Below are 46,955 nucleotides of genomic sequence, written 5' to 3' on the forward strand. Positions count from 1 at the left end.
GTGATCGACTGGTCGTAGGTCGGCAGCACGGTGCGCAGGTCGCCCGCGAGGCGCAGGGACAGCGTGCCGGCGGTGAGCCTGCCACGCCGCGCTGGGTCGGGCGGCGCTGGGGCGGGCCAGGCCGGGCCGGTCCCGCCGGGTCTGACCTCGCCGCGCTGGGGCGGGCCGCGCCGGGCCGGTCCCGCCGCGCCTGCCACGCCGCACTGGGTCGGGCCACGCCGGGCCGGTCCCGCCGAGCCGCGCTGGGCCAGGCGGGGCGTCGCCGAGTCGCGCCGGGCGGAGCCGAGTCGGCCGGGTCGCGCCGGGCTGGGCCGAGGCGAGTCGCGCCAGGCGGAGCCGAGGCGAGCCGGGCCGAGTCGTGCCGGGCCGAGGCGAGGCGCGTCAGGCCGGGTCGCGATGGGGCCGAGCACCCCGTGCTTCGCCCCGGCCCCCGTCTCACCTGCGCCGCCCCCGCCCCCGTCCTCCCGCGTTCCTCACTTCACGGGACGCGCGAGGCCGGGTTTGGTGCCCAAAACGACAACTCACACGATCGGGTGAAGGCCTAGTGCGCGGCCGGCGCGTGGATGCTTTCGCGGATCTCACGGCGGGCGCCGCCGTAGACCCGCACCTCCACGGCGATCCACAGCACGCAAGCCACCGTCAGGATGCCCAACGCCGCCCACGCCGGCACCAGCAGCGCGACCGGCGTCAGCACCACCAGGGCGACGGCCATCGCCACGCGCACCCGGTTCACCGTCCCCAGGTTCCGCAACCGGAACCCGATGTGCCCCAGCACGTACAGCAGCACGCCCCCGTACAGCGCGTACGGCCCGACCCCGTGCAGGTGCTCGCCCGGCGTGTGCCCGTCCGCCCCGGCCAGGTAGTTCATCGTCTTCTTCAGCCCCAGCGCGAGCAGGATGATGCCGGCGATCATCGGCAGGTGCAGGTAGGTGAACGAGTCCCGGGCCAGCGCCGCCCGCCTGGCTCCGCTCGCCGCGTGCAGGACGCGTTCCGCCGTCGGCGCCACGACGTCGAAGTACGCCCACCACAGCGCCGCCGCGATGACCAGCCCGCACACGATGCCGTAGATGATCGGCCACGACACCGGCAGGTCCGCGACGCCCACGCCCACGGCCACGATCGACTCGCCCAGCGCGATCAGCACGATCAGCGCGTACCGTTCCGCGAAGTGGACCGCCGAGTGCACCCGCCACCCCGACACACCGGTCAGCAGCACCCCGCCGTAGTCCACGGCCAGCGCCAGCGCCCACAGCGCCGTCTGGGTCAACCCCGACGTGAAGGACGCCGCCACCAGGACCACCGTGCCCGACAGCATCGGCAGGCACGTCACCGCCAACTGCCGGCGCAGGGCGGCGTCACCCTGCGAGAACCGCCAGTACGACACCAGGTGCAGCACCCGCACGACCAGGTAGCAGGCGGCGAACACCAACGGTCCCGGCAGGCCGCCCGGCAGGTCGTCGAACGCCTCCGGGATGGTCACCGACGCCACCAGCATCACGGCCATCGCCCCGAACAGCACGATCCGCGCGCCGTCGTCGTCGGCGTGGACCCGGTTGCCCAGCCACGAGTAGCAGCACCAGCACCACCAGAGCAGGGCGAGCAGCAGCATGCCGCGCACCACGCCGCGGACCGTGGGGTCGGCGGCCATCAGTTGCGTCACCTGCGTGATCGCGTAGACGAACACCAGGTCGAAGAACAGTTCGAGCGGTGTCACCCGGGCGCCCTCGTGGACGACCCGGGCCCGGCGTGTGGACATGCCGGGAAGTGTGCCACCCACCTGCGCGAATCCATGATCGGTTCGCTAACCGTGAACTGTTAACGACAGTCTGTGTATCCACCGTAGAACTACTCACTCCTTATCTGATGACCGAACCTCGACCCCGGAGGAACGCATGAGCAACCGGACCGACGGCCGCCGGCCGTCCCACTGACCACTCGGGGGAGGGGGGCGGCGACCCGGTCGGCTTCGAGGGGTGCCGATCGGACGCCGCCCGTGGTGAAGGGCGGTCCGCGGTGCGAGGGGGGCATCGCGGACCGCCGACACACGTGACGTGGAACGATCAGCTCCGGCTGGGGGATGTCGAGGAGGAGGTGACGACCGTGGGAGAGCTGCGCACGGCTGGTGAGCGGCCACCCTGGGAGGGTCTGGACGGGACGGACCGGCACGCCGCCTGCGTCGTCGCCGCCCGCGACGGCGACCGCAGGGCGCTGGACGTGCTGGTCGCGGACCTGACGCCGCTCGTGTGGCACGTCGCGCGCGGGCACGGCCTGGACCGCAGCACCGCGGAGGACGTGGTGCAGACGGTGTGGCTGGCCCTGCTGCGCCACCTGGACCGGTTGGTCGAACCCCGCGCGCTGGCGGGGTGGCTCGTCGTGGCGACACGGCGGGAAGCCCAGCGCACCTGGACCCCCAGTCGTCGGGAAGCCGCGCTGTCCGACGAGCTGGCGGAGCAGTTGGAGAGCGAACACGGGTTGCCGGAGGACGCCGCCCTGGTCGACGACCGGGACCACCGGTTGTGGCGGGCCTTCGGCCGCTTGTCGCAGAAGTGCCAGGAGCTGCTGCGACTCACCGTGCTGGCCGGGCGGGCGGAGTACCGCGCGGTCGCCGAAGCACTGTCCATGCCACGCGGGAGCATCGGTCCGACCAGGGGCCGGTGCTTGACGACGTTGCGCGCACATCTTGACGCGGAAGGAGGATCGCGGTGAACGACATCGACCCGCGCGATGACCGCAGAGGCCATGAGGACACCGCTGTCCTCACCGAGCTGAACCGGTTGGTGTACGAGCTGGACGCGCCGCCGGCGGGGCTGGTCGAACGCATCCAGTTCGCGGTGGCCCTGGAGAACCTGGACGTGGAGGTGGCCCGCTGGGAGCGGGCGGGGTCGTTCGCGGGTGTCCGCGGCGGCAACCCCGGCACCATCACGTTCACGGTCGACAACCTGACCCTGATGGTCAACTTCACCTCGACGGGAGCGCGCCACCGCATCGACGGCTGGCTGGTGCCCGCGGGTGAGCACACCGTCGAGGTGCGGGTGGCGGAGCACGAGTCGAGCACGACGAAAGCCGACGACGGCGGCCGTTTCGTGCTCGCCGACGTGCCCGCGGGGACCACGCAGATCGTGGTGCACCTGGTGAACTCGCGCGGCGAACCGGGCCGCACGGTGGTCACCCCGACGATCATGTTGTAGTCCGCCACCCGCCGACCAGCGCCCCGACTCGGCGGCGCACACCACACCACCGTGCCCGCGAACGGCACGCCCACCGCCCGGGTGCAGGTGCCTGACGAGCGCGCGCGACGAGCGGGTGCCGCCGCAGCACCTCCGCGAGCCGGTCGCCGCCCGCCGGGCGTGACTGCGGCTCTGGGTTGTGCCGGTGCGGCTGGCGCGCGTCGCGGCGGGTGTGCGGTGCGGCGGTGTGCCGTGTGGCGGGTGTGCGGTGTGGCGGCGGGGTGCCCGGGTTCGTCCTGGTGAGCGGCGTGCCGTGTCGTGTGCGTGCCGGCCTCCGGCCCCCGACACCATTTTCCCAGAGGGCGCCGACAGAGCGGCTATGGTCTAGACCATGCTTGAGGTTATCGCTCTCGACGCGGCCGATGCCGAAGCCGCCCAGGCCGGTGGTGCGCACCGGCTCGAACTGGTCACCGACATGGCCGCCGACGGCCTGACGCCCCCGCCCTCCCTCATCCGGTCCGTGCTCGCCGCGACCGACCTGCCCGTCCGGGTCATGCTCCGCGACGCCGCCGGGTTCGCGCCCGGTGACCTCGACGGGTTGCGCCGGGCCGCCGCCGACGCGCGGGAAGCGGGGGCCGCGGAGTTCGTCCTCGGGTTCCTCGACGCCCGGCAGGACGTGGACGAAGCTGCTTGCCGGGCGGTTCTGGAAGAGATCGCCGGGTGTGCCTGGACCTTCCACCGCGCGCTCGACAACTCCGCCGACCCCCGGAAGGCCTGGGACGTCGTCGAACGACTCGGGTGCGACACCGTCCTCGCCGCCGGCTCACCCCGGGGTGTCGCCGACGGCATGGCCGTCCTCGCGGACCTCGCCGCCCGTCAGGAGCACCTCACGCTGCTCGTCGGCGGCGGCCTGAAGCAGGAGCACGTCGGGCCGCTCAAGGCCCTGGGCGCCACGGCCTTCCACGTCGGGAGCGCGGTTCGGCCCGGCGGGTGGGCCGCGCCGCTGTCCGCCGATGCCGTCCGGACCTGGGCGAATCTGGTCTAGACCGTTCGCGGATTCGGACACTAGCATCCCCGTTGCTTCCCATGAAATAGCCGTTGCACATGACGCAACAAGGGGTCAACGAGATGCGAGTTGCCAACAGGGTGGCCGCTGCGGCGGCGGGTGTCGCCGCAGTGCTCGCCATGACGGGGTGCGCCCCGGTCCAGTCCGGCCCGGCCGCGACCGGCGCCGACCAGCAGACCGGGCAGCTCCGCGTCTGGCTGTTCGACGAGGTCAACCGCGGCCCGAAGGAGGCTGTGGTCAAGGAGGCGGTGACCGAGTTCCAGAACGCCCACCAGGGCGTCACCGTCGACGTCCAGTACATCCAGGTCCAGACCCGCGCCGAGCGCTTCAAGGCCGCCTTCAGCGACCCCAAGAGCGCCCCGGACGTCGCGGAGTTCGGCAACACCGACCTCGCGGGCTACGTCGCCGGCGGCGGGTTCACCGAGCTGGACCTCTCCGGCTGGAACGACGCCAAGGACCTCCTGCCCGCCGTCCTCGACACCGGCGAGGTCGACGGCAAGGTCTACGGCCTGCCCTGGTACGTGGGCGTGCGCGCCCTCTACTACCGCACGGACGTCTTCAGCGAACTCGGCCTCAAGCCCCCGGCCACGCTGGACGAGATCGCGCCGACCGCCCGCAAGGTCCGCGAGGCCAAGCCGGACATGCTCGGCATCTCCGCCGGCGGCAAGTACACCTACGGCGCGATGCCGTTCGTGTGGGCCAACGGCGGCGACATCGCGCGCAAGGACGGCGACAAGTACGTCTCCGCCATCGACAGCGCCGAGTCCAAGGCCGGTCTGCGCCAGTACACCGAGCTGATCGCCGACGACATCTGCCCGCCCGCCCAGTGCGCCGGCAACGGCGGCGACGCCAGCGTCGAGGCGTTCCGCGCGGGCAAGGCGGCGATGGTCATCGGCGGCGACTTCAACCGCAAGTCCGTCGACGCCTCCAGCGCCGCGGGCAAGTACGCGGTCGTGCCCCTGCCGGGCAAGACGGCCGGCTCCATCGCGCCCGCGTTCTCCGGCGGCAACCTGCTCGGCGTGATGAAGGGCAGCGAGCGCAAGACGCTGGCCAAGGAGTTCGTCCAGCTCCTGGGCGGCAAGACCTACCAGCGCAAGATGTTCGACGCCATGGGCAACATGCCGACCTTCGCCGACGTGCAGAAGGCCGTCGCCGAGTCGCAGCCCGCCGTCGAGCCGTTCATCAAGACCCTCAACGCGGGCACCAAGTTCGTCCCCGTCACGCCGAACTGGGCCAAGATCGACGCCCAGGCCGTGCTGCCGACCCTCATCCAGGAGGTCGCCGCCGCCGGCAACGACCTCGACGCCGCGGCCAAGAAAGCGGCCGACGCGATGAACACGGCGTTCGCTTCATGACCGACGTCCACCTCGACCTGCGCCCCGCGACCGGGGCGCAGGCCCGTCCCGAAGCGCCGCGCCGGCCGCGGTGGAAGCGGAAGCGGGGCGACGGCCCGATCGCCTTCGCCTACCTGACCCCGGCGCTGCTGGTGCTGGTGGGCCTCATGGGCTACCCGATCTACCAGCTCGTCCTGATCTCGCTGTTCGACTACGGCCAGGAGCAGGTCAGCGGTGGCGCGCCGCTGACCTTCCTGGGCCTGGACAACTACGCCACCCTGCTCTCGGACGCGAAGTTCTGGACCGTCCTCGGCCAGACCGTCGGGTTCGCGGCGGTGTGCGTGGTCGGGACGCTGCTGGTCGGCGCGGCGCTGGCGGTGCTGGCCACCCGCGTCCGCACGTGGGCGCGGATGACGTTGTTCCTGGCCGCGCTCGGCGCGTGGGCGACGCCGGCGGTGGCCGGGTCCACGATCTGGCTGTTCCTGTTCGACGCCAACTTCGGCTTCGTCAACGAACTGCTCGGCACCACCGGGTTCTCCTGGACCTACGACCGCTGGATCGCGTTCGGCCTGGTCGCCGCGCAGGTGGTCTGGTGCTCGTTCCCGTTCGTCATGGTGACCCTGTACGCGGGCATCAAGTCGATCCCGGGCGAGGTGCTGGAGGCGGCGGCCCTGGACGGCGCGTCGACGTTCCGCACGGCCCGCTCGGTGATCCTGCCGCTGCTGCGCCCGCTGCTGATCGTCGTGACCATCCAGTCGATCATCTGGGACTTCAAGGTGTTCACCCAGGTCTACATCATGACCAGCGGCGGCGGCATCGCCGGGCGCAACCTGGTGCTCAACGTCTACGCCTACCAACAGGCGTTCGCGGCCTCGGAGTACGGGCTGGGCGCGAGCATCGGCGTCGTGACGACCCTGCTCCTGCTGCTGATCACGCTCGGGTACCTGCGGGCGCTGCGGAAGTCGGGGGAACAGCTGTGAGGCGCGGACTCGTCGAGGGCGTCACGGTCCTCATCGCGGGCGTGGTGGCGTTCCCGCTGTACTGGATGGTGCTCACGGCGCTCAAGCCGGAGCACGAGGTGATCTCCGCCGACCCGCGGCCGTGGACGCTCGCGCCCACGTTCGACAGCTTCGTGCGGGCGCTGACCGTGCAGAGCTTCGGTCGCTACCTGGTGAACAGCCTGGTGGTGGCGCTGGCCGTGGTGCTGCTGAGCCTGCTGATCGCCTTCCTCGCGGCGACGGCGCTGACCCGGTTCCGGTTCCGCAGCCGCACGACCCTGCTGGTGATGCTGCTGGTCGTGCAGATGGTGCCGGTCGAGGCGCTGACCATCCCGCTGTTCTTCGTCATGCAGTCGGTGCGCGACGTGGCGCCCGCGTTCGGCCTGAACCACCTGGGCTCGCTGGTGCTGGTGCACCTCGCGTTCAGCCTGCCGTTCGCGATCTGGATGCTGCGCGGGTTCGTCGCGGCCGTGCCGGTGGAGTTGGAGGAGGCGGCGACCCTGGACGGCGCGTCCCGCTTCCGCTTCCTGTGGCAGGTGCTGTTCCCGCTGGTCGCGCCGGGCCTGGTGGCGACGAGCGTGCTGTCGTTCATCCACGCGTGGAACGACTTCCTGTTCGCCAAGACGTTCATCATCTCGGCGGCGGAGAACCAGACGCTGCCGCTGGCGCTCCAGGTGTTCATCAAGCCCGACCAGAACGACTGGGGCGCGATCATGGCGGGATCGACGTTGATGACGATCCCGGTGCTGGTGTTCTTCATCCTGGTGCAGCGACGACTCGTCGCGGGACTCGCGGGAGCGGTGAAGTCGTGATCATCCCCAAGCCGGTGTCGTTCGTCCGGGGCGAGGGTTCCCTCGTGTTCGACGGAACGGTGGACGTGCGGCCCCACGACGGGCCGGCGGAGTCCTACCGCCTGACCGTGGACCCGGTGGGCGTCACGATCGAGGCGGCGGACGCGGCCGGCGAGTTCTACGCCCGGCAGACCCTGCGGCAGCTCAGCGGCCCGGACGCCTTCCGCGCCGCGCCCATCGGCGGCCCGCCGACCCTGCCGGTGTGCGTGGTCGAGGACCGGCCCCGCTTCGCGTGGCGCGGCGTGATGCTCGACGTGGCCCGGCACTTCCTGCCCAAGCCGGACCTGCTGCGCTACGTGGACCTGTTGGCCGCGCACAAGTTCAACGTGCTGCACCTGCACCTGACCGACGACCAGGGCTGGCGGTTCGAGTCGAAGCGGTTCCCGCGCCTGCACGAGGTCGGCGGCTGGCGACCGTCCTCCCGGTACGGCGACCGGCGCCGCGGCGGGCAGACGAACCGGCCGCACGGCGGCTACTACACCCAGGACGACCTGCGCGAGGTCGTCGCCTACGCGGGGCAGCGGCACATCACGGTGGTGCCCGAGATCGACGTCCCCGGGCACAGCCAGGCGGCCATCGCGGCCTACCCCGAACTGGGCGTCCAAGGCGGCGGCGTGTGGACCGACTGGGGCGTGAACCCCAACGTCCTCAAGGCCGACGAGTCCACAGTGGACTGCTACCGGCAGGTGTTCGACGAGCTGCTGGACGTCTTCCCGTCCGAGGTGGTCGGGCTCGGCGGCGACGAGGCCGAGGGCGGCGACGGCCGGTTCGTCCGGCGCATCGCGCAGCACCTGGTGCGGCGCGGCCGGCGGCCCCACGGCTGGGACGAGGTGCTCGGCGTCGGACCGCTGCCGACGAAGACCGTGATCGCGTCGTGGCGCGGCGAGGAAGCCGGCCTGACCGCGCTGGAACGGGGCCACGACGTGGTCATGTGCCCCGAGAAGCACGTCTACCTGGACTACCGCCAGTCCGACCGGGAGGACGAGCCCATCCCCGTCGGGACCGTCCTGACCTGGGAGGACGTCTACGCCTACGAGCCGGCGGCGGCGGATCGGGTGCTCGGCGCGCAGGCGAACCTGTGGACCGAGCACCTCGACTCCCCGCGGCGGCTGGACTACGCGGCTTTCCCCCGCTTGTGCGCCTTCGCCGAGGTGGTGTGGAGCCCCGTACCCCACACCACCCCGACTTCCCCGGACACCCCCGTGCCCCCTGTGCCGTCGAAGAGCACCCCCGCGCTCCGCGACGTGGACGAGTTCCGCTCCCGCTTGGCCGAGCACCACCTGCCGAGGCTGGACGCCCTGGGCGTCGAGTACCGGCCCCTGTCCGGTCCCCGTCCCTGGCAGATGCTCCCCGGTGTGCCCGGCCACCCCCGCTAGTAGGCCTGGTCGACCTCCTTCTCCGGCACGAGGAACCACATGGCGATGTAGAGCACCGCACCGGCGCCCACACCGAAGAGGGTCGCGGCGACGAGCAGGATCCGCAGGATCGCCGCGTCCACCCCGATGAGCTCGGAGACGCCGCCGCACACACCCGCGACCATCCGGTCGTTCCGGCTGCGGCGGAGCTTCTTGACCTTGTCGGTGGCCTGGTTGAGCACGTCGTTCGTCATAGCTCAATGGTGCTGGTCAACGGCTTGCCGCACATCGGGGACGCACCCTGAAAGCACCCTCGGGGTTCACCCCGGGGCGACCCCCGGCCGGCGGGCTAGGGTCGAGCGGTGACCCCCGAACCCACCTCCCCCGTCGACTCGCCCGAGGCACTGGCCGGACGGCTGGACCGGGTCGGCTACCTGCCCGACGCGGGGGTCGCGATGGCCGCCTTCCTCGCGCTGCGCCTGCGCCGGCCGCTGCTGTGCGAAGGCGAGCCCGGCACCGGCAAGACCTCCCTCGCCCTGGCCCTCGCGCAAGCGCTGGGACTACCGCTGATCCGTCTCCAGTGCCACGAAGGCATCGACGCGTCGCAAGCCCTCTACGACTGGGACTTCCCCCGCCAACTCCTGCACCTGCGCACCCTTGAAGCCGCCGGTCCGGTGGACGCCGAAGCGGCCGAGGCCTCCCTCTACACCCGGCGGTTCCTGCTCGCCCGACCCCTGTTGCGGGCGTTGGAGGAGGCGCCGTGCGTGCTGCTGGTGGACGAGGTGGACCGCGCCGACGACGAGTTCGAGGCGTTCCTGCTGGAAGTGCTGGGGGAGAACGCCGTCAGCATCCCCGAGCTGGGCGTCGTCGAGGCGGCCACCCCACCGCTGGTCGTGCTCACCTCCAACCGGACCCGCGAGGTGCACGACGCGCTCAAGCGCCGCTGCCTCTACCACTGGCTGGAGCACCCGGACCCGGCCCGGGAAGTGGCGATCCTGCGCCGCCGCCTGCCCGGCCTGGACGAACACCTGGCCACGCGGGTCGCGTCGGCCGTCCGGCGGCTCCGCGAGCTGGAGCTGCTCAAACCGCCCGGCGTCGCGGAGGCCCTGGACTGGGCGGCGGCCCTGCTCGCCCTGGGCCGCACCGACCTGGACGCGGCCACCGCGGCGGCCACCCTCGGCGCCGTCCTGAAGTACCGCGAGGACATCCAACGCGCCCTGTCGGACGGTGTGCTCACGCCCTCGGCCGAGCGCACAATCGCGGGGTGACCGGGCCGCTGAACGGGCTCGTGGGCTTCGCGCACGCCCTGCGCGCGGCCGGGGTCGAGTGCGGGCCGGAGCGGGTGCGGGCGTTCCTGGCGGCGGTCGGGCTGGTCGACGTGGCGCGGCGCGACGCCGTGTACTGGGCGGGGCGGGTGGCGTTGTGCGGCGGGCCGGACGACCTGCCGCGCTACGACGCCGTGTTCGCCGCCTGGTTCGGGGGTGTCGAGGTGAACCCCGCGCGGGCTCGGGGGGCGCGGACCGGGCGGGGTGCCGCGTTGGGGGCCGGGGCGGTGGCGCGGCGCCCGGGCAAGCCGCTCGCGGTCGCCGCCAGTGACGTGGAGGTGTTGCGGCACAAGGACATCGCCGAGATGAGCGCGGCCGAGCGGGCACACCTGCGGGCGCTGCTGGCGACCTTGCGGCCACGTCCGCCGATGCGGCGCGGGCTGCGCAAGGGCCCGGCCCGGCGCGGGGAGGTGGACGTGCGGCGGACCGTGCGGGAGGTGCTCGCGACCGGCGAGCCGGCGCGGCCCCGGTACCGGCGGCGGAGGGTCCGGGCGCGGAAAGTGGTGCTGCTGCTCGACGTCTCCGGGTCCATGAAGCCGTACGCGGACGCGTTGCTGCGGTTCGCGCACGTCGTCGCCCGGCGGATGCCGGTGGAGGTGTTCACCCTCGGCACCCGGCTGACCCGGATCACCCGGCAGCTCCGGCACCGCGACCCCGAGCGGGCGCTGGCCGCCGCCGCGCGCGCCGTGCCCGACTACGAGGGCGGGACGCGGCTCGGCGAGACCGTCAAGGCGTTCCTGGACCGCTGGGGACAACGCGGCGCGGCGCGGCGGGCCGTGGTGGTCGTGTGCTCCGACGGGTGGGAGCGCGGCGACCCCGCGCTGCTGGGCGAGCAGGTGGCGCGGCTGCGGCGGCTGGCGCACCGGGTGCTGTGGGTGAACCCGCACGCCGGCAAGGACGGGTACGCGCCGGTGCAGTCCGGCATCGCCGCCGCCCTGCCCCACCTCGACGGCCTCGTGGCCGGGCATAGCCTGGACGCCCTGCGGCACCTGCTCAAGGAGGTAAGCGGTGCGTGATGTGCTGGTCGAGCTCGCCCGACGCGTGGCGGCGGGGGAGACCGTCGGCGTCGGCACGGTCGTCGGCACGTTCAGCTCGGCGCCCCGGCCGCCGGGCGCGGCGATGCTGGTCGGCGCGGACGGCGAGGTCGTGGGCAGCGTGTCCGGCGGCTGCGTCGAGGGCGCGGTGTACGAGCTGGCGCAGGACGTCGTGCGGACCGGCGCGCCCGTGCTCCAGCGCTACGGCGTGAGCGACGACGACGCGTTCGCGGTGGGCCTGACCTGCGGCGGGATCATCGACGTGTACGTGGAGGCGGTGTCGCGGGAGAGCTTCCCCGAGCTGCCGGACGTGCTGGACACCGTGCGCGCCGAGCAGCCGGTGGCCGTGGCGACGGTCGTCGAGCACCCGGAGTGGGTGGGCCGGCGGCTGGTCGTGTGGCCGGACCGGGTGGCCGGCGACGTGCCGTCCGCCCGCGCCCGCGACGCCATCGCCGACGACGCCCGCGGCCTGCTCGCCGCCGGCCGCAGCGCGACCCTGCACTACGGCCCGGACGGCCAGCGGCGCGGCGAGGGCATGGCGGTCTTCGTCAACTCCTTCGAGCCGCCGCCCCGGATGCTGGTCTTCGGCGCGATCGACTTCGCCGCCGCCGTGGCCCGCCTCGGCGCGTTCCTCGGCTACCGCGTGACGGTGTGCGACGCGCGGCCGGTGTTCGCGACCAGGTCCCGCTTCCCGGAGGCCGACGAGGTCGTCGTGGACTGGCCGCACCGCTACCTGCGGGCGCAGGCCGACGCGGGCCGGGTGGACGAGCGCACGGTGGTGGCCGTGCTGACCCACGACCCGAAGTTCGACGTGCCGCTGCTGGAGGTCGCCCTGCGCCTCAAGCTCGGGTACGTCGGCGCGATGGGGTCCCGCCGCACCCACGACGACCGGGTGCGGCGGCTGCGCGAGGCCGGGCTGACCGAGGGCGAGCTGGCCGGGCTGTCCTCGCCGATCGGCCTCGACCTGGGCGCGCGCACGCCCGAGGAGACGGCCGTGTCGATCGCGGCGGAGATCATCGCGCTGCGGTGGGGCGGCGGCGGTGAACGCCTGACCCGGACCGCCGGCGCCATCCACCGCGCCACCTAGCCGGGCCGGCCGGGCTTAGCCTGCGCGGCGGATTGTTTGACGACGCAACCGGTAGCAGGCTCGCGTGTGACCCCCACCACCAACCGGCTTGGAGGGTTCATGCGGATCACCGTCTCCGTGGACGGCGTGAGCTACAGCGACGAGGTCGAGCCCCGGACGCTGCTCGTGCACCACCTCCGCGACACGCTCGGCAAGACCGGCACCGTCGTCGGCTGCGACACCAGCAACTGCGGGGCGTGCACCGTCCACCTGGACGGCCGCAGCGTCAAGTCCTGCTCCGTGCTCGCGGTGCAGGCCAACGGGCGGGAAGTCACCACGATCGAAGGGCTGGCCCGGGACGGGCGGCTGCACCCGGTCCAGCGGGCGTTCCACGAGAACCACGCGCTCCAGTGCGGGTTCTGCACCCCCGGCATGATCATGCAGGCCCTCGACCTGCTCGCCGACGACCCCGACCCCGACGAGGACGCCGTGCGGCACGGCCTGGAGGGCAACCTCTGCCGGTGCACCGGCTACCAGAACATCGTCAAGGCCGTGCGGGACGCCGCCACCCGCGTCGACCACGGGGGTGGGGAATGACGGCCACCGCCGGACCGGAGCTCGGGCGGCCCCGGCGGCGCAAGGAGGACGCCCGGCTGATCACCGGCGCGACCAGGTGGACCGACAACATCCGGCTCGCCGGGATGCTGCACCTCGCCCTGGTGCGCAGCCCCGTGGCGCACGCGCGCATCACGTCCGTCGACGTCACGGCGGCCCTGCGGATGCCGGGCGTGCTGGCCGTGTTCACCGGCCGCGACCTGGCCGCCGAGCAGGGCAGCCTGCCGTGCGCCTGGCCGATCACCGAGGACATGCTGGCCCCGCCCGCGCCGGCCGTCGCCGTGGACGAGGTGAACTTCGCGGGCGAGGTCGTGGCCGTCGTGGTCGCCCGGTCCGCCGCCGAGGCGCACGACGCGCTGGAAGCGGTCGACGTCGACTACGAGGACCTGCCGGTCGTGCTGGACCTGGAGGCGGCGGTCGCCGAGGGCGCGGACCTCGTGCACCCCGACCTGGGCTCGAACAAGAGCGCCACCTGGGTGTTCGACTCGGCCGCGGCGGGCACCGGCGGCGACGTCGAGCAGGCCATCGCCGAGGCCGAGGTGGTGGTGGCGCGGACGTTCCGGCAGCAGCGGCTGATCCCGGCGTTCATGGAACCCCGGTCGGTCGTGGTCGACCCGACGGCGGACGCGGTCACCCTGTGGTCGTCCACCCAGATCCCGCACATCCTGCGCTGGATGCTGGCCGCCACGGTCGGCGTGCCCGAGCACAAGCTGCGCGTCATCGCCCCCGACGTCGGCGGCGGGTTCGGCGGGAAGCTCCAGGTCACGCCCGAGGAGGTGCTGGCGCTGGTGGTCGCGCGCCGGCTGGGCAAACCGGTCAAGTGGACCGAGTCGCGCACCGAGTCCATGCTGTCCGCCCACCACGGCCGCGACCAGGTGCAGAAGATCGTCGTGACGGCCAAGCGCGACGGCACGGTGACCGGGATGCGCGTCGAGCTGCTCGCCGACATGGGCGCGTACCTGCGGCTGGTCGCGCCGGGCGTGCCGATCCTGGGCGCGTTCATGTTCAACGCGATCTACAAGTTCCCGGCCTACAAGTTCACCTGCCACAACGTCTTCACCAACAAGACCCCCACCGACGCCTACCGGGGCGCGGGCCGGCCCGAGGCCACGTTCGCCGTCGAGCGGATCATGGACGAGCTGGCCGCCGAACTGGGCATGGACCCGATGGAGCTGCGGCGCAAGAACTGGATCACCCACGAGGAGTTCCCGTTCGACACCGTCGCCGGCCTCACCTACGACAGCGGCGACTACGAAGCCGCCACCGCGCGGGCGATGGAGCTGTTCGACTACGAGACCCTGCGCGCCGAACAGGAGGAGCGGCGCGCGAACGGCGACCCGGTGCAGCTGGGCATCGGCATCTCCACCTACACCGAGATGTGCGGGCTCGCGCCGTCCCGCGTGCTCGGCGCGCTGCGCTACGCCGCCGGCGGGTGGGAGCACGCGTCGATCCGCATGCTGCCCACCGGCAAGGTCGAGCTGATCACCGGCACCTCGCCGCACGGGCAGGGCCACGAGACGGCGTGGAGCCAGATCGTGGCCGACCGGCTCGGCGTGCCGTTCGAGGACGTCGAGGTGCTGCACGGCGACACCCAGGTCGCCCCGCGCGGCATGGACACCTACGGGTCGCGGTCGCTGGCCGTCGGCGGCACGGCGATCGTCCTGGCGGCGGACAAGGTGCTGGCCAAGGCCCGGACCGTCGCCGCCCACCTGATGGAGTGCTCGCCGGACGACGTGGACTTCACCGCCGGCACGTTCTCCGTGCGCGGCACGTCCACCACGATGTCGCTGGGTGACGTGGTCGTGGCCGCGCACGTCGCGCACGACCTGCCCGAAGGCGTGGAACCCGGGCTCGACTCCGACGCGGCGTTCGACCCGGACAACTTCTCGTTCCCGCACGGCACCCACCTGTGCGCGACGGAGGTGGACACGCGGACCGGGCGGGTGACCATCCGCAGGTACGTGTGCGTGGACGACGTCGGCAAGGTGGTCAACCCGCTGATCGTGGAGGGGCAGGTGCACGGCGGGCTCGCCCAGGGCATCGCGCAGGCCCTGTTCGAGGAGGCCGTGCACGACGAGGGCGGCACGCTCACCACCGCCACCTTCGCCGACTACCTGCTGCCGTCGGCGGCCGACCTGCCGCACTTCACCACCGACCGCACCGAGACGCCGGCGGAGACGAACCCGTTGGGCGTCAAGGGCGTCGGCGAGGCGGGCACCATCGCGTCCACCCCGGCGGTGGTCAACGCGGTCGTGGACGCGTTGCGGCACAGGGGCGTCAACGACATCCAGATGCCGTGCACGCCGTTCCGGGTGTGGAAAGCGTTGCAGGGCGAACAGGTCGAGACGCCCGCCCGGCCCGGCGCGGGCGGCGGCCTCGGTTCCCTCGGAGGTGGCGCATGATCCCGGCCGCGTTCGACTACGTCGCGCCGGCGTCGGTCGAGGAGGCCGTGCGGGCGTTGGCGGAGGGCGGCGAGGACGCCAAGGTGCTGGCCGGCGGTCAGAGCCTCATCCCCGTGCTGCGCATGCGCCTGGCCGCGCCGACGCTGCTGGTGGACCTGTCCGGGCTCACCGAGCTGACCGGCGTCCACGACGAGGGCGACTCGCTGCTCATCGGCGCCATGACCACGCACTACGAGGTCCAGCGCGACCACTTGGTGCGTGAGCACGCACGGCTGCTGTGCCTGGCCACGGACACCGTCGCCGACCCGCAGATCCGGCACCGCGGCACGTTCGGCGGCGCGCTCGCCCACGCCGATCCGGCCGGCGACCTGCTCGCACCCGCGTTGGCGTTGGACGCTGTGATGGTGTGCGCCGGGCCGGAGGGGACGCGGGAGGTGCCCGCGGCGGAGTTCTTCGTCGACTACTTCACCACCGCGCTGGCCCCGGACGAGCTGCTCACCCACGTGCGGGTGCCCAAGCTGCCCGACTGGGGCGCGCACTACGAGAAGTTCAACCGGGTCGCGCAGGCGTGGTCGATCGTGGCGGTCGCGGCGGCGGTGGAGGTGTCCGGCGGCGTGGTCGCGCGGGCCCGCGTCGGCCTGACCAACATGGGGCCGACGCCCGTGCGGGCCCGCGGCGTCGAGGAGGCGCTGGTCGGGCAGCCGGCCACGGCCGAGGCCATCACGACGGCCGCCTCCCGCGCCGCCGAGGGCACCGACCCGACGACCGACGCCAACGGCGACGCCGAGTACCGCACCCACCTGGCCCGGGTGCTGACCGAACGGGCCCTGACCGCCGCGGTGAGCGCATGAAGCTGGAACACCGGTTCACCGTCCCCGCGCCCGTGCCGGACGTGTGGGCGGCCCTGCTCGACCCGCGGCGGGTGGCGCCGTGCCTGCCCGGGGCCACGTTGACCGAGGTGGACGGGCCGAAGTTCAGCGGCACCGTCAAGGTCAAGCTCGGCCCCGTCGCCCTGCTCTACAAGGGCACCGGGCAGTTCACGTCGGTGTCGGAGGACGCGCACGCGGCGGTGATCAAGGCGTCGGGCAAGGACAGCCGGGGCAACGGCACCGCGTCCGCGACCGTCACCGTGACCCTGAACCCGGACGGGGACGGCACGGCCGTGTCCGTGGTGGCCGACCTGGCCGTCACCGGGCGGCCCGCGCAGCTCGGCCGCGGGCTGATCACCGAGGTCAGCGGCCGGATCGTCGGCGAGTTCGCGGATTGCCTGGCGACGCGGCTCGCGCCGGGGGAGGCTGAGGGGGTGACTGCTTCCCCGACGCCCGCCTCCCGTCCGCCGCTGCGGGCCGTGCCGGACCGGCCGGCCGACCAGCCGGTCGACCTGCTGGGGACCGCCGGCGTGCCGATCCTCAAGCGCGTGCTGCCGGTGTTCCTGGCCGCCCTGGCGGTGGTGTTCGTGGTGGGTCTGCGCCGCAGGCGGCGGCGCTGAAGGCCGTGGTCGGGCGGCTGGTCCCGCTGGGGCTGGCCGCCTGCCTCGTCGCGGCCTGCACCGGGTCGCCGGTGGTCATCACCTCGTCCCGGCCGGCGCCCACCACCACGTCCGCGCCGCCCCTGCCGTCGTTCACCCTGGCGGCCGGCGGCGACATCCTGATCCACCCGGCGCTCACCGCGCAGGCCGACGCCGACGGCGCCCGCGACTTCGTGCCGCTGCTGTCCGGGCTGCGCGAGGCGATCGACGCGGACCTGTCGATCTGCCACCTGGAGACACCGCTGTCCGCGCCCGGCGCGCCGACCTACGGCTACCCGGCCTTCAGCGCGCCGCCCGAGGTGGCGAAGGCCCTGAAGACCATCGGCTACGACTCCTGCTCGACCGCGTCCAACCACACGCTGGACCGGGGTGCCGGCGCCATCAGGACGACCCTGGACCAGATGGACGCGGCGGGCCTGGCCCACACCGGCTCGTTCCGCTCGCCGGAGGAGTCGGCGACCCCGTTGCTGCTGGACGCGCGGGGCGTGAAGGTCGGGCACATCGCCTTCACGTACGGCTTCAACGGCATCCCGCTGCCGCAACCGTGGATGGCCAACCAGCTGTCCGTGGAGGGCGTGCTCTCGGCCGCCCGAGCCGCGAAGGCCGCCGGCGCGGAGGTCGTGGTGGCCAGCCTGCACTGGGGGGCGGAGTACCGGCACGAGGCCACGGCCGAGCAGCGGGAGATGGCGGCGGAGATCCTGGCCGACCCGGCGGTGGACCTGATCATCGGGACGCACGTGCACGCGGTGCAGCCGATCGAGCAGATCGGCGGCAAGTGGGTGGTCTACGGCATGGGCAACGAGGTGGCCCGCCACTCCGAACCGCGCGGCATCACGGAAGAGGGCATCGTGACGCGGTTCAAGTTCGTGAAGGACGCGTCGGGGTGGCGGGTGGAGCACGCCGAGTACGTGCCCACGTTGGTGGAGTTCGGCCCCCCGATCCGGGTGGTCGACCTGACCCGTGTCGAGAAGACCCCTCGCCGGGCGGAGGCGTTGCAGCGCACCGAAAGCGTGGTCGGCAGCATGGGCAGCACGATCAGCCATCGGTGATCACCGGAAAGGGCTACGGGCGGGGCGCGTGCTGCTGCCCCGAACCCGTCGGTCCTCGCCGGGCCGATCTCACCGGTGGACTGCCACGTGCCCGGCGAATTCGGTTATCAGCAGGCCCCATCACGTTGCGCATCGACGACCTGGTCTGATCACCACCTCCGGCCCTCGCGCAGCAGCACCTCCCGCACCAGGGTCACGTGCCGGTTCGGCGTCGCGCCCGCCCGTTGGGCCAGGTAGGCGGTGTTGATCGGCGGGTCTTCGGGGTCGATCAAGGTCACCAGCGCGCCGGACGCCAGGTCGTCCGCGCACAGGTACCGCGGCAGCACGGTGATGCCCGCGCCCGCCACGACCGCCGACAGCACGCCGCGCAGGTCCGGCATCACCACCGCCGCCTGCGTGTTCAGCCGCACCCCGAACACGTGCCGCCAGTACCGGCGCGCGATGGGCAGGTCCTCGGCGTACGTCAGCAGGGGCGCGTCGCCCAGCGTCTCCCCGGTCAGGCGCGACGCCCACGCCGGGGCCGCCACCAGCACGAACTCCTCGTCCATCAGCGGCACGGCGGTCAGCGTGCGCCCGCGGGGGCGCAGGGTCGAGATCACCAGGTCGAACCGTCCCGCCCGCAGCCCGTCCAACAGCTCGTCGGTCAACCCCGTGGTGACCCGCAGCCGCAACCCCTCCGCCACGTGCGGGGCCAGCGCCGGCAGCACGCGCAGGCACAGGACCTCCGCCGGACCGGCCAGGTGCACGGGTTCGGGCGGCGCGGTCGGTCGGCCGCGGTCCAGCACCGCCGTCAGCTCGTCCAACGGCCGCGCGACCTCGGCCGCCAACTCGTCGGCCACGGACGTGGGCCGCACCCCGCGCGGCAGCCGTTCGAACAGCTGGCGGGCCATGCGCTGCTCCAGCAGCCGGACCTGGCTGGTCACGGTCGGCTGCGACAGCCCGAGCACCCGCGCCGCCGACGTGAACGACCCGGCCCGGTGCACCGCCAGGAACGTCCGCAGCAGCGCCAGGTCCAACCCATCAGCAGGCTTATGGGACATGGTGGCGATCCTATTGGTGGACCGATCGCAGTGCGGCCTACCGTCGAAGACATGGCAAAGATCCTGTTCGTGCTGACCGGCTCCGACCACTGGACGCTCGCCGACGGCACGCTCCACCCGACCGGCTTCTGGGCCGAGGAGTTCGCCGTGCCGCACCGGACGTTCACCGGGGCGGGCCACACCGTCGTCGTCGCGACCCCGGGCGGCGTCGTGCCGACCGTGGACCGGGGCAGTCTGTCCGCCGACGCCAACGGCGGCCAGGCGCAGGCCGACGCGATCGCCGCGGAGCTGGAAAGCGCCGCCGCGCTGCGCGCGCCGCTCAAGCTGGAGGACGTCGACCCGGCCGAGTTCGACGCCGTCTTCTACCCCGGCGGCCACGGTCCGATGGAGGACCTGGCGGTGAACGCCGACTCCGGCCGCCTGCTCACCCGCGCGTTGCGGGAGGGCAAGCCGCTGGCCGTGCTGTGCCACGCGCCCGCCGCCCTGCTCGCCGCCGGCGACGCGGTCGCGGGCTACCGGGTGACCGCGTTCACCAACGAGGAGGAGAAGCTCGCGGGCCTCGCGGACAAGGCGAAGTGGCTGCTCCAGGACCGCCTTGAGGCGCTGGGCGTGGACTTCGTGGCCGGTGCGCCGTTCGCGCCGAACGTCGTCGTGGACCGCAACCTCTACACGGGCCAGAACCCCGCGTCGTCCGGTCCGCTGGCCAAGCGGATGCTGGAAGTCCTCTAGAGGCCGCGCACCCGCGCCACGCGGTCCAGCCACTTGCGCGTGGTGGCCTCGTCGGCGGCGAACTCCGCGAACCGGTCGGGCACGGGCGCCCGCCGCGGCACCGGCAGCGCCCCGCCCACCGGCACCAGGGACGCGCTCGCCACGTCCCCGGCCAGCAGCGGCAACGTGCCCAGGCCGCAGGCGAAGTCCAACTCCGGCAACGCCCCCGCGAGCGCCAGCCCGGCCGCCATGCCGACCGACGTCTCGACCGCCGACGACACCACGCACGGCAACCCGCACGCCTCGGCGACCTCCAGCGCCCGCCGCACCCCGCCCAGCGGGGCCACCTTGATCACCGCCACGTCCGCCGCGCCGGCGACCGCGACCTTGAGCGGGTCCTCGGCGCGGCGGATCGACTCGTCCGCGGCGATCCGGACGTCCACCCGCCGCCGCACCGCCGCCAGGTCGTCCAGCGACGGGCACGGCTGCTCGACGTACTCCAGCCCGCGCGCGGCCTTGTCCAGCTCACGGATGGCCCGCACGGCGGTGTCCACGTCCCACGCCGCGTTGGCGTCCACCCGCACCGCGCCGCCGGGCCCCAGCGCGTCGCGCACCGCCGCGACCCGCTCCAGGTCGTCGGACAGCGGCGCGCCCGGGTCGGCCACCTTCACCTTGGCCGTCGAGCACCCGGAGGCGGCGACGATCGCGTGCGCGCGTTCCGGCGACACCACCGGCACCGTGCAGTTGACCGGGACCGAGTCCCGGACCGGCTCCGGCCACCCGCGCTCGGCCGCCTCCACCGCGGTCTCCCACCAGGGCGCGCACTCGGCGTCGGAGTAGTCGAGGAACGCGCAGAACTCGCCCCACCCGTGCGCCCCTTCGACCAGGACGCCCTCGCGGACGGTGATGCCGCGGAACCGGTTGCGCATCGGGATCGAGTAGACCAGCACCCCGGAGACCCTAGATCCCCGGGCCGGCGGACCGGTCGGGGGCGGGACTGTGGATCGGGTCCAAGGCGGCGACCCGCCGCAACGCGCTCTCCGCCGACCCCGGGTCCACCTCCGCGACCTCCTCGACCGCGATCCGCAGGGCGGCGGCGAACTCGTCCACCCGCCGGTCCAGCGCGGCCAGGTCGCGGGTGGACTCGGCGATCTCGGCGGCCAACCCGACCCGGTTCTCGGCGCGGGCCAGGGCGTCCCGCACGGCCAGGCTCTCCCGGAGCGCGACCAACGCCCGCCACAGCGACACCTCCACGCCCCGCAGCCGGGGCGAGTCGGACACCTCGGCGACCGCGAGGAAGTGCTCGCACAACCGCCGGGCCCGCCGCCGCTGCCCGGGGTCGGCGAACTGCTCGCAGTGCACGACGTCCCCGCCGCCCGCCGCCACCACGACGTCCCACTCGGACACCCGGGGCGGCACCGCGCCGACCACCGCCGCCCCCACGAGCACGGCCGCGACCAGCCCGACCTTCCAGCCGGTCCCGGGGACCACCACCGCGATCACGCCGCACAACGGCAACCCGACCGCGGCCGATAATCGCGCCCGCCCGCGACGGGCCCGCCGAACCGCCGCCCGGACCACCTCGGCCCGCTCGACCCCGGGCCGCCACACCCACCAGCGAGGCGACGGCCGCAGCCGCACCACCACCGTCATCCCGAAGCCACCCACCCAGCCCCAGCGCAACCAGACTCCACGCCCAACCTAGCGCCCGCCCACCCCCGACCCCCGCCACCCACCAAGCGGACGCGCCGCACGGCACACCACCGGGGGTTCGGCGAGGGGCGCGGGCAGGCGAGGGGCGCGGGCGGGCGAGGGGCGCGGGCGGACGAGGCGTCGTCGCCCGGCGTGCGCGGGCGAGGCGTCGTCGCCCGGCGTGCGCGGGCGAGGCGTCGTCGCCCGGCGCGGGCGGGCGAGGCGTGGGTGGGCGTGGCGTGGTGGGCCGGCGCGGCTGGTGTCGCTCAAGGCCGCTTCGGCGTGGGTCGGTCAGGGGACGTCCGGGAGTTTCGGCCCGAGCAGGTCGTCCGCGTCGACGATCTTGTACGCGTACCCCTGCTCCGCCAGGAACCGCTGCCGGTGAGCCGCGTAATCGGTGTCCAGCGTGTCCCGCGACACCACCGAGTAGAAGTGCGCCTGCCGACCGTCCCCCTTCGGCCGCAACAGCCGGCCCAACCGCTGCGCCTCCTCCTGCCGCGACCCGAACGTGCCCGACACCTGCACCGCCACCGACGCCTCCGGGAGGTCGATGGAGAAGTTCGCCACCTTCGACACCACCAACGTCCTCAGCTCGCCCTTGCGGAAGGCGTCGAAGAGCGCCTCGCGCTCCTTGTTCTTCGTCGAACCCTGGATCACCGGGGCGTCCAAGGCCTCACCGAGGCTCTCCAACTGGTCCAGGTACGCGCCGATCACCAGCGTCGGCTCGTCCGGGTGCCGGTCGAGGATCGCGCGCACCACCGGCAGCTTCGTGCGCGCCGTGGAGCACAGCTTGTACCGCTCCTCCGCCTCGGCGGTCGCGTACTCCAGGCGCTCGTTGTCCGTCAGCGTCACCCGGACCTCCGTGCACTCCGCCGGCGCGATCCAGCCCTGCGCCTCGATGTCGCGCCACGGCACGTCGTAGCGCTTCGGCCCGATCAGGGAGAACACGTCACCCTCCTGACCGTCCTCGCGCACCAGGGTCGCCGTCAGCCCCAACCGCCGCCGCGACTGGAGGTCCGCGGTCATCCGGAACACCGGCGCCGGCAGCAGGTGGACCTCGTCGTAGACGATCAGGCCCCAGTCCCGGGAGTCGAACAGCTCCAGGTGCTTGTACTCGCCCTTCGACTTGCGGGTGATCACCTGGTAGGTCGCGATGGTGACCGGCCGGATCTCCTTGCGCTCGCCGGAGTACTCGCCGATCTCGTCCTCGGTCAGCGACGTCCGCGCGACCAGCTCCCGCTTCCACTGCCGCCCGGCCACGGTGTTGGTGACCAGGATCAACGTCGTCGCCCGCGCCTCGGCCATCGCCGCCGCGCCGACCAGGGTCTTGCCCGCCCCGCACGGCAGCACGACCACGCCCGAGCCGCCCGCCCAGAACGCCTGCGCCGCCAAGCGCTGGTAGTCGCGCAGCTGCCAGCCGTCCTCGACCAGCTCGATCGGGTGCGCCTCGCCGTCGACGTACCCGGCGAGGTCCTCGGCCGGCCAGCCGATCTTGAGCAGCAGCTGCTTGAGCCGCCCGCGCTCGCTCGGGTGCACGACCACCGTGTCGTCGTCGATGCGGTCGCCCAGCATCGGCTTGACCTTCTTGTGCCGCAGCACCTCCTCCAGCACCGCGCGGTCCAGCGACGACAGGACCAGGCCGTGCGCCGGGTGGTTGGCCAGCTGCAGCCGGCCGAACCGGCCCATCGTGTCCACCACGTCCACCAGCAGCGGCTGCGGCACGGGGTAGCGGGAGAACCGGACCAGCGCGTCCACCACCTGCTCGGCGTCGTGCCCGGCGGCCCGCGCGTTCCACAGGGCCAGCGGCGTGACGCGGTAGGTGTGGACGTGCTCGGGGGCGCGCTCCAGCTCGGCGAACGGCGCGATGGCGGTGCGCGCGTCGTCCGACAGCGGGTGGTCGACCTCCAGCAGCAGGGTCTTGTCCGACTGGACGATCAAAGGGCCGTCGGTCACGAGAGCGCACTCCTGTCGTTGGCGTACCTCCAGTGTTCCAACCGAGTGCAAGTCGATCGCGCCGGCGTGGCCGTTCGGTCACCCTCAGTGCACGGACTCGGTTTGATAAAGCCGTGAACACCCGGATGGGTGAGTCGCTAGCGTGCCAGACCTTCCCACCACGCCCCGACGCGTGGAATTTCGGGAACCCCCGATGTGAACGAAGGTCATCATGAGCACGGACGCGCCCGCGCCCAACCCGAACTACCCGCCGCCCCCGCAGCAGCCGCCGTTCCCGCCGCAGCAGGGCCCGATGCAGCAGGGCCCGATGCAGCAGGGCCCGATGCAGCCGGGTCCGATGCAGCCGGGTCCGGGGCAGCAGGTCCCGATGCAGCAGGGTCCGGTGAAGAAGAAGCCGAACGTCCTGGTGCGCATCCTCACCGCGGTCGCCGGCATCGCGGTGGCCATCGGTGTGACGTACGGCATCGGCTACTTCACCAGCGACGCCGCCCAGACCAAGGCCGGTGACTGCGCGAGCCTGACCGGCACGACCACCAAGCCGGAGTTCAAGACCGTCGCGTGCGGCGCGGCCGAGGCGAACTACACCGTCGCCAAGGTGCTCGGGGGCACGAAGGAGTCCTGCGGCGGCCAGTACTACGACGAGTACACCGAGACCGCCCGCCGCGGCCCGGACTCGAAGCTGTGCCTGATCCCGATCATGGCCGAGGGCAACTGCTACGAGCTGGAGGGCAGCTCGATGGGCTACCCGAAGGTCGACTGCTCGAAGTCGGGCGCCTACAAGCTGACCAAGAAGGCCGAGGGCGTCGAGGACGAGGCCGCCTGCACCGAGGGCGCGCCGCTGACCTTCCCGGAGCCGAAGCTCACCCTCTGCTTCACCCCCGCCGAGAACGCCTGATCCCGGCGGCGGTCGCCTGATCGCGGGGCCGGGTGCGCGTGCCGCTACCTTCTGGGGCGTCACGCGCACCCGTCCAGCGAGGATGACCATGAGCGACGAGCCGAAGCCCGAGGCACCAGGCGACCCCAAGCCGGACACCACGACCGGCGGTGCGACGCCCGCGGCCCCGGCCGGTGGCACGACCGGGGGCACGACTCCCGGCGGCGCCACGCCCGCCGCGCCCACGGGCGACACCAAGCCCCATGAAGGCGACACCAAGCCCCACGAGAGCGAGGCCGGGGCGGACCAGTCCGCCGGTTCCGGCCGTTACCTGATCACCCCGGACGAAGAGGACGACGCGCCCGCTCCCGCCCCCGCCGGCGGCGGTTCGAAGCGGAAGCTGCTGATCGGCGTGCTCGCCGTCGTCGTGCTGGCCGCGGTCGCCGTGGCCGGGTACTTCGTCGTCAGCGAGCGCGCCACCGCGGACGCCGGCGACTGCGTCAGCATCGGCCGCCAGGACGAGAACAACCGGGCCGACGTCAAGACCCTCGACTGCGACGACAACGCCGCCTCCTACAAGGTCGGCAAGGTGCTCGGCAAGTCCGACGAGGCCTGCCCCGAGGAGGGCCTCTACACCGAGGTCTCCCCGGCGGCGAGCGTCGGCGACGGCTACAAGCTGTGCCTGCTGCCCAACATGGCCAAGGGCGCCTGCTACAAGCCCGACGAGGGCACCGGGTTCGTGAAGACCGAGTGCACCGGCCCGGAGACGATCAAGGTCACCGACGTCATCGAGGGCGACATCGACCTGTCCCGCTGCCCGGACAGCGCCGGCATGTCCTACCCCGAGCCGAAGGTCACCTACTGCCTGGCTCCCGCGGAGCTGTGACCCCTTTGCGGTGAACCTCGTCAACCCGGCGGGCGGCCGTGCCGATGTCGTAGACCATGCGGAAGATCGGATGGGTCATCGGCGCGGTCGCCGTCGTGGCGGTCGGGGCGTACGCCTACGCGTTCGTGATGACCGGCAGCGACAACCGGCCCCGCCCGCAACCGGGTGAGTGCGCGCGCATCGAGGGCCGCCCCGAGTCGCCCACCTACCGGGCCGCGAGCTGCGCGGACGACCTGGCCAACGTGAAGGTCGCCAAGGTGGTGGACGCGCAGGCGGAGTGCCCGCGGGGTGGCGCGCAGTACACGCGGTTCACCGGGGCGACGACGTTGTGCCTGATCCCCAACTTCGTCGAGGGCGCGTGCTACGGCCGGGACGAGAAGGCGGGCCTGCGCAAGGTCGACTGCACCAACGCCCAGTCGGTCAAGGTCGTCAAGGTCGCGCACGGCACGCCGACGACGTGTGAGCCGAACCGCACGGTGGCCTACCCGGAGCCGTCGGTCACGTTCTGCCTGGCCAAGAACTCCCCCTGACGCTCGTCCGATCGGCGGCAGGTCGGCTGCGCCGGGAGATGCGCGGAATCCGCTGCGACGGGCGGGTCGGCGGCGGTACGTTCCGGCTCGCCCGAGCGTCGAGAGGAACCCGCGTGACCACGCCCCCGAACCCGCCGCCCCACGGCCCGCCACCGGGTGGCAACCCGCCCGGCTACCCGCCGTCCCAGCCGCAGGGCTTCCCCGCCCAGCCGGGTCAGCCGGGCTACCCGCCGCCGCCCGCCCAGCCGGGCTACCAGCAGCCGGGCTACCAGCAGCCGGGCCTCCCGCCGCCCTACCAGCCCCAGCCGGGCGCCGGCGGGTTCCCGGGCCAGCCCCAGCCGGGCGGCCACCCGGGCCAGTACCCCGGTCAGCCGGGCGGGTACCCCGGTCAGCCGGGTCAGTACCCGGGTCAGCCGGGCGCGTTCCCCGGGCAGCCCGGCTCGGGCGAGTTCCCGGCCCAGCCGGGCTTCGGGCCGCCCCAGCACCCGGGCCAGGCGCAGTTCCCGCCCCCGCCGGAGCAGAAGACCTCCACGGGCGCGAAGGTGCTGATCGCGGTGGTCGCCCTGGGCATCGTCGGCGTCGTGGTCGCGGGTCTGATCGCGAGCAAGGACAGCCCCGGCGGCGCGGAGGCGGGGGACTGCATCAAGGTCAACTCGGTGTCGGTCAGCGACGCCGACGTCGAGAAGATCGACTGCGGCTCGCCCGAGGCCGCCTTCAAGGTGGCCGTCAACCTCGACAGCAGCACCAAGGCGTGCCCGACCGGCGACTACTCCGAGTACCGCGACAGCGGCGGCCGGCGCAGCGACGGCTTCAAGCTGTGCCTGACGCTCAACGCCAAGGACGGCGACTGCTTCAAGCAGGAGGGCACGATAGTCGCGGGCAAAACCACCAAGGTGACCTGTGGTTCTTCGGCCACGCACAAGGTCACCAAGGTCTCCGGCACGGCCGACGAGAACCAGTGCAAGAGCGGCGACATCGTGTACGTCTACTCACAGCCCGCCACCACGATCTGCATGACCGAGACCAAATAGACACCGGGGCCTTCCGCGTGAACGCGGAAGGCCCCGGCGAATTCGGCCACTACGCGCGACCAGGCGGTCGCTCGGTGCTAGTTCGTGGTGCCCGGTGGCAGCAATCCCTGGACGTCCAGGCGACCCGGGAGCACGTCCTCGGTGTCCATCATGTCCGCGACGCGCTGGAGCCGGATCGGGTTGAGCGACAGCGGGAACGTGCCGACCGACACCAGGGCGGCGGTCTGCTGGTCCACGTCGACGTAGCCGGTCAGCGCGTCCTGCACGCCCAGCTTGTTGTTCGACGCGAGCTGCTGCGCCTCCCGGAGGACCTGCCGGAACAGGGCCAGCGTCTTGGGGTTGGCGTCGGCGAACTTCTTGCTCGACGCGTACCCGGACATGGGGAAGTCCTTGGTGGGGCCGACCGCGGTGTCGGTGACGATCCGCGCGCCGACGTCCTTCTGCGCCTTGGTGATGAACGGCTCGGTCATCCACGCGGCGTCGACCTGGCCCGCGCGCAGCGCGCTGACCATCTGGTCGAACGGCATCACGCGCAGGTTGATCCGCTGCTTCTCGATGCCCGCGGTGTCCAGCACGGCCTTGGTGGTCAGCGCGCCGATGTCCTTGTCGCTGTTCACGGCGATGCGCGGGGCCTCGAAGGCGGCCGGGTCGGTGTACTTCGAGTCGGTCGTGACCAGCGCCATCGTGTTGACGCCCGCCTGGTAGGCCTCGCCCTGCAGCTGCAGCTGGGTGCCCTCGGCGACCGTGCGGAACAGGTTCACGTGGCTGGCCCACGTGATGTCCAGCGTGGTGTCGAGCTGCTTGAGGCCCTCCTCCTCGCTGCTCAACGTGACGAGCTGCACGGACAGGCCGGCCTTCTCGAACAGCTTCTCGTTGGTCGCGAGCTTGAGCGGGGCCACGTCGACGACGGGCATCACACCGATGCGCAGTGTGTTGCGTTCCACTTCGGGTGTGTCGTTGCCGTCGGTCCCGGGCAACAGCCCACAGGCCGTCAGAGTCGCGGCACACGCGAACAACGCTGCCGCACGCCGGAGAACACGCGCTGGGGTTGGCATGGCACCTCTCGCCGCGACGACCTCTTGAGCCGGTCCAATTGATCAACTGAATTCTCGGCCGGAAACGCCGATGCGGGGGATGGTAACCACCCGGAGGTGTGAAACGACAGTCCCGGCAGATACGGTGAGTGCTTCCGGAGTCTTCCCCGGGCCAGGGGTTCGGCACTACGCTCACCGGCCGGGTGGCACAAGGTCCAAGTGGACCCCCGTGTCCCCGCGCAGGGCGGGGTGCCTAGCCGGCGCGACCGCCCCTGTGCTGCAATTCGGCCCGTTTTGCGAGTCCATGCTTCGGTCCGTGGGGAGAGGCCGGGGAACACTGCTGCCGGAAGAGGAAGCCCAGGGTGGCCCGACGAGAGAGAGGTCCCAGCCAGTCAGGCGTGGGGATTCCACCACGCTCCGATAGCCCCGGAACGGGTGACGGACTGGCTGCGTTGCGTGATGGAACTGTGACCGAGTCAACGGGCGCTGGGCCGAGCACCGACGTGCGGAAGAAGGACGCCGCCACCGCGGCGGGCTGGCGGCTGCGCAACTGGAAGCTGCCGACCAAGCTGGCCGCCGTGCTGCTCATCCCGACCGTCGCGGCGCTCGCGCTGGGCGGTCTGCGGGTGCAGGCCGACCTGGGGGACGCGACCGAGTTCAACCGGCTGGCCAACGAGATCCAGTTGGAGGCGGCGGTCGCCGACCTGGTCCAGCAGCTCCAGCGCGAACGCGACCTGAGCGCGAGCCACGTCGCCTCCGGCAAGTCGCTGGACCGCGTCGTGCTCGACCGGCAGCTGCGCCGCGTCAACGACACCTCCGACGCGCTCAAGACCAAGATCACCGAACTGAGCGGCGACCTCGACGACGACGTGGTCGCCCGGTTCCGCCGCGCCTCCGAGCAGCTGACCCGGCTCAACAGCCTGCGCAACGCCGTCCGGGACACCGCGTACCCGTCCGACGCCGTGCTGCGCACCTACTCCGAGTCCGTGGAAAGCCTCCTGGACCTCGGTGAACAGGCCATCGCCGGGATCAACAACCCGGAGCTGGTGCGGCTGCACCTGGCCACCAACGCGATCGCCCGCGTCAAGGAGCAGGAGTCGCGCAAGCGCGGCATCATGCTCGACGTGTTCCAGCGGGGGAACTTCGGCCCCGGCCAGGAACGCGCGCTGCTCGCCGCCAACGCCGAGCTGGACGCGGCCCGCAACGACTTCCGCAAGTCCGCGACGCCCGAGCAGGCCAAGATCTACGACGACACCGTCACCGGCCTGATCGTCGACACCGCGAACGACATGCAGGAGTCGGCGCTGAACCTGGCCGCCGCCGGCAAGAGCCTCGGCTCGCTGCGCCCGGAGAAGTGGGACATCGCGTCCACGCTGACCGTGAACCTCACCCGGGACGTCGAGAACCTGCTGCTCGAACAGCTGCAGAACCGCACCGACGAGCTGACCGGCGAGGCCCGCACCGCGGCGCTCTACGACTCGATCATCGTCCTCGGCGCGCTGCTGCTGGCGATCGTGATGGCCCTGTTCGTGGCCCGCTCGATCCTCAACCCGCTGCGCACCCTGCGCCGCACCGCCCTCGACGTCGCCGACCACGGCCTGCCGGACGCGGTCGCGAACATCCTCAAGGACCCGAACCCGCAGGAAGCCGCCAAGACGGCCATCGCGCCGGTGCCCATCACGACCCGCGAAGAGGTCGGCCAGGTGGCCCGGGCGTTCGACGCGGTGCACGGCGAAGCGGTCCGGCTGGCCGCCGAGCAGGCGCTGCTGCGCGACAACGTCAACGCGATGTTCGTCAACCTGTCCCGCCGCTCGCAGGCCCTGGTCGAGCGCCAGTTGAACCTGATCGACCGGCTGGAGCAGGACGAGCAGGACCCCGACCAGCTCGCCTCGCTGTTCGAGCTGGACCACCTCGCGACCCGCATGCGGCGCAACTCCGAGAACCTGCTGGTCCTCTCCGGCACGGACCTGTCCCGCCGGCTGACCCGCCCGGTCCCGGCCGCCGAGGTCCTGGGCGCCGCGGTGTCCGAGGTCGAGCAGTACGCCCGCGTGCAGGTCGGCCAGACCCCGGAGCTCACCGTCCAGGGCCGCGCGGTCAACGACCTCGTGCACCTCATCGCCGAGCTGCTGGACAACGCGACCGCGTTCTCCGACCCGGTGACGAAGGTGACCGTGCGCACGGCCCGCACCCGCAAGGGCGAGCTGGCCATCGAGATCCAGGACCGCGGCGTCGGCATGGCCGAGCAGGAGATCGCCGACGCCAACGAGCGCCTCGCCGACCCGCCCGAGGTCGACGTCGCCGTGTCCCGCCGCATGGGCCTGTACGTGGTCGCGCGGCTGGCCAAGCGGCACGACATCAAGGTCCGGCTGCGCGCCAACGAGGACATCGAGGGCGGCACCACCGCGCTCGTCGTGGTCCCCGACACCCTGGTGTCCTCGCCCGGCGCCGCCGCCGCGGCCCCGACCGTCTCGGCGTTCGGCGAACCCCCGGTGTCCGCCTTCGGCGAACCCCTCGGCGCCGGTTCTGGCTACACGCACCCGGCGGAGCGGGCCAGCGGCATCGCCGGCGCGTTCACCGCGAGCACGCCGCGCGTCGAGGACGAGCCGGCCTTCCCGGTCAGCTTCGTCCAAGGCGAGGGCGAGCCGGACGCGGCGGCCCTGCCGACCTTCGGCGAGGCCCCGGCCGAGACCTCCGGCGAGATCTCCCAGCCGTGGCTGCCGATGGCCGACGAGCACACCACGCGCGACGTCGACAACGAGCCGTCCGGCACCTTCGGCGAGCCCACGCTGTTCACCGCCTACTCCGACCGCCACGAGGACGAGGACGCCGACCAGCACGGGTTCGAGACCACCCAGTTCGCCCCGGCCATCGAGAGCCGCCTCGCGGGCGAACCGCTGGTGGACGCGTTCGCCGACCACCCCGGGCCCGCCCAGGCGGAGCCGGCGCAGGCGGAGTCGGCCCACGTGGAGCCGGCCCGGCGCAACGGCTCGACGCCGCACGCGCCGGAGGCCGCGCCCGCCGCGCCCAGCCGGGACGACCTGGACGCCCCGACCGAGCGGCTGCCGATCTACGAGGCGGTCCTCTCCCAGTGGTTCCAGGCCGTGGGCAGCGAGACCAACGCGGCCACCGCGCAGGACGTCCCGCCGGCCCCGGAGCGCGCCGTGGAGGCTCCGGAACCGCCGTCGGCCGCCCTGCCGACCCGCAAGCCCCAGCCCGTGCCCCCGGTCGCCCCGACCACGGAAGGCGGCCCGGCGCACCCGCCGGTCGCCCCCCGCGAGGTCGACCAGGGCCGGCCGTTCACCGAGGGCGGACTGCCCAAGCGGCAGCCCGGCTCGGCCGACCACCTGCCCAAGCGCGCCGCGGAGGTGCCCCGCGTGACCGAGCCCGAGCCGGTCGTCGAGCCCGAACCCGCCGCGGCGTCCGCCGAGTCGGTGTGGCAGTCGCCCGCCGACGAGGGCTGGCAGGCCGCCCAGGCCCTGCTCAGCAAGGCCCCCGAGACCACGACACAGGCAGGGTTGCCCAAGCGGGTGCCCAAGGCTCAGCTTGTGCCGGGATCCGCCGCACCGAGGACCACCCCGTCCGCGGAGCGGCAACCGCAGCAGCGGCCCCCGCTGCCCCCACGGAGCGCTGACGCGATCCGTGGACGCATGTCGAGTCTTCAGCAGGGCGTCCGTCGAGGGCGACACGCGTTGATCGACGCTTACGCTGGTGACATGTCGAGCCGGCAAGACGAGGAGCAGGAGTGACGACCGCAGCTCAGCCAGGCAGCTTTGGTTGGCTTATCACCGACTTCGTGCGCCGGGTTCCCGGTGTGGCACATTCCGTGGTCGTGTCGGCGGACGGGCTGCTGCTCGCCGGCTCCCAGGGACTCCCCCGGGACCGCGCCGAACAGCTCTCCGCCGTCGCGTCCGGACTGGTCAGCCTCACGGCCGGCGCGGCGCGGTGCTTCGAGGCCGGTGCCGTCAACCAGACCGTGGTCGAGATGGAGCGGGGGTACCTGTTCCTGATGTCCATCAGCGACGGCTCGTGCCTCGCCGTCCTCGCGGCCCCGAACTGTGACATCGGTCTCGTGGCCTACGAGATGACCCTCCTGGTCGAGCGCGTCGGCCAGCAGCTCACCCCGGAGCTGCGCGCGCAGCTCCAGGGCGTGGTTCGGCGGTAGTCCTCATGAGATCGTGGGGGTGAGCGGTAAATGGCTGAACGATCTGGCGCCGGCGGACGCCGCTTCGGTAGGAACTTCAACTACCAGGAGTGGGCGGTCGGTGGCTTCCAATTCGCTGAGCCGGATGCCGACCCCGCAGAGGACGAGGAAGCCGAGCACGCATCCAACCCGTGGACCGGTCGGACGGCCGAACCGCCACGGGGAGAAGGCACAGGGCAGGGGCTAGGCGATATGTCTCAGCGTGAGGTTGACGACTCGTCGTACGACTACGACGACGTTCCCAACCGGTTCGACATCGACGGGTACGGCAGCGGCCTGTTCGGAGGTCCGGGGGCCGACCTGTTCGGCGCCCACGGCCTGCCCGACAGCGTGCCGGAACAACTGCCCTACACGACCGGACCGCAGCCGGTCGTGCGACACGAGGAGGACCCCGCGGCCGAGTCCGGCTCGCTGGTCCGCCCGTACACCCGGACCGGCGGTCGCACGCGGCCGGACTACGACCTCGCCATCGAGGCGCTGGTGTCCACCAGCGAGCGGGGCATGGAGCGGGACGCGGCCGTGCTGCCGGAGCACCGGTCCATCTGCGGCCTGTGCACCGACACCCGCTCGGTGGCGGAGGTCGCCGCGCACCTGCGGCTCCCGCTGGGCGTGGTGCGGGTGTTGATCGGTGACATGGCGAGCATGGGTTTGGTTTTGATTCACCAGGGTGGCTTGGTCGTGGGGGACCGGCCGTCCATTGAATTCCTTGAGAGGGTGCTCAGTGGGCTTCGCAGGCTCTAGCCCCAACGCGGCCGAAGGCGCTCGCAAGCCGACGACTTCCGCGAAGATCGTGGTCGCCGGTGGTTTCGGTGTGGGCAAGACGACGTTCGTCGGTTCCGTGTCGGAGATCGTTCCGCTGACCACCGAAGCGGTGATGACGGAGGCCAGCGCGGGGGTTGACGACCTGTCGGCGACGCCGAACAAGGTCACGACGACCGTGGCGATGGACTTCGGCCGGGTGTCGTTGGACCAGGACCTGATCCTGTACCTGTTCGGTACGCCGGGTCAGCACCGGTTCTGGTTCATGTGGGACGACCTGGTGCGCGGTGCGATCGGGGCGATCGTGCTGGTGGACACGCGGCGGTTGGCGGACGCGTTCGCGTCGATCGACTTCTTCGACGACCGGCAGTTGCCGTACGTGGTGGGGGTGAACTGCTTCGACGGTTTGCTGCACCACCGGATCGAGGACGTGCGCGAGGCGTTGACGATCGACCAGTCGGTGCCGATAGTGACGTGTGACGCGCGGAACCGTCAGTCGACGAAGCAGACGTTGATCACGTTGGTGGAGCACGCGATGCGCCAGTGGATGTCGGTGCGCGCGGGCTGATCGCCCGGCTCGGCTTCGGGGGCGGCTTCGGCTCGGGGCCGCCCTTCGCGCTGCCCGGCGTCAGGCGGTGACGCCGCCCGATGGCCCCGCCCTTCGATGGCCCCGCTGGCCGGTGGCGCGGCGAAGGGCGGCCTCCGGGTCGGGGAGACCGCCCTTCGCGCGGCTTCAGGTCACCGGGCGCCGTCAGTCGATGTTCCAGATCCAGACCCAGCTGTCGCCGTCGTCGTCATCGTCGTGCCAGCCGTCGTCGTCCCAATCGTCGTCGTCGTCCCAGTCATCGCCGTGGTCCCAGTCGTGGTGGTGGCCGCCCCACGAGTCGTCATCGTCGTGGTGACCGCCCCACCAGCCGTGGTGGTTGTGGCATTCGTTGGACTGGCTGGCGCCATCGAAGATGATGCTGTTGACGATCTCGTTCGAGCAGTCGTCGCCGCCGCGGTCCGACGTTGCCGGGGACGCCGTCGCCGTGACCGCCGACAACACCAACGCGCCCGCCGTCGTCGCAGTCGCCAGCAGGACCTTTCGGATGATGGACATGCGCCACTCCTCCCGAGTTGGTTCGCGCATGGAACAAGTCGTCTCGAACGCTAGGTCACCGCGGCGGCACCGGCGGGTGGTCACGGGTACCCGTACGGGCATAACGCTGGGTGGCACGACGGCCCGCACCGGGGGGTCTCGTCGTGGGAGACCGCCCGGGCGGGACCGGCGAGCGGGGTGACGCCCGCCCCTGGTGCGGCCCTGTGTCGGACGTTCTTGCCGCACCACAGAAAGTAAAAGACCGCGGGAACCCCGTGGGGTGTTCAAACTCCCCGTTCGGGGATCACGCAGGGTCGTCCTCGACCAGAGCGGCCGAAGTGATGCGGTGCAACGGGAAGCGCCGGACCTCGCCGTAGCTGACGTCCACGCCCTCCAGCACGCCCCCGCCGACGACCTGCGGCTTGATCACCCGCCGCGCCGCGGTGCCGTGCCCGTCCACGAAGTCCACGAGCACGCCGCGCCCCTCCCGGGCCGCCCGCTGCAACAACTCCAGCGTCGCCGACGGGCCCGCGCCCAGGTGGCCCGGCACCGCGACCCGCGCCCCGCCCGTGGTCGCCGCCGCCCGGTCGCCGGCGCGCACCAGCCGCACCAGCTCGCCCAGCTGCTCGTCCGACGGGACCGACGGCACGGCCACGCGCCGCCTGCCCCGGCCCGGGATCCGCCGCCCCGCCGCGCGCAGGTCCAGCACCCGCCCGTCCGGCCCCTCGGCGGCGGGCGCGAACCCGGCGGCCCGCAGGCCGTCCACGACCTCCGCCAGCGGGTACGGGCTGACCAGCACCGTCGGCGCGATGCGGCGCAGCTCCAGCCGTTCCGCCGCCGGGTGCGCGACCACCTCGGCGACCAGCACGGGGTCGTCGCAGCGCAGGAACGACCCGGCCGCCCCGCCGCGCAGTCGCCCGTGCTTGCGGGCGGTGTCGTCGATCAGGTAGGTCAGCGACTGCGGCACCGGCGTCTTCGACTTGGCCCGGAACAGCTCGTGCAGCTCGGCGGCGGTCTTGCCGGCGTCGAACGCCCGCCGCACCGACCCCTCGTGCACCCGGTACACGGTCGCGCCGCCGGCCGACTCGACGTCCGCGACCAGCGCGACGTCCTCCGCCAGCTCCGGCTCCAACCGACCCGGCGCGACGACCGTCAGGTCCGCCTGCACCAGCACGTGGTCCACCGGCGGGGGCAGGGCGTCGCCCAGCCGCTTCGCCGCCGGGCCGGGGCCCTCGGACAGCAGCGTCCGGCCCTGCGCGGTCAACGCGCCCAGCGCCAGCACGCCCACGGCCGTGCCCTCGTCCACCGCCCACCGCACCAGCTCGTCGCGCAGCCGCCCACCGCGCCGGGGCGCGCGCCACGCCAGCACCGCGGCCAGCTCGGCCACGTCCGGCACGGCCGTGCCCGGCGGCAGGGCCGCGAGGGCGTCCAGGATCCGCCGCCGGTCGCGCGGCGCGCCCGGCCGGTTCAGCTCCGGGGCCAACGGGTTGAGCAGCCGGTCGCGGTCGTCGCGCTGCCCGATGAGCCCCGGCAGCCGGGGCAGGTCCAGCCACGCCTGCGCGAGCGTCGCCCACCGGTGCTCCGGCGCGGCGGTCAGCCACGAGTCGGCCTGCGTCGTCGGCACCCACTCCGGGTCGGCGCCCTCGCTGTCGGCCACCAGCCCGGCGTTGACCACCAGCTCCACCAGCAGCGCGGCCCGCCGCTCGTCCACGTCCAGGTCCTTGGCGACCCGCCGCAGCTCCCGCACGCCCACGCCGCCGGACCGCAGCACGGCGGGCGGTTCCTCCGACCACAGCCCGAGCAGCCCTTCGACGTGCCGGCACAGCTCCAGCGCCGCACCGCCGCCCGTGCTGTCCACGGTGGTCGGCACGCGCTCGACGGTGGTCAACGGCGGCTCGGCGGTCTGGACGTCGCCCAGCGGGCGGTCCCCGCGCACCTTGAGACCGATCTCACGCGGCAACTCGACGGTCAACGCGTCCCGCCGCACCAACAGGCCCCTGGCCAGCAGTTTCTGGATCGGCGTCGTGGCGTTGGCCAGCGACACGACGTGCGCGGCGTCCTTCGTCTGCCCCACCGGCGGCCCGGCCGCCAACGCGCCCAGCACCCGCCGCTCGTCCTCGCCCAGCACCCCGAGGTCGGCCTCGGCCAGCGACGGCACGGACCGCCCCAGCCCGCACGGGAACGGGTTGACCGCGTCCCGCGTGGCGGGCGGCGTGGACAGCGCGGAGAGCTCGCCCCACACCAGCGCCCGGTCCCGCAACAGCCGCACCGTCGGCCGGACGTCCACGTCGAACAACGCCGCGAGCTGGTCGAACGCGACGGGGTGCAGGTCGGCGTCCAGCACCAGCAGCGCCTCCAGGACGCTCAACGCCAGCGTGTCGAGGTCCTCGCAGGCCCGCGAGACCGACGCCCGCGACCCGATCCGGGTGGCGAGCACGGTGACGTCGGCCGGCGGCGGCGTGGCCAGGTCGGGTCGGGCGCGCAGCAGCGCCACGAGCGCGGAGTCGTCCTGCGCGCGCAGCCAGTCGGCGAGAGTGGTGCCGGACATCCCCACCACGGTATAGGGCCGCGCGCGCACGGGGAGCGGTGAGGCACACTTGTCCACGACCAGCAGCACCCCCGAGGAGGAACCGTGGCCAAGGCCCGCCCCGAGCGCATCGACCCGAACTGGCCGGAGCCGCCCGCGGACGGCAAGTACGCGGTGAGCGAACTGGCCAGCGACGTGCAGGGCGCCCTGTCCCCGTTCGGCAAGGTCACCTTCCCGCTCCCGGTGGAAGACCTGGGCTACCACCACCCGACCACCGAGATCAACCGCTGAGGCGCCGGCCCGCGAACCGCTCGGGAACGCCGCGCACCGCGCGGGTGAGCCGCCGACCACCGGCTCCCGGCCGCGCCCGCGCGGCGTTCCCGGCGCGTGGAGTCTCCCGGGCAGAGCGGGTCGAGCCGCAAGAGTTTCGTTAATCCGGTCGGACTACGCTGAACCCTCCGCTGAGCAGTGCTGTTCTGGGAGGTTCGATGCCGGTCCCCGGCCCTGGTTACTCGATCACCGTCCGCCTGGAGGCGCCGCCGTCGGCGAGCGCGGCGGGGGACCTGACCTCGGCCGTCGGGCGCGCCGGCGGGGTCATCACCGCGTTCGACGTCGTCGAGTCGCACAACGACCGCGTCATCATCGACCTCACCTGCAACGCGCTGTCGGCCAACCACGCCAAGGACATCACCGACACCCTCGGGCTGCTGCCCGGGATCGTGGTCCGCAAGGTGTCCGACCGGACGTTCCTGGTCCACCTCGGCGGCAAGATCGAGATCTCCTCCAAGGTCCCGCTGCGCAACCGCGACGACCTCTCCCGCGCCTACACCCCCGGCGTCGCCCGGGTCTGCCAGGCCATCGCCGAGAACCCCGACGACGCCCGCCGCCTCACGATCAAGCGCAACACGGTCGCCGTCGTCACCGACGGGTCCGCCGTGCTGGGCCTGGGCAACCTCGGCCCGGCCGCCGCGCTGCCGGTCATGGAGGGCAAGGCCGCGCTGTTCAAGAAGTTCGCCGGCGTCGACGCGTGGCCGGTGTGCCTGGACACCCAGGACACCGAGGAGATCATCCGCGCGGTCGAGCTGATCGCCCCCGTCTACGGCGGCATCAACCTGGAGGACATCGCCGCCCCGCGCTGCTTCGAGATCGAGGCCCGGCTGCGGGAGAAGCTGGACATCCCGGTCTTCCACGACGACCAGCACGGGACCGCCATCGTCGTCGTCGGTGCGCTGCGCAACGCGCTGCGCGTGGTCGGCAAGAAGCTGTCCGACTGCAAGGTCGTGGTCTGCGGCGTCGGCGCGGCCGGGTCCGCGATCATCCGACTGCTGCTCAAGCAGCGGCCCGGCGACATCGTCGCGGTCGACGTGGACGGCATCGTGCACCGCGACCGGCCGGGCCTGGACGACAACCTGAAGTCCATCGCGGCCGTCACCAACAAGGACAACACGTCCGGCCGCCTGCACGACGCCCTGGTCGGCGCGGACGTGTTCATCGGCGTGTCCGCCCCGAACCTGTTCGGCGCGGACCAGGTCGCCACCATGAACCCCGACGCCATCGTGTTCGCGCTGGCCAACCCGGACCCGGAGATCGACCCGATGGAGGCGCAGAAGCACGCCGCCGTCGTCGCCACCGGCCGCAGCGACTTCCCCAACCAGATCAACAACGTCCTGGCGTTCCCGGGCGTCTTCCGGGGCCTGCTGGACGCGCACGCCCGCACCATCACCGACGCGATGCTGCTGGCCGCCGCGACCGCCATCGCGGACGTGGTCGACGGGGAGAAGTTGAACGCCTCGTTCATCGTGCCGAGCGTGTTCGACGCGTCCGTGGCGCCCGCCGTCGCCGAAGCCGTCCGGAAGGCGGCGGTCGAACAGGCCTAGCATCGGCCGCATGACCAAGCAGTTCACCCACCTGGACTCCAGCGGCGCGGCGCACATGGTGGACGTCTCCGGCAAGGAGCCGACCACCCGCACGGCGGTCGCCTCCGGTGTCCTGCGCACGACCGACGAGGTGGTGGCGCTGCTGGGCGGCGACGCCCTGCCGAAGGGCGACGCGCTGGCCACGGCGCGCATCGCGGGCATCATGGCGGCCAAGCGGACGTGGGAGCTGGTGCCGCTGTGCCACCCCATCGCGCTGTCCAAGGTGTCCGTGGACCTGCGGCTGGGCGACGCGGCCGTGCACATCACGGCCACCGTGCGCACCACCGACCGGACCGGCGTGGAGATGGAGGCCCTGACGGCGGTGTCCGTCGCCGGGCTGACCCTGCACGACATGGTCAAGTCGGTGGACCCGGCGGCGACGCTGGACGCGGTCCGGGTGGAGCGCAAGGAAGGCGGCAAGACCGGCCTGTGGGAGCGCCCGTGAGGACCGCGCGCGTGGTGACCGCGTCCAACCGGGCCTCCGCCGGGGTCTACGCGGACCGGGGCGGGCCGATCATCGTGGCGTGGCTGCGCGAACGCGGCTTCGAGACGCCCGACGCCACCGTGGTGCCCGACGGCGAGCCGGTGGCCGACGCCCTGCGCGCGGCCGTCGCCGCGGGCGTGTCGGTGGTCGTCACGACCGGCGGCACGGGCATCAGCCCCACCGACCGGACCCCGGAGGCGACTCGGTCCGTGCTGGACTTCGAGGTGCCCGGTGTGGCGGACGCCATCCGCATGTCAGGCTGGCCTCGCGTGCCCACGGCCGTGCTGTCGCGCGGCGTGGCGGGCGTCGCCGGGCGGACGTTCGTGGTGAACCTGCCCGGCTCGACCGGCGGGGTGCGCGACGGGTTGGACGTGCTCGGCACGCTGCTGGAGCACGCGGTGGACCAGGTGGCCGGAGGTGACCACGCATGACCGAGGTGCTGCGGGCGACCGTCAGCGACCAGCCGCTGTCGGTGGAGGAGCACGCGAAGCTGGTGGAGAACGCGGGCGCGGGCGCGGTGGTGACGTTCTCCGGCGTGGTCCGCGACCACGACCACGGCCGGACCGTGCGCGAGCTGGAGTACGTGGGGCACCCGACCGCCGGCGACGTGGTGGCCGAGGTCGTCGCCGACGTGGTCGCGAAGTTCGAGGGCGTGCGCGCGGTGGCCGTGTCGCACCGGGTGGGCGAACTGCGCATCGGGGACGTCGCGCTGGCGTGCGCCGTGTCGGCGGAGCACCGGGGCGAGGCGTTCGCGGTGTGCTCCGAGCTGGTCGACGAGGTGAAGCGGCGGCTGCCGGTGTGGAAGCGGCAGGTGTTCGCCGACGGCACCGACGAGTGGGTCAACTGCCCCTGAGCAGCACGAAAAGGGGCGTTGTGCACGAGCACAACGCCCCTTTCACGTTCCCGTGGCGTCTTTACGGGTCCAGCTCCCGCGCCACCGCGCGGACCACGTCGGCGATCAGCTTGGTGTTCTTGCGGTCGGGGTAGCGCCCCCGCCGCAGCTCCGGCTGGACCTTCAGCTCCAGCAGCTTGATCATGTCCTCGACCAGGCCGTGCAGCTCCTCCGCGGGGCGCCGCCGGGCCTCGGCCACCGAGGGCGTCGGGTCGATCAGGCGCACCGACAGGGCCTGCGGGCCGCGCCGGCCCTCGGCCATGCCGAACTCGATGCGCTGTCCGGCCTTGAGGCCCTCGACGCCCGGGGGCAGCGCGGACTTCCGCACGTACACGTCCTCGCCCCCGTCTTGGGTGACGAAGCCGAAGCCCTTCTCCGAGTCGTACCACTTGACCTTGCCGGTCGGCACCGCGCTCACCAATCCTCGATCAACCACACGACGAACGCGCCCCAGGCGTGCCCGAGGCGCGTCCCACCAGACTATCCAGAACACCACCGCCGGGGCACCTCCGATCGCGCGACTACGCTCACCCCATGCCGACCTCGAAGCTGATGCCGCTGGCAGTGGCGCTGTTCGCGCTGGGTGTCGTGGCGATCGTCGCGATGTTCGTCGCGGGCGAGCCCGGGTTGCCCGGCTGGGTGTTCGCGGCGGGCTGGCTGCTCGCGCCCGCCGGGCTCGCGCTCGGCGTGTTCAGCGCGGTGCGGAACTCCCGCTCCCGAGGCTGACGGCGTTCTCGCGCAGCCAGTCCGGGAACTCCGCCAGCGAGGCGAGGACGACGTCCGCGCCCTCGTCCGCCAGCTCCTGCCGCGAGCAGGGCCCGCTGACCACGCCGACCGCCGTCGCGCCCGCGGCCTTCGCGCCCCGCATGTCGCCGACGTGGTCGCCCACGTAGACGGCCGCCCGGTGCAGCTTGAGCGCCTCCGCCTTGCCCGCCGCCCACAGCTCGCCGAACAGGTGGTCCACCTCCCAGCCGAGCGCGGCCAGGTGCAGCGCGGCGTTGGCCCGGTACTTGCCGGTCACGACGATCGTCGTGCCACCCAGCTCCCGCACGGCCGCAAGCGCTTGCGCCGCGCCGGGCAGGGCGACCGTGGCGGGGATGACGATCTCCGGGTACAGCGCCCGGAACCGCGCGACCAGCGCCGGGACCTCGTCCTCGGGCACGCCGAAGTCGCGGTAGACCATGTCCAGGGGCGGCCCGAGGTTGGCCGCGAAGCGCTCGCCGTCCAGCGCGTGCCCGGACTCGGCGCCGACGGCGTTCATGACGGCCGCCATGCCGGGCCGGGGATCGATGAGCGTCATGTCGAGGTCGAAGCCCACGGTCAACGGCACACCCGGAACTCTACGGTCTTTACAAAACCCGGCTCTGTGTAAAGCTTTGCGCCGTGACCGACCTCACCCGGACGCTGCTGGACGCGGCGGCGGACCTGCTCGCGGCCCACGGCTCGCGCGGCCTGCGGATGGTGGACGTGGCCACCAGGGCGGGCGTGAGCAGGCAGACCGTCTACAACGAGTTCGGCAACAAGGAGGCCCTGGTCCGGGCGGTGGCCCTGGACAAGACGGCCCACTTCCTGGCCGGCGTGCACGACCAGCTCGCCGCCGCGGCGGACCCGCTGGAGGGCCTGCGCGCCGCCGTGGAGTTCGTCCTGGACCAGGCGGCCCGCGACCCGCTGGCCCACTCCGTCTTCAGCGGCGCGAACGCGGAGGACATGCTCCCGTTCATCACCACCCGCGGCCACGAGATCCTCAGCGCGGCGGCCGAGGTGTTCGCGGCGCACGTGGCCGCGCACTGGCCGGACGTCCCCGAGGACCACCGGGCCCTGGTCGCCCAGGCCACCGTGCGGCTGGTGGTCAGCCACCTGTTGACCCCGGCGGGCGACGCGGCGGCGATGGTCGTGGCGGTGGCGCGGGCGCTGCTCACCTGACCGCCGGCTCGGGCAGGATGGTGGGGTGCGGATCATCCTGAACCTGATCTGGCTGGTGCTCAGCGGCTTCTGGCTGGCGATCGGGTACGTCCTGACCGGGATCGTGTGCTGCGTCCTGATCATCACCATCCCGTGGGGGCTGGCGGCGTTCCGGATCGCCAACTACGCGCTCTGGCCGTTCGGGCGGCAGGTGGTGGACCGGGCCGACGCGGGCGCGCCGTCGCTGCTCGGCAACGTCATCTGGATCGTCGTCGCCGGGATCTGGCTGGCCATCGGGCACGTGGTGACCGGCGTGCTGCTCTGCGTCACGATCATCGGCATCCCGCTCGGCGTCGCGAACTTCAAGATGGTCCCCGTGTCGCTGATGCCGCTGGGCAAGGTCATCGTCCCGGCGTAGCCGAGTCCAGGCGGACCACCAGGCACGGGCCGCCGCTGTAGAGGCCCGCGTCCACGGCCAGCACGCGGTCGTCGGCGTAACGCAGCGGGCCGTCGATCTCCTCCGGCGACACGCCGAGCTGGTCGGCGATGACGCTGTGCCCGTGGACGACCTCGCGCCCGCCCAACACCTCCAGCAGCTCGGCGGCGACGTCGCCGCCCTCCGGGCCGCGGAACGCGTAGCGGGTGGTCATCTTGCGCCAGCACTCCCACCACGCCTCCAGGTCCGAGCCCTCCAGGACCTCCCGCACGGCCGCGTTGACCTGCTCGATCGTGGTGCCCCACTCCAGGTAGGCGAGCGTGTCGGAGTGCATCAACAGGTGCTCGTCGACCAGCCGCAGCACCGGCCGGCTGGTCAGCCAGTCGATGTGCCGGTCGGTCAGCCGGTCCTGGTCGCTGCGCAGGCCGCCGTTGAGCAGCCAGCTGCGGGCGAAGCTGCGCGGGGTGGGGGCGTTGGGCACGTGGGTGTCGCCGAAGCGGTGCATGCCCAGGAGCAGGATCTCGTGGTTGCCGATGAGGGCGTCGACGCGCCCCTCGGACTGCTCGGACAGCTTCATGACGAACTCGATGACCCCGATGCCGTCCGGCCCGCGGTCGACGAAGTCGCCCAGGAACCACAGCTCCGCGTCGCCGCCGGTCCAGTCGCCCCCGGCGTCCACGAGCTGCTGGGCGTGCAGGGCGCGGGTCAGCTCGGCGAGGTGCCCGTGCACGTCGCCGACGACGAAGAGCGGTCTGTCCACACCAGCGACGATAAGCGACGATCCGGTGCGACGCGTAGAAGTGGATCACCGCGGGGCCGGATGCGGACGTCGCACTGGGCCGTGCGGCCTCCCCCACCGGGGTGAAGTCCGCGCGTTCCGCGTGACGGAACCCGCCCGTGGGCATTCTCACCGGCATGAGGGAGCACCTGGAACGGGTCGCGGTCGTGCTGGACGAGGTCATGGCGGAGACCGCCGCGACCGGGGCGCTGACGCCGTGGGAGCACGTCGACTGGCTGCGGCTGCACGCCGACCTGCTGGACCGCCTCGGCGCGGCGGCCGGCCCGGCCAGTGCGGTGTCCGGGCGCGGCGAACTGGTCCGCGACCAGGCCGAACGGCTGGCGGACCGGCTCAACGGACTGCCCGGCGCGGACCTGCCCCGCACCACCGGCGCGCCCGGCGGACGGCCGGCGCTCGTGCGGGTCACCGCCGGCGACGAGCCGTTCGAGCGCCTGGTCGTCGCCGGCGACCTGGACGTGGTCCGGGTCGAGCCCGAGGCCTAGTCCTCGTCGGGGAACGGGTTCGCCGAGTGGCCGACCAGCTCGGCGATCGACTTCACCACCCGCGTCGGCCGGTACGGGTACCGCTCCGCCGTGGAGTCCGCCGAGATGCCGGTCAGCACGAGGATGGTCCGCAGCCCCGCCTCCAGGCCGGACCGGACGTCGGTGTCCATCCGGTCGCCGATCATCAGCGTGTTCGCCGAGTGCGCGCCCAGCGCGCGCAGCGCCGACCGCATCATCAACGGGTTGGGCTTGCCCACGTAGTAAGGCTCGCGCCCGGTCGCCCGCTCGATCAGCGCGGCGATCGACCCGGTCGCGGGCAGCGAGCCCTCGCGGGACGGGCCGGTCGCGTCCGGGTTGGTCGCGATGAACTTCGCGCCCTCCTCGACCAGGCGGATCGCCTTGGTGATGGCGGTGAAGCTGTACGTGCGGGTCTCGCCGAGGACGACGTAGTCCGGGTCGCGGTCGGTCAGCACGTACCCGATCTCGTGCAGCGCCGTGGTCAGGCCCGCCTCGCCGATGACGAACGCCGACCCGCCGGGCCGCTGCGAGTCCAGGAACCGCGCGGTGGCCAGCGCGGAGGTCCAGATCGCGGTCTCCGGCACCTCCAGCCCGGTGCGGGCCAGGCGGGCGCGCAGGTCGCGCGGCGTGTAGATCGAGTTGTTCGTGAGCACGAGGAACGGGATGCCGTTCGCGGTCAGTTCCGCCACGAACTCGCTCGACCCGGGGATCGGGTGCTCCTCGTGCACGAGCACGCCGTCCATGTCCATCAGGTAGTTCCACTGCTCGGCCATGCGGGTCATGCTGCCGGCTCAGACGTCGACGACGCGCCTGCGGAACGTTTCGATCAGCACCCGGTGGTAGCGGTCGAGGACCTCGCGCTCGTCCGGTGTGAACTGCGCGAGAACTTCGCGCAACGTCTCGCGCGCGCCCTCGAACAGCCCGGCGTCGGCGACGACCACCTCGACCAGCACCTTGCGCCGGTCGTGCGGGTCGCGCACGCGGCGCACGTACCCGGCCTTCTCCAGCCGGTCGATCACGCCGGTGACCGCGCCGGTGGAGAGCCCCGACAGCTCGGCGATGCGGCCCGCGGTGACCGGTCCCTCGGCGCGAACGGCCAGGTCCAGGCACTTCTCGTCGGTCGGCGACAGGCCCATCCGCTCGGCCAGGCGGGTGTGGAACAGGACGGTGAGGGCGCTGGACTCCCGCGCGTACCCGGCGAACCGCTCCAGCACGTCCGCGGGCGGGTCCTGCTCGCTCGTCATGTCAAGCAATTTAGCCGCCGGCCGGCCGGGGTTGGGATGGTCCTCCAACGCCTCCCACCGTGCTGTGTCGGATTTGTAGCGGTACCCACAAGTGGCAGCCCATTACCCTGGTAGGGGTGACGGCAGTCGAGCTGGGACTACCCATCGTGCGCGGCACCCCGGACGTGGCCGACCGGCCCGACTCCCCGCTGCTGGTCGACCGGTTCGGGCGGGTCGCCACCGACCTGCGCGTGTCGCTGACCGACCGCTGCAACCTGCGCTGCACCTACTGCATGCCCGCCGAGGGCCTGGACTGGCTGCCCAAGCGGGAGCTGCTCTCCGACGCCGAGCTGGTGCGGCTGATCGGCGTCGCGGTGACCCGCCTGGGCGTCACCAACATCCGCTTCACCGGCGGCGAGCCGCTGCTGCGGCCGGGCCTGGAGGACGTGATCGCGGCCACCGCCGCCCTGGACCCGCGGCCGAGGATCTCGATGACCACCAACGGCCTGAGCCTGGCCCGCCGCGCCGCCGGCCTGGTGCGCGCCGGCCTCGACCGGGTGAACGTCTCGCTGGACACCCTCGACCCGGCCCGCTTCCGCGCGCTGACCCGCCGCGACCGGCTGGACGACGTGTTCGCGGGCCTGGCCGCCGCGCGGGACGCCGGGATGGCCCCGGTGAAGGTTAACGCGGTGCTGATGCGCGGGGTGAACGAGGACGAGGCCGTGCCGCTGCTGCGGTACTGCCTGGAGCACGGCTACCAGCTCCGGTTCATCGAGCAGATGCCGCTGGACCCCCAGCACGGCTGGAACCGCGACGACATGGTGACCGCCGAGGAGATCCTGGCGGCGCTGCGCACGGCGTTCGACCTCACGCCCGAGCCGGGCGAGCGGGGCGGCGCGCCGGCGGAGCGGTGGCTGGTGGACGGCGGCCCGGCCGCGGTGGGCGTGATCGCGTCGGTGACCAGGCCGTTCTGCGCGGCCTGCGACCGGACCCGGCTGACCGCCGACGGCCAGGTGCGCAACTGCCTGTTCAGCCAGTCCGAGACCGACCTGCGGGCGCTGCTGCGCGCCGGCGCGACCGACGAGGAGATCGCGCGCCGGTGGCGGGCGAACTCGTGGGCGAAGGCGGCCGGCCACGGCATCAACGAGGCCGGCTTCCACCAGCCGGACCGTCCCATGAGCGCCATCGGAGGCTGAAGTTGGTCGAGTTGACGGTCCGGTACTTCGCGGGCGCGCGCGCCGCCTCGGGCACCCCGGACGAGAACCTCGCCCTGCCCGCCGGGGCGACCGTGGCCACCGCGCTGACGGCGATCGAGACCCGGCACGACGAGAGGCTCGCCCGGGTCCTCAAGGCGTGCAGCTTCCTCCTCGACGGCGTCGCGGTCCGCGACCACGCCACCCCCATCCCGGCCGGCGCCCGGTTGGACGTCCTCCCGCCCTTCGCGGGGGGCTGACCCGGGCGGCGGATCGACGTGATCCATGCCTCACCGAGGGTGATCGATCTCGGCGGATCTCGGATTGGAAACGGGACGATAACGACGCTCTGACCAGTGTAAACGACAGGGTCGACGGATCACCTGAGTTCGTTACAGTGATGTGGATCACGTCCCAGATCGTTTTACCTCGCTCCGGCGGTTACGTACGGTCGCTCGTTGGTTGGCCCCGACCGACCAAGAGCACCACCCGGGACGCCGCACACCGAACCCCGTCCAACGGCTCCCGGCACCAACCCCGAGCGAGAGAAATCCGCCGGACGGGGGACCGATCGGCCACGAGGGGAACCCGAGCCCCGGCCGGTCGAGCAGGTGTGGGTGGGCAGAGAGGCACATGGCTTCGTACCGAGGCAAGCACCGCCCGACCACCAGCGCCGCCGCCCGCACCGTCGCGAAGGTCGCCGTCGCCGGCGTCATCGTCGGCGCCCCGCTGAGCCTGGCGGCCGGCACGGCGAACGCGCAGAGCGTGGACTGGGACGTGGTGGCGGCGTGCGAGAGCGGCGGCGACTGGAGCATCAACACCGGCAACGGCTACTACGGCGGGCTGCAGTTCCTGCCCAGCACGTGGCGCGCCAACGGTGGCCAGGGCATGCCCCACGAGGCGTCGCGCGAGGAGCAGATCCGCGTGGCCGAGAACGTCCTGCAGACCCAGGGCATCAACGCCTGGCCGGTCTGCGGCCCGAAGGGCCTGGGCGGCGCAGCCGCACCGGCCCCGAAGCGCACCACCCCGGCCCCGGCCCAGCCCCGCAAGCAGACGGCGCCGGTCCAGCAGCAGCAGACCGCGCCGGTCCAGCAGGCGGCCCCGGTGACGGTGGCCCTGCCGTCGACCAACCCGAACGGCGACTACGAGATCAAGCCGGGCGACAGCCTGTCGAAGATCGCGGAGGAGCTGAAGGTCGAAGGCGGCTGGGCGAAGCTGCACGAGCTGAACAAGCAGTACATCCCGAACGCGGACCTGATCCTGCCGGGCCACAAGATCGCGACGAAGTAAAACCCCCCAGACCGCACGGGCCGTCCCCCGACCCGTGCACAAACCAGGGGCCTCTGCCGACCTCCCCCACGGCAGGGGCCCCTGTCACATCTCACGCGCCCAAACGCGCACTTCCCGAAGGGCTCCCAAGCCCAAGGAAGGGCCTCGGTTCGTTCCCCGTACGGCCTGGGCGCAGCCCAACCGCGCTTTGGGGTTCTTGGCAACCAGCTTTTCC

The 46,955-nt window shown here is 72.8% G+C and carries 51 protein-coding genes; 36 read left to right on the forward strand and 15 right to left on the reverse strand.

The annotated features are described in order from the left end of the window. Window positions 1-197 (reverse strand): hypothetical protein (locus tag AB0A74_RS29365; RefSeq protein WP_358254432.1); only part of this gene is annotated, 197 nt, incomplete at its 3' end. A gap of 344 nt (window positions 198-541) precedes the next feature. After that, the gene (locus AB0A74_RS29370) at window positions 542-1,756 is read right to left on the reverse strand and encodes a low temperature requirement protein A (RefSeq protein ID WP_358254434.1); all 1,215 of its coding nucleotides are present in this window, start codon (window positions 1,754-1,756) and stop codon (window positions 542-544) included. 344 nt (window positions 1,757-2,100) lie between these two features. Here AB0A74_RS29370 and AB0A74_RS29375 point away from each other — a divergent pair, with 344 nt between their 5' ends. The 7 genes from AB0A74_RS29375 to AB0A74_RS29405 all read left to right on the forward strand — a co-directional run bounded on the left by AB0A74_RS29375 (window position 2,101) and on the right by AB0A74_RS29405 (window position 8,792). Continuing rightward, window positions 2,101-2,706 (forward strand): sigma-70 family RNA polymerase sigma factor, encoded by a 606-nt coding sequence (locus AB0A74_RS29375; RefSeq protein ID WP_343932967.1) that lies wholly within the window; start codon window positions 2,101-2,103, stop codon window positions 2,704-2,706. Continuing rightward, a complete protein-coding gene (locus AB0A74_RS29380; protein ID WP_343932892.1) occupies window positions 2,703-3,188 on the forward strand; it encodes a carboxypeptidase regulatory-like domain-containing protein in 486 nt (161 codons plus the stop codon). Before AB0A74_RS29375 ends, AB0A74_RS29380 begins: the two co-directional genes overlap by 4 nt. A gap of 370 nt (window positions 3,189-3,558) precedes the next feature. Further along, window positions 3,559-4,212: a copper homeostasis protein CutC gene (locus tag AB0A74_RS29385; RefSeq protein WP_358254436.1), complete on the forward strand. Its 654-nt coding sequence runs from the start codon at window positions 3,559-3,561 to the stop codon at window positions 4,210-4,212. Window positions 4,213-4,295: 83 nt separating this feature from the next. Beyond that, window positions 4,296-5,588 (forward strand): extracellular solute-binding protein, encoded by a 1,293-nt coding sequence (locus AB0A74_RS29390; protein WP_358254438.1) that lies wholly within the window; start codon window positions 4,296-4,298, stop codon window positions 5,586-5,588. Next, window positions 5,585-6,547 carry a sugar ABC transporter permease gene (locus AB0A74_RS29395; RefSeq protein WP_358254440.1) on the forward strand — a complete coding sequence of 321 codons (963 nt, stop codon included), beginning with the start codon at window positions 5,585-5,587 and terminating at the stop codon, window positions 6,545-6,547. Before AB0A74_RS29390 ends, AB0A74_RS29395 begins: the two co-directional genes overlap by 4 nt. Next, entirely contained in the window at window positions 6,544-7,377 is an 834-nt protein-coding gene (locus tag AB0A74_RS29400) for a carbohydrate ABC transporter permease (protein ID WP_358254442.1), read from the forward strand. Before AB0A74_RS29395 ends, AB0A74_RS29400 begins: the two co-directional genes overlap by 4 nt. After that, window positions 7,377-8,792, forward strand: coding sequence for a beta-N-acetylhexosaminidase (locus AB0A74_RS29405; protein WP_358254514.1), 1,416 nt, complete (start codon window positions 7,377-7,379; stop codon window positions 8,790-8,792). The genes AB0A74_RS29400 and AB0A74_RS29405 overlap by 1 nt, the downstream gene beginning before the upstream one ends. Here AB0A74_RS29405 and AB0A74_RS29410 read toward each other — a convergent pair. Next, complete coding sequence (locus AB0A74_RS29410) at window positions 8,789-9,025, reverse strand: PspC domain-containing protein (RefSeq protein ID WP_358254444.1); 237 nt, start codon at window positions 9,023-9,025, stop codon at window positions 8,789-8,791. The two genes, AB0A74_RS29405 and AB0A74_RS29410, sit on opposite strands and share 4 nt — an antisense overlap. Before the next feature lie 108 nt (window positions 9,026-9,133). Here AB0A74_RS29410 and AB0A74_RS29415 point away from each other — a divergent pair, with 108 nt between their 5' ends. The 8 genes from AB0A74_RS29415 to AB0A74_RS29450 all read left to right on the forward strand — a co-directional run bounded on the left by AB0A74_RS29415 (window position 9,134) and on the right by AB0A74_RS29450 (window position 17,790). Beyond that, complete coding sequence (locus tag AB0A74_RS29415; RefSeq protein WP_358254446.1) at window positions 9,134-10,039, forward strand: MoxR family ATPase; 906 nt, start codon at window positions 9,134-9,136, stop codon at window positions 10,037-10,039. Beyond that, window positions 10,036-11,112, forward strand: coding sequence for a VWA domain-containing protein (locus AB0A74_RS29420; RefSeq protein ID WP_358254448.1), 1,077 nt, complete (start codon window positions 10,036-10,038; stop codon window positions 11,110-11,112). The genes AB0A74_RS29415 and AB0A74_RS29420 overlap by 4 nt, the downstream gene beginning before the upstream one ends. Then, window positions 11,105-12,217, forward strand: a complete 1,113-nt coding sequence (locus AB0A74_RS29425; RefSeq protein WP_358254450.1) for an XdhC/CoxI family protein — start codon at window positions 11,105-11,107, stop codon at window positions 12,215-12,217. Before AB0A74_RS29420 ends, AB0A74_RS29425 begins: the two co-directional genes overlap by 8 nt. A gap of 99 nt (window positions 12,218-12,316) precedes the next feature. Continuing rightward, complete coding sequence (locus tag AB0A74_RS29430) at window positions 12,317-12,793, forward strand: (2Fe-2S)-binding protein (RefSeq protein WP_358254452.1); 477 nt, start codon at window positions 12,317-12,319, stop codon at window positions 12,791-12,793. Further along, entirely contained in the window at window positions 12,790-15,213 is a 2,424-nt protein-coding gene (locus AB0A74_RS29435; RefSeq protein WP_358254454.1) for a xanthine dehydrogenase family protein molybdopterin-binding subunit, read from the forward strand. The genes AB0A74_RS29430 and AB0A74_RS29435 overlap by 4 nt, the downstream gene beginning before the upstream one ends. After that, complete coding sequence (locus AB0A74_RS29440) at window positions 15,210-16,064, forward strand: xanthine dehydrogenase family protein subunit M (protein ID WP_358254456.1); 855 nt, start codon at window positions 15,210-15,212, stop codon at window positions 16,062-16,064. The genes AB0A74_RS29435 and AB0A74_RS29440 overlap by 4 nt, the downstream gene beginning before the upstream one ends. Further along, window positions 16,061-16,702 (forward strand): SRPBCC family protein, encoded by a 642-nt coding sequence (locus tag AB0A74_RS29445; RefSeq protein WP_358254458.1) that lies wholly within the window; start codon window positions 16,061-16,063, stop codon window positions 16,700-16,702. The genes AB0A74_RS29440 and AB0A74_RS29445 overlap by 4 nt, the downstream gene beginning before the upstream one ends. Before the next feature lie 5 nt (window positions 16,703-16,707). Beyond that, window positions 16,708-17,790, forward strand: coding sequence for a CapA family protein (locus AB0A74_RS29450; RefSeq protein WP_358254460.1), 1,083 nt, complete (start codon window positions 16,708-16,710; stop codon window positions 17,788-17,790). A 149-nt stretch (window positions 17,791-17,939) separates the two neighbouring features. Here the strand turns inward: AB0A74_RS29450 and AB0A74_RS29455 are convergent, their stop codons facing one another. After that, window positions 17,940-18,830, reverse strand: coding sequence for a LysR family transcriptional regulator (locus AB0A74_RS29455; RefSeq protein ID WP_358254462.1), 891 nt, complete (start codon window positions 18,828-18,830; stop codon window positions 17,940-17,942). A 51-nt stretch (window positions 18,831-18,881) separates the two neighbouring features. Between AB0A74_RS29455 and AB0A74_RS29460 the strand changes: the two genes are divergently transcribed. After that, window positions 18,882-19,559, forward strand: coding sequence for a type 1 glutamine amidotransferase domain-containing protein (locus tag AB0A74_RS29460; protein ID WP_358254464.1), 678 nt, complete (start codon window positions 18,882-18,884; stop codon window positions 19,557-19,559). Here the strand turns inward: AB0A74_RS29460 and AB0A74_RS29465 are convergent. The 3 genes from AB0A74_RS29465 to AB0A74_RS29475 all read right to left on the reverse strand — a co-directional run bounded on the left by AB0A74_RS29465 (window position 19,556) and on the right by AB0A74_RS29475 (window position 23,183). Next, window positions 19,556-20,488, reverse strand: coding sequence for an o-succinylbenzoate synthase (locus tag AB0A74_RS29465; protein WP_358254466.1), 933 nt, complete (start codon window positions 20,486-20,488; stop codon window positions 19,556-19,558). The genes AB0A74_RS29460 and AB0A74_RS29465 overlap by 4 nt on opposite strands. Window positions 20,489-20,498: 10 nt before the next feature. Then, window positions 20,499-21,191 (reverse strand): hypothetical protein, encoded by a 693-nt coding sequence (locus tag AB0A74_RS29470; protein ID WP_358254468.1) that lies wholly within the window; start codon window positions 21,189-21,191, stop codon window positions 20,499-20,501. A 330-nt stretch (window positions 21,192-21,521) separates the two neighbouring features. Next, window positions 21,522-23,183 carry a DNA repair helicase XPB gene (locus tag AB0A74_RS29475; protein WP_358254470.1) on the reverse strand — a complete coding sequence of 554 codons (1,662 nt, stop codon included), beginning with the start codon at window positions 23,181-23,183 and terminating at the stop codon, window positions 21,522-21,524. A gap of 211 nt (window positions 23,184-23,394) precedes the next feature. On the opposite strand from AB0A74_RS29475, the gene AB0A74_RS29480 reads away from it, so the two are divergent. The 4 genes from AB0A74_RS29480 to AB0A74_RS29495 all read left to right on the forward strand — a co-directional run bounded on the left by AB0A74_RS29480 (window position 23,395) and on the right by AB0A74_RS29495 (window position 26,504). Continuing rightward, a complete protein-coding gene (locus AB0A74_RS29480; protein ID WP_358254472.1) occupies window positions 23,395-24,078 on the forward strand; it encodes a hypothetical protein in 684 nt (227 codons plus the stop codon). A gap of 88 nt (window positions 24,079-24,166) precedes the next feature. Further along, complete coding sequence (locus tag AB0A74_RS29485; RefSeq protein ID WP_358254474.1) at window positions 24,167-24,943, forward strand: hypothetical protein; 777 nt, start codon at window positions 24,167-24,169, stop codon at window positions 24,941-24,943. 56 nt (window positions 24,944-24,999) lie between these two features. Beyond that, window positions 25,000-25,473, forward strand: a complete 474-nt coding sequence (locus AB0A74_RS29490; protein WP_358254476.1) for a hypothetical protein — start codon at window positions 25,000-25,002, stop codon at window positions 25,471-25,473. A gap of 113 nt (window positions 25,474-25,586) precedes the next feature. Next, window positions 25,587-26,504 carry a hypothetical protein gene (locus tag AB0A74_RS29495; RefSeq protein ID WP_358254478.1) on the forward strand — a complete coding sequence of 306 codons (918 nt, stop codon included), beginning with the start codon at window positions 25,587-25,589 and terminating at the stop codon, window positions 26,502-26,504. Between the two features lie 77 nt (window positions 26,505-26,581). On the opposite strand, the gene AB0A74_RS29500 is transcribed toward AB0A74_RS29495, so the two are convergent. Then, window positions 26,582-27,448 (reverse strand): ABC transporter substrate-binding protein, encoded by an 867-nt coding sequence (locus tag AB0A74_RS29500; protein WP_358254480.1) that lies wholly within the window; start codon window positions 27,446-27,448, stop codon window positions 26,582-26,584. A 557-nt stretch (window positions 27,449-28,005) separates the two neighbouring features. Here AB0A74_RS29500 and AB0A74_RS29505 point away from each other — a divergent pair. Genes AB0A74_RS29505 through AB0A74_RS29520 form a run of 4 tightly spaced genes read left to right on the forward strand, consistent with a single transcriptional unit; the run spans window position 28,006 to window position 33,066 of the window. After that, window positions 28,006-31,284, forward strand: a complete 3,279-nt coding sequence (locus AB0A74_RS29505; protein WP_358254482.1) for a nitrate- and nitrite sensing domain-containing protein — start codon at window positions 28,006-28,008, stop codon at window positions 31,282-31,284. Beyond that, window positions 31,281-31,700, forward strand: coding sequence for a roadblock/LC7 domain-containing protein (locus AB0A74_RS29510; RefSeq protein ID WP_189221129.1), 420 nt, complete (start codon window positions 31,281-31,283; stop codon window positions 31,698-31,700). The genes AB0A74_RS29505 and AB0A74_RS29510 overlap by 4 nt, the downstream gene beginning before the upstream one ends. A 30-nt stretch (window positions 31,701-31,730) precedes the next feature. Then, window positions 31,731-32,480: a DUF742 domain-containing protein gene (locus AB0A74_RS29515; protein WP_358254484.1), complete on the forward strand. Its 750-nt coding sequence runs from the start codon at window positions 31,731-31,733 to the stop codon at window positions 32,478-32,480. Further along, a complete protein-coding gene (locus AB0A74_RS29520; protein WP_033432210.1) occupies window positions 32,461-33,066 on the forward strand; it encodes an ATP/GTP-binding protein in 606 nt (201 codons plus the stop codon). Before AB0A74_RS29515 ends, AB0A74_RS29520 begins: the two co-directional genes overlap by 20 nt. Before the next feature lie 183 nt (window positions 33,067-33,249). Here the strand turns inward: AB0A74_RS29520 and AB0A74_RS29525 are convergent, their stop codons facing one another. Both AB0A74_RS29525 and AB0A74_RS29530 read right to left on the reverse strand, forming a co-directional pair. Further along, window positions 33,250-33,600 (reverse strand): hypothetical protein, encoded by a 351-nt coding sequence (locus tag AB0A74_RS29525; protein WP_358254485.1) that lies wholly within the window; start codon window positions 33,598-33,600, stop codon window positions 33,250-33,252. 283 nt (window positions 33,601-33,883) lie between these two features. After that, entirely contained in the window at window positions 33,884-36,127 is a 2,244-nt protein-coding gene (locus tag AB0A74_RS29530) for a helicase-associated domain-containing protein (protein WP_358254487.1), read from the reverse strand. Between the two features lie 84 nt (window positions 36,128-36,211). On the opposite strand from AB0A74_RS29530, the gene AB0A74_RS29535 reads away from it, so the two are divergent. From AB0A74_RS29535 to AB0A74_RS29555, 5 genes are all read left to right on the forward strand, one after another. Continuing rightward, window positions 36,212-36,397, forward strand: coding sequence for a hypothetical protein (locus tag AB0A74_RS29535; RefSeq protein WP_343932859.1), 186 nt, complete (start codon window positions 36,212-36,214; stop codon window positions 36,395-36,397). A gap of 197 nt (window positions 36,398-36,594) precedes the next feature. Then, the gene (locus tag AB0A74_RS29540) at window positions 36,595-37,983 is read left to right on the forward strand and encodes an NAD-dependent malic enzyme (protein WP_358254489.1); all 1,389 of its coding nucleotides are present in this window, start codon (window positions 36,595-36,597) and stop codon (window positions 37,981-37,983) included. A 10-nt stretch (window positions 37,984-37,993) separates the two neighbouring features. Then, window positions 37,994-38,467, forward strand: a complete 474-nt coding sequence (gene moaC, locus AB0A74_RS29545) for a cyclic pyranopterin monophosphate synthase MoaC (RefSeq protein ID WP_358254491.1) — start codon at window positions 37,994-37,996, stop codon at window positions 38,465-38,467. Continuing rightward, window positions 38,464-38,937 carry a MogA/MoaB family molybdenum cofactor biosynthesis protein gene (locus AB0A74_RS29550; protein WP_358254493.1) on the forward strand — a complete coding sequence of 158 codons (474 nt, stop codon included), beginning with the start codon at window positions 38,464-38,466 and terminating at the stop codon, window positions 38,935-38,937. The genes moaC and AB0A74_RS29550 overlap by 4 nt, the downstream gene beginning before the upstream one ends. Further along, window positions 38,934-39,359, forward strand: coding sequence for a molybdenum cofactor biosynthesis protein MoaE (locus AB0A74_RS29555; RefSeq protein WP_358254495.1), 426 nt, complete (start codon window positions 38,934-38,936; stop codon window positions 39,357-39,359). Before AB0A74_RS29550 ends, AB0A74_RS29555 begins: the two co-directional genes overlap by 4 nt. 61 nt (window positions 39,360-39,420) lie before the next feature. On the opposite strand, the gene AB0A74_RS29560 is transcribed toward AB0A74_RS29555, so the two are convergent. Beyond that, window positions 39,421-39,807 carry a cold-shock protein gene (locus tag AB0A74_RS29560; protein ID WP_343932965.1) on the reverse strand — a complete coding sequence of 129 codons (387 nt, stop codon included), beginning with the start codon at window positions 39,805-39,807 and terminating at the stop codon, window positions 39,421-39,423. 125 nt (window positions 39,808-39,932) lie between these two features. Between AB0A74_RS29560 and AB0A74_RS29565 the strand changes: the two genes are divergently transcribed. Next, a complete protein-coding gene (locus AB0A74_RS29565; RefSeq protein WP_358254497.1) occupies window positions 39,933-40,124 on the forward strand; it encodes a hypothetical protein in 192 nt (63 codons plus the stop codon). On the opposite strand, the gene AB0A74_RS29570 is transcribed toward AB0A74_RS29565, so the two are convergent. Beyond that, the gene (locus AB0A74_RS29570) at window positions 40,090-40,728 is read right to left on the reverse strand and encodes an HAD family hydrolase (protein WP_358254499.1); all 639 of its coding nucleotides are present in this window, start codon (window positions 40,726-40,728) and stop codon (window positions 40,090-40,092) included. The two genes, AB0A74_RS29565 and AB0A74_RS29570, sit on opposite strands and share 35 nt — an antisense overlap. Before the next feature lie 53 nt (window positions 40,729-40,781). Between AB0A74_RS29570 and AB0A74_RS29575 the strand changes: the two genes are divergently transcribed. Together AB0A74_RS29575 and AB0A74_RS29580 are read left to right on the forward strand one after the other, a co-directional pair. Beyond that, the gene (locus AB0A74_RS29575; protein ID WP_358254500.1) at window positions 40,782-41,321 is read left to right on the forward strand and encodes a TetR family transcriptional regulator; all 540 of its coding nucleotides are present in this window, start codon (window positions 40,782-40,784) and stop codon (window positions 41,319-41,321) included. Window positions 41,322-41,346: 25 nt separating this feature from the next. Beyond that, on the forward strand, window positions 41,347-41,718 hold the full coding sequence (locus AB0A74_RS29580) for a YccF domain-containing protein (RefSeq protein ID WP_358254502.1): 372 nt from the start codon (window positions 41,347-41,349) through the stop codon (window positions 41,716-41,718). Here AB0A74_RS29580 and AB0A74_RS29585 read toward each other — a convergent pair. Continuing rightward, the gene (locus tag AB0A74_RS29585; RefSeq protein WP_358254504.1) at window positions 41,702-42,496 is read right to left on the reverse strand and encodes a metallophosphoesterase; all 795 of its coding nucleotides are present in this window, start codon (window positions 42,494-42,496) and stop codon (window positions 41,702-41,704) included. The two genes, AB0A74_RS29580 and AB0A74_RS29585, sit on opposite strands and share 17 nt — an antisense overlap. A gap of 155 nt (window positions 42,497-42,651) precedes the next feature. On the opposite strand from AB0A74_RS29585, the gene AB0A74_RS29590 reads away from it, so the two are divergent. After that, window positions 42,652-43,017, forward strand: a complete 366-nt coding sequence (locus AB0A74_RS29590; RefSeq protein WP_358254506.1) for a hypothetical protein — start codon at window positions 42,652-42,654, stop codon at window positions 43,015-43,017. On the opposite strand, the gene AB0A74_RS29595 is transcribed toward AB0A74_RS29590, so the two are convergent. Both AB0A74_RS29595 and AB0A74_RS29600 read right to left on the reverse strand, forming a co-directional pair. Continuing rightward, window positions 43,014-43,817 (reverse strand): HAD-IIA family hydrolase, encoded by an 804-nt coding sequence (locus AB0A74_RS29595; protein ID WP_343932850.1) that lies wholly within the window; start codon window positions 43,815-43,817, stop codon window positions 43,014-43,016. The genes AB0A74_RS29590 and AB0A74_RS29595 overlap by 4 nt on opposite strands. A 9-nt stretch (window positions 43,818-43,826) precedes the next feature. Further along, entirely contained in the window at window positions 43,827-44,279 is a 453-nt protein-coding gene (locus AB0A74_RS29600; protein ID WP_343932849.1) for a MarR family transcriptional regulator, read from the reverse strand. 116 nt (window positions 44,280-44,395) lie between these two features. Between AB0A74_RS29600 and moaA the strand changes: the two genes are divergently transcribed. The 3 genes from moaA (at window position 44,396) to AB0A74_RS29615 (ending at window position 46,741) form a co-directional block, all read left to right on the forward strand. Further along, window positions 44,396-45,454: a GTP 3',8-cyclase MoaA gene (gene moaA / locus AB0A74_RS29605; protein WP_358254508.1), complete on the forward strand. Its 1,059-nt coding sequence runs from the start codon at window positions 44,396-44,398 to the stop codon at window positions 45,452-45,454. 2 nt (window positions 45,455-45,456) lie between these two features. After that, window positions 45,457-45,711, forward strand: a complete 255-nt coding sequence (locus tag AB0A74_RS29610; protein ID WP_358254510.1) for a MoaD/ThiS family protein — start codon at window positions 45,457-45,459, stop codon at window positions 45,709-45,711. A gap of 373 nt (window positions 45,712-46,084) precedes the next feature. After that, window positions 46,085-46,741 (forward strand): transglycosylase family protein, encoded by a 657-nt coding sequence (locus AB0A74_RS29615; RefSeq protein WP_358254512.1) that lies wholly within the window; start codon window positions 46,085-46,087, stop codon window positions 46,739-46,741. The last annotated feature ends 214 nt before the right edge of the window (window positions 46,742-46,955 follow it).

This window comes from Saccharothrix sp. NPDC042600 (assembly GCF_040647305.1).
GTDB lineage: Bacteria > Actinomycetota > Actinomycetes > Mycobacteriales > Pseudonocardiaceae > Actinosynnema > Actinosynnema mutabilis.

What these genes read in the sequence shown, in the direction of transcription:
- AB0A74_RS29370 (WP_358254434.1), bottom strand. Translation starts at nt 1,756, where the DNA reads ATGTCCACACGCCGGGCCCGGGTCGTCCACGAGGGCGCCCGGGTGACA.
- AB0A74_RS29385 (WP_358254436.1), top strand. Translation starts at nt 3,559, where the DNA reads ATGCTTGAGGTTATCGCTCTCGACGCGGCCGATGCCGAAGCCGCCCAG.
- AB0A74_RS29390 (WP_358254438.1), top strand. Translation starts at nt 4,296, where the DNA reads ATGCGAGTTGCCAACAGGGTGGCCGCTGCGGCGGCGGGTGTCGCCGCA.
- AB0A74_RS29395 (WP_358254440.1), top strand. Translation starts at nt 5,585, where the DNA reads ATGACCGACGTCCACCTCGACCTGCGCCCCGCGACCGGGGCGCAGGCC.
- AB0A74_RS29410 (WP_358254444.1), bottom strand. Translation starts at nt 9,025, where the DNA reads ATGACGAACGACGTGCTCAACCAGGCCACCGACAAGGTCAAGAAGCTC.
- AB0A74_RS29430 (WP_358254452.1), top strand. Translation starts at nt 12,317, where the DNA reads ATGCGGATCACCGTCTCCGTGGACGGCGTGAGCTACAGCGACGAGGTC.
- AB0A74_RS29435 (WP_358254454.1), top strand. Translation starts at nt 12,790, where the DNA reads ATGACGGCCACCGCCGGACCGGAGCTCGGGCGGCCCCGGCGGCGCAAG.
- AB0A74_RS29440 (WP_358254456.1), top strand. Translation starts at nt 15,210, where the DNA reads ATGATCCCGGCCGCGTTCGACTACGTCGCGCCGGCGTCGGTCGAGGAG.
- AB0A74_RS29445 (WP_358254458.1), top strand. Translation starts at nt 16,061, where the DNA reads ATGAAGCTGGAACACCGGTTCACCGTCCCCGCGCCCGTGCCGGACGTG.
- AB0A74_RS29455 (WP_358254462.1), bottom strand. Translation starts at nt 18,830, where the DNA reads ATGTCCCATAAGCCTGCTGATGGGTTGGACCTGGCGCTGCTGCGGACG.
- AB0A74_RS29460 (WP_358254464.1), top strand. Translation starts at nt 18,882, where the DNA reads ATGGCAAAGATCCTGTTCGTGCTGACCGGCTCCGACCACTGGACGCTC.
- AB0A74_RS29470 (WP_358254468.1), bottom strand. Translation starts at nt 21,191, where the DNA reads ATGACGGTGGTGGTGCGGCTGCGGCCGTCGCCTCGCTGGTGGGTGTGG.
- AB0A74_RS29480 (WP_358254472.1), top strand. Translation starts at nt 23,395, where the DNA reads ATGAGCACGGACGCGCCCGCGCCCAACCCGAACTACCCGCCGCCCCCG.
- AB0A74_RS29485 (WP_358254474.1), top strand. Translation starts at nt 24,167, where the DNA reads ATGAGCGACGAGCCGAAGCCCGAGGCACCAGGCGACCCCAAGCCGGAC.
- AB0A74_RS29490 (WP_358254476.1), top strand. Translation starts at nt 25,000, where the DNA reads ATGCGGAAGATCGGATGGGTCATCGGCGCGGTCGCCGTCGTGGCGGTC.
- AB0A74_RS29515 (WP_358254484.1), top strand. Translation starts at nt 31,731, where the DNA reads ATGGCTGAACGATCTGGCGCCGGCGGACGCCGCTTCGGTAGGAACTTC.
- AB0A74_RS29525 (WP_358254485.1), bottom strand. Translation starts at nt 33,600, where the DNA reads ATGTCCATCATCCGAAAGGTCCTGCTGGCGACTGCGACGACGGCGGGC.
- AB0A74_RS29530 (WP_358254487.1), bottom strand. Translation starts at nt 36,127, where the DNA reads ATGTCCGGCACCACTCTCGCCGACTGGCTGCGCGCGCAGGACGACTCC.
- AB0A74_RS29540 (WP_358254489.1), top strand. Translation starts at nt 36,595, where the DNA reads ATGCCGGTCCCCGGCCCTGGTTACTCGATCACCGTCCGCCTGGAGGCG.
- moaC (WP_358254491.1), top strand. Translation starts at nt 37,994, where the DNA reads ATGACCAAGCAGTTCACCCACCTGGACTCCAGCGGCGCGGCGCACATG.
- AB0A74_RS29555 (WP_358254495.1), top strand. Translation starts at nt 38,934, where the DNA reads ATGACCGAGGTGCTGCGGGCGACCGTCAGCGACCAGCCGCTGTCGGTG.
- AB0A74_RS29565 (WP_358254497.1), top strand. Translation starts at nt 39,933, where the DNA reads ATGCCGACCTCGAAGCTGATGCCGCTGGCAGTGGCGCTGTTCGCGCTG.
- AB0A74_RS29590 (WP_358254506.1), top strand. Translation starts at nt 42,652, where the DNA reads ATGAGGGAGCACCTGGAACGGGTCGCGGTCGTGCTGGACGAGGTCATG.
- AB0A74_RS29595 (WP_343932850.1), bottom strand. Translation starts at nt 43,817, where the DNA reads ATGACCCGCATGGCCGAGCAGTGGAACTACCTGATGGACATGGACGGC.
- AB0A74_RS29600 (WP_343932849.1), bottom strand. Translation starts at nt 44,279, where the DNA reads ATGACGAGCGAGCAGGACCCGCCCGCGGACGTGCTGGAGCGGTTCGCC.
- AB0A74_RS29615 (WP_358254512.1), top strand. Translation starts at nt 46,085, where the DNA reads ATGGCTTCGTACCGAGGCAAGCACCGCCCGACCACCAGCGCCGCCGCC.